Source organism: Roseateles sp. GW821-FHT02E12 (assembly GCF_059421665.1).
In genome coordinates this window covers 169,811-226,248 of sequence record NZ_JBWKVK010000003.1, presented here as the reverse complement: position 1 = coordinate 226,248, position 56,438 = coordinate 169,811, and the positions used below count along the sequence as shown (strand labels likewise).

49 protein-coding genes (2 of these 49 running past the window's edge) are annotated in these 56,438 nt (G+C 67.8%); 29 read left to right on the top strand and 20 right to left on the bottom strand.

All coding sequences use genetic code 11. From position 1 onward, the window contains the following. A protein-coding gene (locus AC07V5_RS19010) for a mannitol dehydrogenase family protein (RefSeq protein ID WP_495117275.1) crosses the window boundary here: on the top strand, window positions 1–117 show its end. It extends 1,197 nt beyond the left edge of the window; 117 of the gene's 1,314 nt are visible here — the last part of the coding sequence; its start codon lies beyond the left edge, outside the window; it ends in the stop codon at window positions 115–117. 119 nt (window positions 118–236) lie between these two features. Here AC07V5_RS19010 and AC07V5_RS19005 read toward each other — a convergent pair whose 3' ends face one another. Then, window positions 237–3,314: a TonB-dependent receptor gene (locus AC07V5_RS19005; RefSeq protein ID WP_495117274.1), complete on the bottom strand. Its 3,078-nt coding sequence runs from the start codon at window positions 3,312–3,314 to the stop codon at window positions 237–239. Window positions 3,315–3,473: 159 nt separating this feature from the next. Beyond that, window positions 3,474–5,978: a glycoside hydrolase family 2 protein gene (locus AC07V5_RS19000; RefSeq protein WP_495117273.1), complete on the bottom strand. Its 2,505-nt coding sequence runs from the start codon at window positions 5,976–5,978 to the stop codon at window positions 3,474–3,476. A gap of 317 nt (window positions 5,979–6,295) precedes the next feature. On the opposite strand from AC07V5_RS19000, the gene AC07V5_RS18995 reads away from it, so the two are divergent. The 8 genes from AC07V5_RS18995 (at window position 6,296) to AC07V5_RS18960 (ending at window position 15,753) form a co-directional block, all read left to right on the top strand. Continuing rightward, entirely contained in the window at window positions 6,296–7,528 is a 1,233-nt protein-coding gene (locus tag AC07V5_RS18995; protein ID WP_495117272.1) for an extracellular solute-binding protein, read from the top strand. Beyond that, window positions 7,525–8,415: a carbohydrate ABC transporter permease gene (locus tag AC07V5_RS18990; protein WP_495117271.1), complete on the top strand. Its 891-nt coding sequence runs from the start codon at window positions 7,525–7,527 to the stop codon at window positions 8,413–8,415. The genes AC07V5_RS18995 and AC07V5_RS18990 overlap by 4 nt, the downstream gene beginning before the upstream one ends. Continuing rightward, window positions 8,412–9,293, top strand: coding sequence for a carbohydrate ABC transporter permease (locus AC07V5_RS18985; protein ID WP_495117270.1), 882 nt, complete (start codon window positions 8,412–8,414; stop codon window positions 9,291–9,293). The genes AC07V5_RS18990 and AC07V5_RS18985 overlap by 4 nt, the downstream gene beginning before the upstream one ends. 25 nt (window positions 9,294–9,318) lie before the next feature. Further along, complete coding sequence (locus AC07V5_RS18980) at window positions 9,319–11,460, top strand: GDSL-type esterase/lipase family protein (RefSeq protein WP_495117269.1); 2,142 nt, start codon at window positions 9,319–9,321, stop codon at window positions 11,458–11,460. 41 nt (window positions 11,461–11,501) lie between these two features. Then, window positions 11,502–12,677: an AGE family epimerase/isomerase gene (locus tag AC07V5_RS18975; protein WP_495118010.1), complete on the top strand. Its 1,176-nt coding sequence runs from the start codon at window positions 11,502–11,504 to the stop codon at window positions 12,675–12,677. Between the two features lie 4 nt (window positions 12,678–12,681). Further along, window positions 12,682–13,803, top strand: a complete 1,122-nt coding sequence (locus AC07V5_RS18970) for a glycoside hydrolase family 5 protein (protein WP_495117268.1) — start codon at window positions 12,682–12,684, stop codon at window positions 13,801–13,803. A gap of 16 nt (window positions 13,804–13,819) precedes the next feature. Beyond that, window positions 13,820–14,842 (top strand): glycoside hydrolase family 5 protein, encoded by a 1,023-nt coding sequence (locus AC07V5_RS18965; RefSeq protein WP_495117267.1) that lies wholly within the window; start codon window positions 13,820–13,822, stop codon window positions 14,840–14,842. A 110-nt stretch (window positions 14,843–14,952) separates the two neighbouring features. After that, window positions 14,953–15,753, top strand: a complete 801-nt coding sequence (locus tag AC07V5_RS18960; RefSeq protein WP_495117266.1) for a class II glutamine amidotransferase — start codon at window positions 14,953–14,955, stop codon at window positions 15,751–15,753. A 1-nt stretch (window position 15,754) separates the two neighbouring features. On the opposite strand, the gene pgm is transcribed toward AC07V5_RS18960, so the two are convergent. From pgm to garD, 3 genes are all read right to left on the bottom strand, one after another. Then, window positions 15,755–17,410: a phosphoglucomutase (alpha-D-glucose-1,6-bisphosphate-dependent) gene (pgm, locus tag AC07V5_RS18955; RefSeq protein WP_495117265.1), complete on the bottom strand. Its 1,656-nt coding sequence runs from the start codon at window positions 17,408–17,410 to the stop codon at window positions 15,755–15,757. A gap of 127 nt (window positions 17,411–17,537) precedes the next feature. Beyond that, window positions 17,538–18,731 (bottom strand): hypothetical protein, encoded by a 1,194-nt coding sequence (locus AC07V5_RS18950; RefSeq protein ID WP_495117264.1) that lies wholly within the window; start codon window positions 18,729–18,731, stop codon window positions 17,538–17,540. Window positions 18,732–18,751: 20 nt separating this feature from the next. After that, complete coding sequence (garD, locus tag AC07V5_RS18945) at window positions 18,752–20,341, bottom strand: galactarate dehydratase (protein ID WP_495117263.1); 1,590 nt, start codon at window positions 20,339–20,341, stop codon at window positions 18,752–18,754. Between the two features lie 117 nt (window positions 20,342–20,458). Between garD and AC07V5_RS18940 the strand changes: the two genes are divergently transcribed. The 6 genes from AC07V5_RS18940 (at window position 20,459) to AC07V5_RS18915 (ending at window position 27,470) form a co-directional block, all read left to right on the top strand. Further along, a complete protein-coding gene (locus AC07V5_RS18940) occupies window positions 20,459–21,184 on the top strand; it encodes a FadR/GntR family transcriptional regulator (protein ID WP_495117262.1) in 726 nt (241 codons plus the stop codon). Between the two features lie 152 nt (window positions 21,185–21,336). Beyond that, window positions 21,337–22,248, top strand: coding sequence for a 5-dehydro-4-deoxyglucarate dehydratase (gene kdgD / locus AC07V5_RS18935; RefSeq protein WP_495117261.1), 912 nt, complete (start codon window positions 21,337–21,339; stop codon window positions 22,246–22,248). A gap of 31 nt (window positions 22,249–22,279) precedes the next feature. Then, window positions 22,280–23,242 carry a Bug family tripartite tricarboxylate transporter substrate binding protein gene (locus AC07V5_RS18930; RefSeq protein WP_495117260.1) on the top strand — a complete coding sequence of 321 codons (963 nt, stop codon included), beginning with the start codon at window positions 22,280–22,282 and terminating at the stop codon, window positions 23,240–23,242. Window positions 23,243–23,250: 8 nt separating this feature from the next. Next, a complete protein-coding gene (gene gudD / locus AC07V5_RS18925) occupies window positions 23,251–24,582 on the top strand; it encodes a glucarate dehydratase (protein WP_495117259.1) in 1,332 nt (443 codons plus the stop codon). A gap of 7 nt (window positions 24,583–24,589) precedes the next feature. Continuing rightward, window positions 24,590–26,029: an aldehyde dehydrogenase family protein gene (locus AC07V5_RS18920; RefSeq protein WP_495117258.1), complete on the top strand. Its 1,440-nt coding sequence runs from the start codon at window positions 24,590–24,592 to the stop codon at window positions 26,027–26,029. A gap of 88 nt (window positions 26,030–26,117) precedes the next feature. Beyond that, window positions 26,118–27,470, top strand: coding sequence for an MFS transporter (locus AC07V5_RS18915; RefSeq protein ID WP_495118009.1), 1,353 nt, complete (start codon window positions 26,118–26,120; stop codon window positions 27,468–27,470). Here AC07V5_RS18915 and pelA read toward each other — a convergent pair. After that, window positions 27,454–28,746 (bottom strand): pectate lyase, encoded by a 1,293-nt coding sequence (gene pelA, locus AC07V5_RS18910; protein WP_495117257.1) that lies wholly within the window; start codon window positions 28,744–28,746, stop codon window positions 27,454–27,456. The genes AC07V5_RS18915 and pelA overlap by 17 nt on opposite strands. 93 nt (window positions 28,747–28,839) lie before the next feature. On the opposite strand from pelA, the gene AC07V5_RS18905 reads away from it, so the two are divergent. Then, window positions 28,840–30,228 carry a metallophosphoesterase gene (locus AC07V5_RS18905; RefSeq protein ID WP_495117256.1) on the top strand — a complete coding sequence of 463 codons (1,389 nt, stop codon included), beginning with the start codon at window positions 28,840–28,842 and terminating at the stop codon, window positions 30,226–30,228. 205 nt (window positions 30,229–30,433) lie between these two features. After that, a complete protein-coding gene (locus AC07V5_RS18900) occupies window positions 30,434–31,867 on the top strand; it encodes a S41 family peptidase (protein WP_495117255.1) in 1,434 nt (477 codons plus the stop codon). A gap of 79 nt (window positions 31,868–31,946) precedes the next feature. Here the strand turns inward: AC07V5_RS18900 and AC07V5_RS18895 are convergent, their stop codons facing one another. Next, window positions 31,947–33,137, bottom strand: coding sequence for an MFS transporter (locus tag AC07V5_RS18895; RefSeq protein ID WP_495117254.1), 1,191 nt, complete (start codon window positions 33,135–33,137; stop codon window positions 31,947–31,949). A 94-nt stretch (window positions 33,138–33,231) separates the two neighbouring features. Here AC07V5_RS18895 and AC07V5_RS18890 point away from each other — a divergent pair, with 94 nt between their 5' ends. The 4 genes from AC07V5_RS18890 to rocF all read left to right on the top strand — a co-directional run bounded on the left by AC07V5_RS18890 (window position 33,232) and on the right by rocF (window position 36,761). Beyond that, window positions 33,232–34,143, top strand: coding sequence for a LysR family transcriptional regulator (locus tag AC07V5_RS18890; RefSeq protein ID WP_495117253.1), 912 nt, complete (start codon window positions 33,232–33,234; stop codon window positions 34,141–34,143). A 9-nt stretch (window positions 34,144–34,152) separates the two neighbouring features. Then, window positions 34,153–34,902, top strand: a complete 750-nt coding sequence (locus AC07V5_RS18885; RefSeq protein WP_495117252.1) for a HesA/MoeB/ThiF family protein — start codon at window positions 34,153–34,155, stop codon at window positions 34,900–34,902. 66 nt (window positions 34,903–34,968) lie between these two features. Beyond that, window positions 34,969–35,844, top strand: a complete 876-nt coding sequence (locus tag AC07V5_RS18880; protein ID WP_495117251.1) for an LOG family protein — start codon at window positions 34,969–34,971, stop codon at window positions 35,842–35,844. Further along, window positions 35,841–36,761 carry an arginase gene (gene rocF, locus AC07V5_RS18875; protein ID WP_495117250.1) on the top strand — a complete coding sequence of 307 codons (921 nt, stop codon included), beginning with the start codon at window positions 35,841–35,843 and terminating at the stop codon, window positions 36,759–36,761. Before AC07V5_RS18880 ends, rocF begins: the two co-directional genes overlap by 4 nt. A 3-nt stretch (window positions 36,762–36,764) precedes the next feature. On the opposite strand, the gene AC07V5_RS18870 is transcribed toward rocF, so the two are convergent. The 6 genes from AC07V5_RS18870 to AC07V5_RS18845 all read right to left on the bottom strand — a co-directional run bounded on the left by AC07V5_RS18870 (window position 36,765) and on the right by AC07V5_RS18845 (window position 41,477). Continuing rightward, entirely contained in the window at window positions 36,765–37,232 is a 468-nt protein-coding gene (locus tag AC07V5_RS18870) for a nuclear transport factor 2 family protein (RefSeq protein WP_495117249.1), read from the bottom strand. Then, the gene (cynS, locus tag AC07V5_RS18865) at window positions 37,232–37,675 is read right to left on the bottom strand and encodes a cyanase (RefSeq protein ID WP_495117248.1); all 444 of its coding nucleotides are present in this window, start codon (window positions 37,673–37,675) and stop codon (window positions 37,232–37,234) included. The genes AC07V5_RS18870 and cynS overlap by 1 nt, the downstream gene beginning before the upstream one ends. Beyond that, window positions 37,672–38,550 carry an ABC transporter ATP-binding protein gene (locus tag AC07V5_RS18860; protein WP_495117247.1) on the bottom strand — a complete coding sequence of 293 codons (879 nt, stop codon included), beginning with the start codon at window positions 38,548–38,550 and terminating at the stop codon, window positions 37,672–37,674. The genes cynS and AC07V5_RS18860 overlap by 4 nt, the downstream gene beginning before the upstream one ends. After that, window positions 38,540–39,412 (bottom strand): nitrate ABC transporter permease, encoded by an 873-nt coding sequence (gene ntrB, locus AC07V5_RS18855; protein WP_495117246.1) that lies wholly within the window; start codon window positions 39,410–39,412, stop codon window positions 38,540–38,542. Before ntrB ends, AC07V5_RS18860 begins: the two co-directional genes overlap by 11 nt. Beyond that, window positions 39,409–40,788 (bottom strand): CmpA/NrtA family ABC transporter substrate-binding protein, encoded by a 1,380-nt coding sequence (locus AC07V5_RS18850; RefSeq protein WP_495117245.1) that lies wholly within the window; start codon window positions 40,786–40,788, stop codon window positions 39,409–39,411. The genes ntrB and AC07V5_RS18850 overlap by 4 nt, the downstream gene beginning before the upstream one ends. A gap of 563 nt (window positions 40,789–41,351) precedes the next feature. Then, window positions 41,352–41,477 carry a hypothetical protein gene (locus AC07V5_RS18845; RefSeq protein WP_495117244.1) on the bottom strand — a complete coding sequence of 42 codons (126 nt, stop codon included), beginning with the start codon at window positions 41,475–41,477 and terminating at the stop codon, window positions 41,352–41,354. A 483-nt stretch (window positions 41,478–41,960) separates the two neighbouring features. Here AC07V5_RS18845 and AC07V5_RS18840 point away from each other — a divergent pair, with 483 nt between their 5' ends. The 3 genes from AC07V5_RS18840 (at window position 41,961) to AC07V5_RS18830 (ending at window position 44,006) form a co-directional block, all read left to right on the top strand. After that, window positions 41,961–42,674 carry a hypothetical protein gene (locus AC07V5_RS18840; protein WP_495117243.1) on the top strand — a complete coding sequence of 238 codons (714 nt, stop codon included), beginning with the start codon at window positions 41,961–41,963 and terminating at the stop codon, window positions 42,672–42,674. A 61-nt stretch (window positions 42,675–42,735) separates the two neighbouring features. Next, window positions 42,736–43,380 (top strand): hypothetical protein, encoded by a 645-nt coding sequence (locus tag AC07V5_RS18835; RefSeq protein WP_495117242.1) that lies wholly within the window; start codon window positions 42,736–42,738, stop codon window positions 43,378–43,380. 386 nt (window positions 43,381–43,766) lie between these two features. Next, entirely contained in the window at window positions 43,767–44,006 is a 240-nt protein-coding gene (locus AC07V5_RS18830) for a hypothetical protein (protein ID WP_495117241.1), read from the top strand. A 123-nt stretch (window positions 44,007–44,129) separates the two neighbouring features. Here the strand turns inward: AC07V5_RS18830 and AC07V5_RS18825 are convergent, their stop codons facing one another. After that, entirely contained in the window at window positions 44,130–44,330 is a 201-nt protein-coding gene (locus AC07V5_RS18825; protein ID WP_495117240.1) for a hypothetical protein, read from the bottom strand. Window positions 44,331–44,402: 72 nt separating this feature from the next. Further along, window positions 44,403–45,104, bottom strand: coding sequence for a winged helix-turn-helix transcriptional regulator (locus AC07V5_RS18820; protein WP_495117239.1), 702 nt, complete (start codon window positions 45,102–45,104; stop codon window positions 44,403–44,405). A 174-nt stretch (window positions 45,105–45,278) separates the two neighbouring features. Here AC07V5_RS18820 and AC07V5_RS18815 point away from each other — a divergent pair, with 174 nt between their 5' ends. Then, a complete protein-coding gene (locus AC07V5_RS18815; protein ID WP_495117238.1) occupies window positions 45,279–46,664 on the top strand; it encodes an FAD-binding oxidoreductase in 1,386 nt (461 codons plus the stop codon). 115 nt (window positions 46,665–46,779) lie between these two features. Then, complete coding sequence (locus AC07V5_RS18810) at window positions 46,780–47,994, top strand: vanadium-dependent haloperoxidase (RefSeq protein ID WP_495117237.1); 1,215 nt, start codon at window positions 46,780–46,782, stop codon at window positions 47,992–47,994. Window positions 47,995–48,023: 29 nt separating this feature from the next. On the opposite strand, the gene AC07V5_RS18805 is transcribed toward AC07V5_RS18810, so the two are convergent. From AC07V5_RS18805 to AC07V5_RS18795, 3 genes are all read right to left on the bottom strand, one after another. Continuing rightward, on the bottom strand, window positions 48,024–48,818 hold the full coding sequence (locus AC07V5_RS18805; RefSeq protein WP_495117236.1) for a hypothetical protein: 795 nt from the start codon (window positions 48,816–48,818) through the stop codon (window positions 48,024–48,026). A 96-nt stretch (window positions 48,819–48,914) separates the two neighbouring features. Beyond that, window positions 48,915–49,562, bottom strand: coding sequence for a response regulator (locus tag AC07V5_RS18800; protein WP_495117235.1), 648 nt, complete (start codon window positions 49,560–49,562; stop codon window positions 48,915–48,917). Continuing rightward, window positions 49,559–50,719: a PAS domain-containing sensor histidine kinase gene (locus AC07V5_RS18795; protein WP_495117234.1), complete on the bottom strand. Its 1,161-nt coding sequence runs from the start codon at window positions 50,717–50,719 to the stop codon at window positions 49,559–49,561. The genes AC07V5_RS18800 and AC07V5_RS18795 overlap by 4 nt, the downstream gene beginning before the upstream one ends. Before the next feature lie 59 nt (window positions 50,720–50,778). On the opposite strand from AC07V5_RS18795, the gene AC07V5_RS18790 reads away from it, so the two are divergent. Beyond that, window positions 50,779–52,209, top strand: a complete 1,431-nt coding sequence (locus AC07V5_RS18790; protein ID WP_495117233.1) for an amidohydrolase family protein — start codon at window positions 50,779–50,781, stop codon at window positions 52,207–52,209. A 4-nt stretch (window positions 52,210–52,213) separates the two neighbouring features. Here the strand turns inward: AC07V5_RS18790 and AC07V5_RS18785 are convergent, their stop codons facing one another. Together AC07V5_RS18785 and AC07V5_RS18780 are read right to left on the bottom strand one after the other, a co-directional pair. Next, window positions 52,214–53,533 carry a sensor histidine kinase gene (locus tag AC07V5_RS18785; RefSeq protein WP_495117232.1) on the bottom strand — a complete coding sequence of 440 codons (1,320 nt, stop codon included), beginning with the start codon at window positions 53,531–53,533 and terminating at the stop codon, window positions 52,214–52,216. Window positions 53,534–53,607: 74 nt separating this feature from the next. Then, entirely contained in the window at window positions 53,608–54,420 is an 813-nt protein-coding gene (locus AC07V5_RS18780; RefSeq protein WP_495117231.1) for a DUF429 domain-containing protein, read from the bottom strand. 38 nt (window positions 54,421–54,458) lie between these two features. On the opposite strand from AC07V5_RS18780, the gene AC07V5_RS18775 reads away from it, so the two are divergent. Both AC07V5_RS18775 and AC07V5_RS18770 read left to right on the top strand, forming a co-directional pair. After that, window positions 54,459–56,165 carry a GGDEF domain-containing protein gene (locus AC07V5_RS18775; RefSeq protein WP_495117230.1) on the top strand — a complete coding sequence of 569 codons (1,707 nt, stop codon included), beginning with the start codon at window positions 54,459–54,461 and terminating at the stop codon, window positions 56,163–56,165. A 252-nt stretch (window positions 56,166–56,417) separates the two neighbouring features. Next, window positions 56,418–56,438: the 5' end (the start) of a tetratricopeptide repeat protein gene (locus tag AC07V5_RS18770; RefSeq protein WP_495117229.1), read on the top strand. 1,749 nt of this gene lie beyond the right edge of the window; the window shows 21 of its 1,770 coding nt (coding positions 1–21); its start codon is at window positions 56,418–56,420; its stop codon lies off the right edge, out of view.

Here is a 56,438-nt window from a genome sequence, read left to right as displayed (position 1 = left end):
CCGGTGTCGGCATTTGCCGCCGTCGAAGCTCTGTGGGGCGAGCTGGCCGGCGATGCACGTTTAGTCGCCGCCTTGCGCGCAGCCATGCAGGATGTGCAGGAGACGTTTGCGGCATGACGACCGCGAATCTCCGCGCCTCAGCGGTTGCCTCTCCTTGAGGTCCAGATGGCAAAAGGGCACCGCAAGCGGTGCCCTTCTTCTTGTTGAGACCAGGTCACCCCAGCCTCATGGCTTCATCAGAAGCTGTACTGCATGCTGACCCGATAGCCGCGGCCTGACGTGAAGTAGTTGTGGCCGATCATGCCGATGTGCTGCTGCATGATCTGCTTGTACGTCTTGTTCGTCAGGTTGGTGGCATCGAAACCCAGCGACAGGTCGTTGCCGACCTTCACGTGCAGGCCCGCGTCCACCTGCCCATAGCCGTCAGCCCACAGCGGCAGGCCCACGGGCAGGTTATGCTGACCGTAGGTGGCGCTCGCCGGGTTGGTGTCCAGCGCATTGGTCTGGTTAGGGCCGGTGTTGTCGGAGTTCAGCGCCACGCCGTAGAGGTACTTGCCGCGGTAGTTGTAGGCGATGCGCGCGGAGATCGGCCCACGGTCGTAGAGCAGCGCGATGTTGAAGGTGTTCTTCGACAGGTTGTCCAGCGGCATGTCCCCGAAGGAGCGGCCATCGGTGTCGCAGCCGTTGATGTACAGGTTCAGGTTGTCCTGGCCTGCACCCGGCGAGCAATAGCCCGTGTAGACGGCGTTGTAGCGCTTCACCTTGCTGTCCACGTAGGTGTAGTTCGCCTGCAGGCCGATGCCCTGCAGCAGCGAAGGCAGGCCTTCGAAGTACTGCTGGTAGGCGAACTCCATGCCGCGCGCATAACCCTTGGCACCGTTGACCGGGCCGTTCAACACGAAGTTGACCGGCTTGCCGTTGGCGTCGTTGACCGTGCGGTTGAAGGCCTGGTTGACGATGATGTCCTTCAGGTTCTTGTTGAAGAGCGCCATCGTCGCCGAGCCGTTCTTCGCGAAGTACCACTCGGCCGTCACGTCCTCCTGGTCCGATCGGATCGGCTTCAGCGTGGGGTTGCCGCTGGCCGTGCCGGTCAGGTTGACCTTCTTGACGTTGGGCGGCACGCTGGTCGCATCCACCTCGATGGTCTGGTTCATCTGCAGGAAGCCCTGCATCTGGCTGAACTGCGGGCGGGCCAGGGCCTTTGACGCAGCAAAGCGGAACTGCAGCGCACCGTCAGCCGTGGCCTTCCACTTCAGGTTCAGGCTGGGCAGGTAGTCCGTGAAGCTCTGGTTGAAGTTCTGTTCCTTGGCGAACGGCGTCAGCGGCGGCACGGCCAAGCCGACCGCGCCGGCCGGAGCGGCCTGCGTCGTCAGGATGGTGTAGCCGTCGGCCTGGTTCTTGGTGTGCACCGCGCGCAGCCCGACATTGCCATCAACGGGCAAACCCACCTCATCGAAGGAGAAGCGCAGCTGCGCATAGCCGGCCGTGGTGGTCTCGGCTTGCGTGTTGCGGCCGGCCGGGTCGGTACCGAAGGAGGTGGGGTGCCAGGCGCCGCCGCCCTGGATGCTGTTGGCCTGCTGCGGGCAGCCCGCGCCATCCCAGCCCGGCTTGAAGGCCTGGCACTCGTTCAGGTAGAGCTGGTGCAGCTTGTTGTAGCTGTTGGGCCAGTCGAACGCCACCGAAGCCGCCGGGAAATACAGCGACGGGAGGTTGGCCTTGCCACCGCCCATGAAGTCACCGTAGGTGTTCTTGTAGGTGGGGATGTCAGGAGCCTTGGTGATGTAGGCCAGGTCACCGATGTTCCAACCCACCTGCCAGGCGTGGGTGATGGTCGCCCAGTTGTAGCTCGGGTTGCTGTTGACGGTCTCGGCATCACGCTTGGCGATACGCACGCCCACGCGCAGGTCGTTGAGGATCTTGTTGTCGCGGAAGACCCAGCGCGCATCGCCCTTCCAGGACTTCTGCGTACCTTTGCCCTTGTCCAGGTGGTCCATCATCATGGCCCAGTAGTACTTGCTGGGGTCGTTGAGGATGGCCATGTCGCTGGCGTCGAACACCAGGCGCGGCATGGAGCCGGTGTAGTCCACCGTCTCCTTGGGCAGCGACACGGCGGTGCCCACCGTCGAGTCGAAGTTGTTGGTCTTGGAGCGGATGTACTGGAAGTCCGACGTCAGCGTGAGCTGATCGTTGACCTTGCCGGCAATCTTCCAGGCCAGCTCATCGGTCTGCGAGTTGCGCTTGGAGTAGCGCGTCTGGTTCTCGACCTCCAGGCCCGTGTAGTTGCCGTTGGCGTCCTTCTTGCCGGTCAGCACACCCTTGGTCATCACGCCATTGCTGTCGTAGACGCCGTCCAGCACGACGACGTTGTAGGGGTCGACCTGGGCGCTGACGTTGTTCTCGTTCCAGTTGAACTTGAACTTGGAGCGGAAGAAGGTCAGCGACGACTCGATGTCGTCCTTCTTCCACTGCAGTGCGCCGTAGATGCCGTCACGCGTGCGGTCGTAGAACTGCTGCTTCCACGACATGTCGCGCGAGTACCAGTGCGTCTCGGTCGGCGTGGCCTTGTAGAAGGGGTCCAGCACCAGGCCGTCGGTGCGGTTGGAGCTCAGCGAATGCGCCACGTCGATCAGGGCGCCGAACTTGCCCGCGTCGGTGTTCCAGGTGTTGCTCAGCAGGCCCGAGATGCTGGGCTTGTTCTTCTTGGCCAGGCTGTTGCGCGAGACGTCGAGCGAGATCGAGCCCTTGAAGCCGGGGAAGTCGAACGGCATGGCCGTGCGCAGGTTCACGAGGCCACCGATGGCGCCCTCGATCTGCTCGGCGGAAGGGTTCTTGTAGACATCCACGCCTGCCATCAGCTCGGGCGGCACGTCCTCGAAGCCCAGGGTGCGGCCCTGGTTGGCGCTGAAGGTCTCGCGGCCATTCAGCGTCGAGCTGACGTAGGTCAGGCCACGGATGTTGATGCCCGAACCTTCGACCGAGAAGTGCACCGGGTCGTTGGAGGACGACACGCGCGACATGGTCGCGCCGACGATGCGCTGCAGCACCTCGGACACCGAGCGATCGGGCAGTTTGCCGATCTCGTCGGCCACGACCGAGTCGACGATCTCGTCTGAGTCCTGTTTGAGTTTCTGTGCCGATGCGAGCGCTGCGCGGCGCCCGGAAACGACAACCGTTTCGAGGGCCTGTGGCCCATTTGCCGCCGGCGCTGCTGCCGCGGCGGGCGCTGGTGTGTTCTGCGCCAGCGCTGGCGTCGCTGCCCAGACCAAGGCCTGAACCGCCGCCAGCGACAGCGTTGTCCGCTTGAAATGTCTCATCCTATTGCTCCTCTTTGGTGGGAAACATCCAGCCCTTTTGCGGGCTTCGTGTCGGTCCTGCTGGCTTTAGTGCCGCAGGTATTTGGTAACGCTACCAACAATCGTCTTGTCCAACATCGGGACAATCAGGGATAGGGGATATACGCATTCACGTTGGCATCAACCTCCTCGACTTCTCAAAGAGACCTGCTGGGCCGGAAGCTCCAGAGCGACCATATTTAGAGCGATTGGTAGCGCTATCCAAGATTCGACCCGACGCTCGATACCCGGCACCAGGTCGATGAAGTTGTCGGCCAGCGCCAAGCCCTCGTGCTGGAGCCACAGCCCCTTGACCGGCCGGTCGCAACTCAGGCGCAGCGCCTGGCCATCCGCCTCGATGGAGAGGCGCGCACCGGCCAGCCGGTAGAACTTGAAGGGTTCGGTCCAGGCGCAATCGCGCGCCAGTTCGCGGCCGTCCTGCGGGTCCAGCGCGCAAAGCTCGGCGACAACGGGCTCGTCGAAATTCGGCAGCGCCTGCGTCGTCTCTACCGTGGATGAAGCAGGCGCCTCCTGCGCCACACCGGCCTCGGCCAGCAAACGCCCGTCCATCGCGAACACGCGCAGTTGCAGACTCACCACAGCCTTGGCCGCGCCGCCGTTCATGACGGCCAGCCGAGCCTGCCCCGCCTCCAGCCGCACGGCGACGGCCAACGGCGCCAGCGCGCGGCGCACCGCATGCCAAGCCGGCTTGACCGTGCCGGACGAATCGATCAGCGCCCAGCTCGTCACCGGCCAGCAGTCGTTCAGCTGCCAGACCAGCGCACCGCCCACGGCCCGCGCGCCCGGCTTCTGCCAGCGGCGGCGGAAGTCCTGGTAGGCCACGCGCATGGCCTCGGCCTGCACGAACTGCGTCGCGTAGACGTGCTCGGCCAGCGTGCCGCCCACGCGCAGGTTGTCGGCCAGGTAGACCGACAGGCGCCGGTGCCCGTCCGGCCCAGCAGCCGAGCCGGCCTTGTTGTGCCACTGCACGGTGCGGCTCTCGGGAAAGCGCTCGGCCTCGGGCAGCACCGACTCGAGCAGCGCCAGCGACGGATGCGACTGCATGCCGAACTCGCTGACGAAGCGCGCCTGCACGTCGCCGTAGCGCTGGTAGGGCAGCATCTGCTGGTGCCAGACCTCCCAGCTGTGGCGGTCGCCGATGGTCGCGTCGGAGGACTTGGCCCCATCGCCCGGCGTGAAGGGGCTGCCCGGCCAGTAGGTGCAGTCGGGGTCCAGCGCCGCGCAGACCTCGGGCAGCAAGCCCTCGTAGATCGCGCGCGCCTCGAAGCGCTCGGCCGGCACGCCGGGGCCGGCCAGGCCGACCGACTCCGCAATCATGTAGTCCTCGTTGTTGCCGCACCAGAGCGCTATGCACGCGTGGTGGCGCAGGCGCTTCACCGCGGCTTCGGCTTCGGCGCGCACGCTGGCGAGGAAGCCTTCATTGGCCGGGTAGATGCCGCAGGCGAACATGAAGTCCTGCCACACCAGCAGGCCCATCTCGTCGCACGCTTCGTAGAAGGCCTCGTGTTCGTAGATGCCGCCGCCCCAGACGCGCAGCATGTTCATATTGGCGGCTGCGGCTTGGGCCACGCGCTCGCGGTAACGCGCCGGCGTGATGCGCTCCAGCAGGTTGTCGTCGGGAATCCAGTTCGCGCCACCGGCGAAAAGGCCCTGGCCGTTGACCTCGAAGTGGAAACTGCTGCCTGCCTCGCCTTCAATGGGTGCCTGCACGAGGCGCAGCGTGCGCAAGCCAATGCGGCGGCTGTCTTCGGCCAGCACGCGCTCGCCGTCCAGCAGCCGCGCGACCAGCGTGTAGAGCGGCTGCTCCCCGAGGCCAAGAGGCCACCACAGATGGGCCTCGGCCACATTAAGCGTCGCATGCGCCGCTTCGGCAGGCACGGTCTGCTCGGCCACGCTGTGGCCCTGCGGGTCCAGCAGCTCGAAGGCGCAGCGCAGGCCAGCGGCGCCAGCCGATTGCGCCGAGACCTGAAGCGTCGCCCGCCGGCCGGGCACATCCACCTCGCTGCGGCACTGCAGCTCGGCGATGCGCGCCGACCAGCTGTGCCGGCGCACCGCGCGCCACGGGCCGCTGACGATCAGTTCAGGGCCCCAGTCCCAACCGAAGTGGTACTGCGCCTTGCGGGCATGCAGGCGGGCACTGTCGCCGTTCCACAGCTGGCGCTTGCCATGCACGGCCTCGGCCGCACGGGCGCTGGCCAGCGCCGGCTCGAAGCACAGCAAAAGCTCGTTGCGGCCGGGCTTCAGCAGCTCGCGCACGTCCACGCGGCGTGGCACGAACATGTTGTCGGACTCAAGCAGCCGCACGCCGTTCAACCAGACCGTGCAATAGGTGTCCAGGCCCTCGAAGACCAGCTCCTCGTGCGCCGCGAGTTCGCCACCGACGTCGAAGCCCAGCCGCCAGACCCAGCGGCGCTCGCCCACCCAGCGCACGTCGGCCTCGTTGCGGCCGTAGAAAGGGTCGGGGATGCGGCCGGCGGCCAGCAGCGCACCGTAAGCCGTGCCGGGCACGGTGGCCGGCAGCCAGGCATCGGCAGGCAGGGCCAGCAGCGCGGGCGCGTCCAGGCCCTCGGGCGCCTCGGCCAGCTGCCAGCCGTCATGCAGATCGATCAGTCGTTCAGAGCTCACGTGTCGGAGTCGTTGCAGTTGCGTTGCACATCTGCCCGCGGCGGGAGACCCCAAGCTGTCCGGTGTCACGCACCGTCAGCTCCTGCACCGCACCATCACGCTGGCTGCGGTTTGTCTCCTGCTTCGCCACAAGCAAAGCTAAACATTGTTTTGTTGCGCATTCTGTTTCTCTACGACAGCGCTAGCACTCGGGGAATTTCCTGATGTTTTCTGGATGAGACAGTCAACACGGCCACGCAACTCCCGAACATAATCCCATTCGTTTAGTAAACAATAACGAGACAACGTGGCCTCCCGGCCATGCGCTTCCCCTTGCCATGAATGCCCTGTTCGCACGGGCGGCGCTGGCCTTCAGCCTCGCGGCCGGCGCCCTGCCCGCAAACGCCGCCCGCCTGGTCATCTGGATGGTGGGCGACGACAAGACGCCCCAAGTGATGCGGCCGGCCGTCGATGCCTTTCGCGCGCGCCACCCCGACGTCGCCGTCGAGGTGCGCGACGTGCCCTGGGCCGACGCGATGACCAAGTACTCCGCCGCGCTGGCCAGCAAGCGCGGGCCCGACCTCATCACCGGCAGCACGTCCTACGCGATCGCGCTGGGCGCCAAGGGTGCGCTCGTCGACCTGAACCAGGCCGCGCCCGACCTCGCTGCCGAGCTGGCGCAGCACGCCAACCCCGGTGCGCTGCGCGCCATCCGCCGCCCGGACGGCCGGCTCTTCGGCGCGCCCTTCGACATGCACGTGCAGCTGCAGTACTACCGCAGCGATCTGCTCCGCGAGCCTCCTTCTGATTGGGAAGGCTTCATCACCACCGCCCGCACGCTGCGCGGCCAAGGCCACGGCTTTGCGCAGCAGTGGGGCAACACGAGCTGGCTGGGCTTCTATCCCTATCTGCGCCAGGCCGGCGGCGCCGTCTACGACGCCAGCTGCGGCAAGGCCGTCATCGACAGCGCCGAGGCCGTGCGCGCGCTGACCTATTACGCACGCCTGTACCGCGAGCTGCAGGCGCCCACCGACGGCTGGCCCGATGCCGACGGCGGCCTGGAGAGCGGCGCCTACGGGCTGATGCAGTCCGGCACCTGGCTGCTGTCGCGCATGGACATGGTCCACAAGGGGCTGGTGGGCAAATGGGCCGCCGCGCCGCTGCCCACCGGCCCGACGGGCAAGCGCACGGCGGTGCTGGGCGGCACGGTGTTGGCCATCACGCGTTTCTCGCCCAACCGCGCGCTGGCGCTGGACTTCATGCGCACCGTCTACCAGCCCGACGTCACACGCCGCATGGCCGAAGCGGCGCTGGCCTACGGCGGCATGTGGCTGCCCTCAGGGCGGCAGGACCAGATCGCGAGCTTGCCGCTGCCCAACCGCGACGCGCTGCTCATTCAGCTCGCCGACGCCGAAGGCCCGCCCCCCTGCCCCGCCTGGATGCGGCAGGACTACATCCTGACCCGCGCCGTGCAGCGCGTGGTGCTGGCCGGTGGCGACGCGCAGACCGAGCTGAGCCGCGCCGCCGCCGTGATGAACCGCGCGCTGTCCGCGTTGGGGGCACAGCCATGATCCAGCTCTGGCGCCGCCACGGCCGCGACATGCTGCTCGTCGCCCCCTTCTTCGCCCTCTTCGGCCTGTTCGGCGTCTGGCCCGTGCTGCGCTCGGCGTGGCTGAGCTTCACGGACTACCACGCCACCGACGATCCCCACTGGGTCGGCCTGCGCAACTACGCCGAGCTCTTTGCCGACGAACGCTTCTGGACGGCGCTGGGCAACACCGCCGCCTACATGGCCTCGGTGTCCGTCATCGCCGTGCTGCTGGGCCTGATGCTGGCGCTGAACTTCGGCAGCAACTCCCGCCTGCACCAATGGGTGCGCGTGGCCTTCTTCCTGCCCGCGGTGGCCGGCGGTGTCGGCGCCATCTCGGCCTGGAAGTGGTTGGCCAACTCCGAGGCCTATGGGCTCTTCAACAGCATGCGCGCTGCATTGGGTATGGAGCCGGCGCGCTTCCTGGGCGACCCGCAGTGGACGCTGCCCGTGCTGGTGCTGGTCGGCGTGTGGTCGGTGCTGGGCTACAACCTGGTCATCTTCGTCGCCGGCCTGCGGGCCATTCCCGAAGAGCTGTACCAGGCCGCGCGGCTGGACGGCGCCTCGCCCTGGCAACAGCTGCTGCACATCACGCTGCCCAACCTGCGGCCCACGCTGGTCTACGTGACCGTGACCGGCATGATCGCCAGCTTCCAGGTCTTCTACGAGCCCTACCTGCTCTACGGCGCCGTCGAGACGCTGGGCGGCCCGCTGGACTCGGCGCTGATGCTGGTCACCTATCTCTTCGACCGGGGTTTCCGCCAGCTCGACCTGGGCCTGGCTTCTGCCGCCGCCTGGGTGCTGACGACGCTGCTGTTCGGCCTGACCTGGCTGAACCTCAAGCTCATCGGCAAGGAGGGCCGGCGATGAAGTGGCTCATCAGGCTCCTGCGCGTGCCGCTGTGGCTGCTGGTACCCGCCATGCTGCTGCCCTACTACTGGATGGCCATCGGCGCCTTCAAGAGCGTGGCCGAGCTGCTGCGCCAGCCACCCACGCTGCTGCCGCTGGTGCCCACGTCGCGCAACTTCTTCAACCCCGACTGGGCCGGCACCACGGCCGACCCGGACAAACTCGCCGGCATCCTGCAGGTACAGGTCGAAGGCCACGGCTTCCTGCGCTTCTATGCCAACAGCCTGCTCGTCACCATCGTCGTCACGGTCGTCAGCCTGCTGGCCGCATCCCTGGTCGCCTTCGTGCTGACCAAGCGGCCCTTCCCGGGCAGCCGCTGGCTGTTCCGCGCGCTGCTCGTCTCGATGATGCTGCCTTGGGAGGTCACCATCGTCCCCAACTTCGTGACGGTGGCGCAGCTCGGCTGGATCAACTCCTACGCCGCGCTGCTGGTGCCCGGGCTGGCCAAGGCCTTCGTCGTCTTCTACTTCCGCCAGGCCATGCTCAGCGTGCCCGACGAGCTGGTGAACGCCGCCACGCTGGACGGCGCCGGCACGCTGCGCATCTGGTGGAGCGTCGTGCTGCCCATGCTGCGGCCGGCGCTGGCGGCCATCGCCATCCCCGTGGCAGTGGGCGAGTGGAACAACTTCCTGTGGCCGCTGCTCGTCGTCAACGACGCGGCCACGCTGACCCTACCGCTGCAGCTCGGCAAGATGGCCGGCGACCTGAGCTTCAACCCGCAATCGGCCGCCGTGCTGATGGCCGGCTCGCTGCTCGCGTCGGTGCCGGCCGTCGTTCTCTTCCTGCTGTTCCAGAAGCAGTTTGTTGCCGGGCTGCAGGCCGGCGCGACCAAAGGTTGATATGAATTGGTTGAAAGGATTTGCGTTGTCTTTGTCCTTGATGCTGCCGACGATCGGGCAGGCAGACCAGCGGCTGCAGGCCGTCATGAAGCGGCTGGATGCCGGCGAGCCCATCACGCTCGCCACCATCGGCGGCTCCATCACCACGGGCTACGCCGCGCAACCACCGCGTGAACGTGGCTGGGCCGCGCTGCTGGCCAAGTCGCTCGGGCCCAAGGTCAAGCTGGTCAACGCCGGCGTCAGCGGCACGGACTCGGCGGCCGGCGTGCAACGGCTGCAAAGCCAGGTGCTGGATGCACAGCCAGACCTCGTCATCGTCGAGTTCGGCGTCAACGACCAATGGCTGGACCCGGCCGTGCGCGGCGGCAGCTATGAGGCCATCCTGCGCCGCCTGCTCACCGCCAAGAAGCCGCCCGCCGTTGTCGTGCTGGGCCTGACCCAGCAGGGCAACCAGGCCCGCGACGCGGTCGATATCCAATTGAAGCTGGCGGCTCGCTATGGCCTCACCTCGCTGGACTTCGGCCGCTGGATGCAGGCCCGCGTCGATGCCGGCCAGGACCGCTGGGCGGCGCTCTACGACGAGCCCATTCATCCCAATGCCACGGGTCACCAGCGCATCGCGCTTGCGCTGGCCGAGACGCTGCGCACCCCTGCGAACGGCCAAGCCGCCTCAGCGCTGCCCGAACCGCTCCACGGCCGCGCCCATGAGTTCACACGGCTGCTGACCGGCGACACGCTCAAGCCCTACCAACAGCGGAACTTCGAGCGCGGCGGCGAGGTGCACCCCGAGTGGGGCGGCCAGCAACCCGGCTGGACAGCCAAGGCCGACGACGCGCAGGCCGACTTCCTCGTCTGGGGCAGCGAGGTTGCCGTCTTCCACGCCGAAAGCGCGCTCTACCGCAACCTCGAAGCCTGGGTGGACGACGGCCCCGTCGTTTTGCTGCGCGGCCAGGTGGCCGAGCGCAAGGGCTATCTCGGTTGGCATTACGCCGTCGTCGGCCGCGACCTGGAACCCGGCGCCCATCTGCTGCACGTGCGCGTGCGGCGCGACGAGTGGGAAGGCAGCGGTCGCCCGGCGAGCCTGCTGGCCGTCATGTCGGCCGGCATCTTCCCGCTCGAGCTGCATCCGAGCGACTTCGTGCGCGACGTAACGTCGAAAGCGTCCAACGCACATGGCCTGATCGGCGGGGACGACCCCAAGCTGCGCTGGATCGGCCGCATCGGCCCCGCACCCGGCGGCAAGCTCCTGGCGTGGAGCGGGAGTGAACTGCGCGCCCGCTTCACCGGCAACCAGCTCACGCTGCGCCTGGCACCCTCGCGCGGCGGCATCAACCATTTCACTGTCGAAGTCGACGGCCGCCGCCATGCGCTGGCCTTGCGCGGCGACGGGCCGGCCGATTGGCGCCTCACCCTGCCTGGCACCCAGCAGGGCGAACACGAGCTGCGCCTGCTCAAGCGCACCGAGGCCTCGCAAGCCGAGGCCGTGTTCCTCGGCCTGCGCCTGGCTGAAGGCGGCAAGCTGCTCGACCCACCGCCAGCCCGCCCGCTGAAGCTGGAGTTCTACGGCGACTCCATCACCGCCGGCGCCTGCAACGGCGACATCGCCGACGACCAGTACGCCGACCTGTCCACACACGACGGCACGCGGGCCTACGGCGCGGTGACGGCCGCCAAGCTGGGCGCGGACTACGTTGGCATCGCCATCAGCGGCATCGGCATCACGGCCACCTGGGATCAGCTGCTGATGCCGCAGGTCTGGAACCGCTACGCCCCGCGCCTGGACGCCGCCGTCGCCCCGCCCGACCCACGCGCGCCCGACGTCGTGCTGCTCAACCTCGGCCAGAACGACCACGGCTTCCCGGCGTCCAAAGGCTTGGCAATAGCCGCCGACTTCGGCCCGCGCTACCTCGCCTTCGTGCGCAGTCTGCGCGCCCGCTACCCGCAGGCCAAGCTGGTGCTGCTGGCCGGCGGCATGACGGCGTGGAAGGAGCAGCCCGCCATCCCGCGCGCGCTGAACCAGGCCGTCGCCACGCTGCGCGCCGAGGGTGACGCCCAGGTCTGGACCTACACCTTCCAGGCCTTTGCCTATGCCCACCCGCGTATCGACATCCACTCGCTGATGGCCGACGAGCTGACCCGCTTCCTGAAAGACGAGGTGCTGAAGTGAACATCCCCGACCTGCGCAAACCCGAAGCGCTGTGGGCCCACATGCGCCACACGCTGGCCTTCTACGCCCCGCGTGTGAAGGACGAGACCGGCGGCTGCTTCCAGTTCTTCAAGGACGACGGCACGGTGTACGACCGCCGCACGCGCCACCTCGTCAGCAGCACGCGCTTCGTCTTCAACCACGCGCTGGCCTGGCGCTGGTTCGGCGGTCCGGTGGCCGATGTGTCGCACGCGCTGGCCTTCGTGAACCAAGCGCATGGCCAGCCTGGATCTGGTCCAGGCGGCTACGCCTGGGTGCTGGACTGGCAGGACGGCAAAGCGGCCGTCACGGATGGCACCAACCACTGCTACGGCCTGGCCTTCGTGCTGCTGGCCAACTCCCATGCCACCGAGGCCGGCGTGCCGGGCGCACGCGAAGGCATTGCCGCCACCTTCGATTTGATGGAGCAGCGCTTCTGGGAACCCGCCCACGGCCTCTATGCCGACGAGGCGACGCCCGACTGGCAAGTGGGTTCCTACCGCGGCCAGAACGCCAACATGCACGCCTGCGAAGCCATGCTGGCCGCACATGCCGCCACCGGCGAGGCCCGCTACCTCGACCGTGCACTGACGCTGGCCACCTCCATCGCGCAACGCCAGGCCGCGCTGGCCGACGGCCTCGTCTGGGAGCACTACCAGACCGACTGGACGCCCGACTGGGACTACAACCGCAACGACAAGACCAACATCTTCCGGCCCTGGGGCTTCCAGACCGGCCACCTGACCGAGTGGGCCAAGCTGCTGCTGATGCTGGAGCGCCGGCTCGGTGACGCCGCGCCGGCCTGGCTCTACCCGACCGCCCGCCACTTCTTCGACACCGCCATGCGCCACGGCTGGGACACGGACCACGGTGGCCTGGTCTACGGCTTCGCGCCAGGCGGCGAGGTCTGCGACGGCGACAAGTATTTCTGGGTGCAGGCCGAAAGCCTCGCCGCCGCCGCCTGGCTCGCGGTGCGCTCCAACGATGAGACCTACTGGCAGTGGTACGACCGCCTCTGGGCCTATGCCTGGACGCACTTCGTCGACCACGAGCACGGCGCCTGGTACCGCATCCTGGCGCCCGACAACAGCAAGGTCACCGACGAGAAGAGCCCTGCCGGCAAGACCGATTACCACACCATGGGTGCCTGCCAGGACGTGCTTGCCGCGCTCGGCGTGCAGCCGCCTGCCGGGGCCTGAAGCCATGGGCCGACTCGCTACTGCCCTGCTGATCGCTCTGCTGGCCGCCTGCGGTGGCGGGGGCGGCGGTGCCGCCGCCGAACCGGCGCCGCCCGCGCCCGTCGACCCCTGGGCCGCCTATCCCACAACGCCCACCGGGACGCTGCCTGGCGCCTCGGCACAAGCGCGCGCCGCCGCCGCGGCACTGGGTGGCGGCATCAACTTCGGCAACATGCTGGAGGCACCGACCGAAGGCGCCTGGGGGCTGAAGGCCGAGGACGAGTTCATCCAGCTCTTCGGCCAGGGTGCTGGCTACAGCCAGGCGGTGCGCCTGCCAGTGCGCTGGAGCAACCACGCCAGCCTGGACGCCGCGGCCACCATCGACGCCGTCTTCATGAGCCGGGTCGAAAGCATCGTCAGCCGCCTGCTCGCGCGCAACGTCACCGTGGTGCTGAACATGCACCACTACCACCAGCTCGACGGCGACGCCCCCGAGGCGGGCGAGGCCAGCGCCGCGGCCGACGCGGTGCAGCTGCGCTTTCTGGCCATGTGGCGCCAGATCGCCGAGCGCTTCGCAGCCGCGGGGCCGGGCCTGGTGTTCGAGCTCTACAACGAGCCGCACAACAAGCTCGAGGCCGACTGGAACACGCTGGCTTCGCGCGCCTTGCGCGTGGTGCGCTCCAGCAACCCGAGCCGGGTCGTGATGATCGGCCCGGTGCAGTGGAACAGCCCGTGGGCGCTGTCCAAGCTGCAGCTGCCGGCCGACGCGAACCTGCTGCTCACCGTCCACCACTACGAGCCCTTCTCCTTCACGCACCAAGGCGCGGAGTGGGTGAGCCCCGTGCCGCCGCTGGGTGTGGACTGCTGCGACGCGACCCAGCTGGCCAAGATCCGCGAAGGCCTGGACCTGGCCGCCAACGAGGCCAGGCGGCTGGGCTACCCGGTGGTGGTCGGCGAGTTCGGCGCCTACAGCCGTGCGGTGCAGGCGGCACGCGTGCGCTACTTGAAGGCGATGCGCACCGAGATGGCCACCCGGCAGCTGCCCTGGATGTACTGGGAGCTGGCCTCGGGATTCGGCCTGTACGACCCCCAAGCCCATGCCTGGCGAACCGATCTGGTCCAGGCGCTGTACGGCCCCACGCCCTGATGAGGAGACTGACCCCATGAAGATGCGACACCTCGCCACCGCCTGCCTGCTGGCGACCGTCATGCAGAGCGCCAGCGCGGCCGAGCTGCTGCCCTGGCGCGGCATCAGCCTGTCCAGCGCCGAATGGGGCGAGAAGCTGCCCTTCCCCGGTGTCTACGGCAAGGACTTCGTCTACCCCAGCGTCGCCAGCACGGCCTACTACCAGGCCAAGGGCATGAACCTCATGCGCATCGCCTTCCGCTGGGAGCGCCTGCAGCCCACGCTGAACGGTGAGTTCGACGCTGCCGAGCTGGCCCGCCTGCGCGAGTTCGTCGACGGCACGACCGCGCGCGGCCTGCATGTGCTGCTGGACCCGCACAACTACGCCGCCTACCAGGAGGTGCACGTCGGCAAGCCCGAGGTGCCCATCGCCGCCTTCGCCGACTTCTGGCGCCGCCTGTCGCTGCAGTTCAAGGACAACCCCAAGGTCCAGTTCGGCCTCGTCAACGAGCCGCGCAACATGCCGACCGAAACCTGGGGCCAGGCCGCCCAGGCCGCCATCGACGCCATCCGCGCCACCGGCGCCACCAACCTCATCACGCTGCCCGGCAACGGCTACACCGGTGCCTGGAGCTGGTTCGAGAGCACCTGGTACGGCACGCCCAACGCCGAGGTCATGGGCAAGGTTCGCGATCCGCTGGACCGCACGCTGTTCGAGGTGCACCAGTACTTCGACAAGGACGGCTCGGGCACCAGCACCGATTGCGTCAGCCCCGAGATCGGCGCCGAGCGGCTAAAGCGCTTCACGGCCTGGCTCAAGGCCAACAAGCGCCGCGCCATCCTGGGCGAGCTGGGCGGCGGCGCCAACGCCGTCTGCGAGCAGGCCGTGACTGGCGCCCTCAAGCATCTGGAAGCCAACGCCGACGTCTGGGCCGGCTGGCTGTGGTGGGCCGGCGGCCCGACCTGGGGCGACTACTTCCTGTCGCTTGAACCCCACACCGACGGGCAAGACAAGCCGCAAATGCGCTGGTTGACACCCTTCCTTACCGCGAAACCGTGACCCACGCACGACAGGCATGAGCTCATGACGAAAGCTTTGTTGGTCTTTCCGTCATCCGTCGGCAGACTTGCGGCGTTGCAACATGCACAGACAGCTTCCGCCACCCACCGATGTGTGAGCTTTTCGCCCTCAACAGCCGCCAGCCGGCCGCCGCCACGTTCTCCCTGAGCGGCTTTGCCGCCCGCGGCGGGCGGACCGCAGACCATGTCGACGGCTGGGGCGTGGCTTTCCATGACGGCGAGCGCTGCGAGGTCACCGTCGAGGACAGCCCGGCCGCCGAGTCCGAGCTGGCGCGTCATCTGGGCCACCATCCGGTGCGCGCCCGCAACATCCTGGCCCACATCCGCAAGGCCACCCAGGGTGCCCGCACCTTGGAGAACTGCCACCCCTTTCGCCGCGACTGGGCGGGCCGCACCTGGGTGTTCGCCCATAACGGCGACCTGAAGGACTTCCACCCGGCGCTGGACGGCAGCTTCACGCCCGCCGGCCAGACCGACAGCGAGCGCGCCTTCTGCTGGCTGATGCAGCGGCTGCAGCAGCACTTTGGTGACCGCCTGCCTGCCTGGCCTGAACTCGCCGCCACGCTGACGCCCTGGATCCACGAAGTGGCCGAGCACGGCCGCTTCAACTTTCTGCTGACCGACGGCCGCGCCATGCTGGCCCACGCGTCCACCAAGCTGCATTGGCTGCAACGCAGCCCGCCTTTCGGCCACGTCAGCCTGCGCGATGGCGACCTGAGCGTGGACCTCGCCACGGTGAACAACCCGGCCGACCGCATGGCCCTCGTCTCCACCGAGCCGCTGACTCACGGCGAAGACTGGCAGCCGTTCGCGGCCGGCGAGGTGCGCGTGTTCGAGGACGGCGAGACCGTGTTCGTCAGCGAAGGGCTGGCTCAGCTGGCCGCAGCCTGATTCAGGCCACCGACAGCGCCTCGTCCACCACGCTGCGCGCTTCCTGCAGCAGCAGCTGCAGATGGGCCTCGTCGCGGAAGCTCTCCGCGTAGACCTTGTAGATGTCCTCGGTGCCCGAAGGCCGCGCGGCAAACCAGCCGCTGGCCGTGCTGACCTTGATGCCGCCGATCGCCGCGCCATTGCCCGGCGCCTGGCTCAACACGGCGGTGACGGGTTCGCCGGCCAGCGTCGCGGCCTTCACGTCCGCGGCCGTCAGCGCGGCCAGGCGGGCTTTCTGCTCGCGCGTGGCCGGGCCTTCCACGCGGTCGGCGTGCGGCATGCCCAGGGCGGCCGTGAGCCCCTGGTAGTACACGCCGGGGTCGCTGCCGGTGCGGGCCGTGATCTCGGCGGCCAGCAGCGCGGCCGCCATGCCGTCCTTGTCCGTCGTCCACACGCGGCCGTCGCGGCGCAGCAGAGAGGCGCCCGCGCTCTCCTCGCAGGCGAAGCCCAGGCTGCCGTCCAGCAGACCCGGCGCAAACCACTTGAAGCCGACCGGTGCGTCGAACAGCGGGCAGCCCAGGCGGCGCGCGATGCGATCGATCAGCGCCGTCGTGACGACGGTCTTGCCGATGGCCGCATCCGCCTGCCAACCCGGACGGTGGCGCAACAGATAGTCCGCCGCCACGCTGAGGAAGTGATTGGGGGGCATCAGCCCCGCGCTGCGCGTGACGATGCCGTGGCGGTCGTGGTCGGTGTCGCAGGCGAAGGCCACGTCGAAGCGGTCGCACAGATGGGTCAGCCGCTGCATCGCCCAGGGCGATGACGGGTCCATGCGGATCTTGCCGTCCCAGTCCAGCGACATGAAGGCGAAGCGCGGGTCCACCTCGCTGCTGACGACGGTCAGCGGCAGGCGGTAGTGCTCGGCGATGGCCGGCCAGTAGTCCACGCCTGCGCCGCCGAGCGGGTCCACGCCGAGCTGCAGGCCGGCCGCGCGGATCAGGTCGAAGTCGATGACCTGGCCCAGCGCCGCAACGTAGCTGCCGAGGAAGTCGTACTCGTGGCAGGCGTGCGCGGAGAGCGCCTGCTCGGCATCCCGGCGCAGCACGCCCTTGAGAGACTGCGCCAGATACGCATTGGCGGCGGCCTGGATGGCACCCGTGATGCCACCGTCCGCCGGCCCGCCATGCGGTGGGTTGTATTTGAAGCCGCCATCGCGCGGCGGGTTGTGCGAGGGCGTCACGACGATGCCGTCGGCGCGCTGCCAGCCTTCGCGGCCGCGGTTGTATTCCAGGATGGCCAGCGACACGGCGGGCGTGGGTGTGAACTGCCCCGCGGGCGCCAGCATCACGTCCACGCCGTTGGCGACGAGCACCTCCAGCGCACTGACCACGGCGGGTTCCGAAAGCGCATGCGTGTCGGCACCGAGGAAGAGCGGGCCGGCAATGTCGCTCGCCTTGCGGTGGTCGCAGATGGCCTGCGTGATGGCCAGCACATGCCATTCGTTGAACGAGCCATCCAGCGCCGAGCCACGGTGCCCTGAGGTGCCGAAGCTGACCTGCTGCTCAGCGCAGCTCGGATCGGGCTGCCGCGAGAAGTAGGCCTCATGCAGGGCCTCGACGTCGATGAGGACGTCGGGCGGCGCGGGCTGGCCGGCGAGGGGGTGGCGTTCAGCACTCATCGTTTGGAGAGCTCCCGTTTTGGCGATGCGCCCATGCTGCCCAGCATGGCACAAACACGGTGCCGGACATCGGTACACAAGCTTGCAGGCCCCGGCCTACAGCAGAAATCCATGGCCGCGCGGCGTCTCAGCGGCCCGACCGCTTCTTGATCCGCTCGATGCCGGTCTTGGCAAAACTCACCGATCGGTTGGCCGCATCCTGAACTTGGGCTGCGGCTGGCAGCTTGTCCTGCGCCCAGGAAGCAGCCTTCTGCACCGTCTGCTGGACCTGCGTCGCCGCCGTGCTCGTCGCAGCCTGCAACTGCTCGGGCGAAGGCAGGTGCTCGCGCGTCCAGTCGGCGGCTTCCTTGGCCGACGTGCCCAGCTGCTCGGCACCCGACCTGGCGCTGTGCCAGGCCTTGCTCGCCACGGTACCCGCCGCGGCCTGCAGTTCATCCGGCGACGGCAGACGCTCGCGCGTCCAGCCAGCCGCTTCCTTGGCCGAGTTGCCCAACTGCTCGGCCGCCTTGCCCGCCCCCGACCTCGCTGTGGCCCAGGCCTTGGTGAGCGCGCCGTCAGGCTCTTGCAGCAACAGCGTCAGGCTGGCTGCCAGCGCGGCCTCCTCGGCCTCGGACAGCGGCCCACCGGCCTCCAGCAGCCGGCGCAGGAACTGGCCGAGATCGGTCGCGATGGCCTTGTGGTTGCAGTCGGGGTTGGCATGCAGAAAGGCCGACAGCTCGGCCGCCATCTCCTCGACCGAGCCCTGCATCACGCCCGGCTCGATCTGCACGATGGCCTGCGTGACGAAGGTGGCGTCCAGGCCCCAGTCGTCCACCAAGTGCTGCACCAGCGCAGCCCGCTCGGCGGGCTCGATGCCGCCATCCACCGCGGCCAGCCGCAGCGCCAGCGGCGCGATGAGGTCGAACAGGGCCAGGCCCAGCGTGTCCAGCGGCGTGTTCAGGAACTTGGGGATCTCGATGATGCGCGAGCCCTTGGTGTCGCCCAGCCACCGGTACAGGCCGTAGCAAGCGCCGCCCGAGGCCAGCGCGGCAAGCGCCACCCAGCCAATGGGCGTGGTGGCGGCGCCGATGCCAATGGCTCCCAACACGCCCGACGGTGCAAAAAAGGTAGACGCCACGACGCTGGACTTCGCGATGGCCGCCCCCGCGCCGGCCGCGCCCACGACGTCCCAGACCTCGCGCGTGCGGTTGATCATGCGCAGCGAGGCATAGGCGTTCTCGCCAATGGCCAGCTTGGCCTTGAAGCGCAGCGGCTCGGCGATGACTCGCGAGACGCCGTCGAGCGCGGTCCCGGGTTCGGTTGGGTTCGGCTGGGTACTCATGGCACCCAAGCATAGAGGGGTCAGGTGACAGGTGCCGGGTTGAAAAGCACCAGGCTGTTGTGCAGCTTCCAGTGCTCGGCCCAGGTCTTCTTGCGGCCGCTGGCCACCTCCAGCAGCAGCTTGAACATGGCCCAGCCCGTCTCCTCGATGGTGGCCTCGCCGTCGGCGATGCGGCCGGCGTTGATGTCCATCAGGTCGTGCCAGCGGCGGGCGAGATCCGTGCGGGTGGCGACCTTGACGACCGGGCATTCGGCCAGGCCATAGGGCGTGCCGCGGCCGGTGGTGAAGATGTGCAGGTTCATGCCGGCAGCGAGCTGCAGCGTGCCGCAGATGAAGTCGCTGGCCGGCGTGGCGGCGTAGACGAGGCCGCGCTGGTCTTGCCGCAGCTTCTCGCCCGGAGACAGCACGTGCGAGATGGCCGAGCTGCCGCTCTTGATGATGGAGCCCATCGCCTTCTCGGCGATGTTGGACAGGCCACCGGCCTTGTTGCCGGGCGTGGTGTTGGCGGAGCGGTCGGCGCGGCCGCGGTCCAGGTAGCGGTCGTACCAGCCGAGCTCGCGAATGATGGCGTCGGCGACTTCCGGGCCCGCCGCGCGGCTGGTGAGTTGCTCGACGGCGTCGCGCACCTCGGTGTTCTCGCTGAACATGATGGTGGCGCCGGCGCGCACCAGCAGGTCGGCGCAGAAGCCCACGGCCGGGTTGGCCGTCACGCCGGAGAAGGCGTCGCTGCCGCCGCACTGCACGCCGACGACCAGCTCGCTCGCCGGCACGGTCTCGCGCTTGCGGGCGTTCAGGCGCTCCAGATGCGGCTTCGCGCTCTGCACGATGTCGTCAAGCATGGACATGAAGCCCACGTGCACGTCGTCCTGCAGGCAGATGGTCTCGGGGCCGCTCGCGGGGTCGCGTTCGTCCGTGATCGGAAACGAGCCCGGCGGCAGCAGGCGCGCGGGCTGCAGCTTCTCGCAGCCCAGGCTGACCACCATCACCTCGCCGCCGAAGTTGGGGTTCAGCGAGATGTTCTTCAGCGTGCGGATGGGGATGACGGCGTCCGGCGCGTCGATGGCAACGCCGCAACCGTAGCTGTGCTCCAGGCCGATGACGTCGTCCACGTTCGGGTAGCGCGGCAGCAGCTCGGCCTTGATGCGCGCCACGGCCTGCGCGACGACGCCGGCGACGCACTGCACCGTCGTCGTGATGGCGAGGATGTTGCGCGTGCCGACCGACCCGTCGCGGTTGCGGTAGCCCTCGAAGGTGTAGCCCTCCAGCGGCGGCAGTTCAGGTGGCTTGACCGTGGCGATGGGCAAGCCCTCCAGCGCACGCGCCGACGGCATCTGCAGCAGCCGCTCGTGGACCCAGCTGCCGGCGGGGATGGGCTTGAGCGCATAGCCGATAGGCACGGCGTAACGCAGCACCACCTCGCCCTCGGCGATGTCGCGCAGCGCGACCTTGTGACCCTGGGGCACCTTGTCTCGCAACACCAGGCCGGCGCCGGGCACGCCGGCAGGCAGCGTGGTGCCCTCGGCCAAGCCGCCGTCGTTGGCGACGATGGCGACGTTGTCCTCGTCGCGCATGCGGATGGTCAGCGGGGGGCGGGGGGAAACGGCATTCATATCCGGCGGCAGAGTGGCTAAAGTGTGAACAGGTCTTGTTGTACGTCGTCTAGTTGTCGTACAACTAGCATCACTTTAGACGCCCTGCCCGCTTCAAACCCTCGGGAAAACCCGCGAATGCACGCCCCCATCACCCGCCGCCGGCCCCGCACGCTGGCCCTTGAACTGGTCGATTCGCTCGGAGACCGCATCCGCGCCGGCCAGCTGCAGACGGGCGACAAGCTGCCCACCGAGGCGGCCATCATGGAAGAGTTCGAGGTCAGCCGCACCGTCGTGCGCGAGGCCATTTCCAAGTTGCAGGCGGCCGGCTTGGTCGAAACGCGGCACGGCATCGGCACGTTTGTTCTCGGGCCAGGCGACGGGCCGTCGTTCAAGATCACGCCGGAACAGGTCAGCACGCTGCAGGACGTCATCGCGGTGCTGGAGCTGCGCATCGGCCTGGAGACGGAGGCCGCGGGCCTGGCCGCTCAGCGCCGCACGGCGGACAACCTCACCGCCCTGCGCAAGGCGCTGGACGCGGTGATCGCAGCCGTGGAGGCCGGCCAGGACTCGGTCGCCGCGGACTTCCAGTTCCACCTGGAGATTGCCCGTGCGACGCAGAACGGCCACTTCGCCGAGCTGATGAGCACGCTGGGCGCGCAGATCATTCCCCGTGCCCGGCTGGAGCCGGTGGCGGACATGAGTGCCGAGCGGCTGGCCTACATGCGGCGTGTGAATGCCGAGCACGAGAGCATCTTGGACGCCATTACCAGCCAGGATGCCGAATCGGCCCGCGCCGCCATGCGCACCCACCTGAGCAACAGCCGCGAACGCCGCCGCCGCGCCCAGGCCGAAGCAGCCTGAACGGCTTCGGCGGCGCGTAAAGAAACCCCGCCTACGGGTTTTCACCAAGATTCTCGGATTTGAATGAAGTTGTACGATGACCTACAACTTCAGCATTCGACGCCGCCCGGCCGTCGAGCCCCAGTCCACTCAACACCCACGGAGACCCGCCCATGTCGCCCCAAGAACTCAAAGCCGTCCTCGAAGCCGGCCTGCTGTCCTTCCCACTGACCGACTTCGACGCGCAGCTGAGCTTCGCAGCCAAGCCCTACGCCGAGCGGCTGGAATGGTTGCAACCCTACGGCGCGTCCGCGCTGTTCGCGGCCGGCGGCACGGGTGAGTTCTTCTCGCTGGAGCCGGGCGAATACACCGACATCATCAAGGTGGCGCTGGACACCTGCCGCGGCCGCACGCCCATCCTGGCCGGCGCCGGCGGCGGCACCCGCGTCGCCATCCAGTACGCGCAGGAGGCCGAGCGCCTGGGCGCGCAAGGCGTGCTGCTGCTGCCCCACTACCTGACCGAAGCCAGCCAGGAAGGCCTGATCGCCCACGTCGAGGCCGTCTGCAAGAGCGTCAGTTTCGGCGTCGTCGTCTACAACCGCGGCGCGTGCAAGCTGACGCCGCAGAGCCTGCTGGTGCTGGCCGACCGCTGCCCCAACCTCATCGGCTTCAAGGACGGCCTGGGCGACATCGAGAAGTTCGTCTCCATTCGCCAGACGCTGGGCGACCGCTTCGCCTACCTGGGCGGCCTGCCCACGGCCGAGCTGTTTGCCGGCGCCTACAAGGCGATGGGCTGCCCGGTGTACTCGTCGGCCGTTTTCAACTTCATCCCCAAGACGGCGATGGAGTTCTACAACGCGCACGCCGCCAACGACACCGCAACGACGGACCGCCTGATCCGCGACTTCTTCATCCCCTACGTTGCGCTGCGCAACAAGGGCGAGGGCTATGCCGTGTCCATCGTGAAGGCCGGCGCCACGCTCGTGGGCCACACGGCCGGCCCGGTGCGCCCGCCGCTGTCGGACATGCTGCCGGCGGAGGTCGACGCTCTCGGTGCACTGATCTCCAAGCTCGGCCCGCAATAAGCCTCTCGCAAAACAACACCGGAGACAAACGATGACGAAGAAACTGCTGACCGCCGTGCTGCTCGCCACCGCCGCCACCCTGGCGATGGCCCAGCCCTGGCCCGCCAAGCCCGTGACCCTGCTGGTGCCCTTCCCGCCAGGCGGCTCCACCGATGCAATCGCGCGGATGCTGAGCGTGAAGCTGCAGGAGAAGCTCGGCGGCAGCTTCGTCGTCGACAACCGCGGGGGTGCGGGCGGCACCATCGGCACAGTGGCCGTCAAGCGCGCGGCGCCGGACGGCTACACCGTCCTCGTCACGTCCCTGGGCCCGCTGGTCATCGGCCCGCACCTGATGAAGAACATTGGCTACGACCCGACCAAGGACCTGGACTTCATCAGCGTCGCCGTGCAGGCACCCAACGTGCTGGTCGTGCCGGCCGCGTCGGCGCACAAGACCATGGCCGACGTGCTGGCCTTCATGAAGGCGAACCCCGACAAGATGAGCTTCGGCACCTCCGGCAACGGCAGCAGCGACCACATCACCGCTGAACTCTTCTGGCAGCAAACCGGCACCAGCGGCCTGCACATTCCCTACAAGGGCGGCGGCCCGGTCATGACCGACCTGCTGGGCAACCAGGTGGATTCCAGCTTCATGAACATCAACACCGCGCTGCCGCAGATCAAGGCCGGCAAGCTGCGCGCTTTAGGCATCACGAGTGCCAAGCGCTCGCCGGTGCAACCCGATGTGCCGACGCTGGACGAACTGGGCATCAAGGGCGTGCAGGTCTATTCCTGGCAGGCCGTGGCGGCACCCAAGGGCATTCCCGCCGACATCAAGGCCAAGCTGCATGGCGCCGTCGTCGCCGCGCTGAATGCGCCCGACGTGAAACCGAAGCTGCTGGAGCAGGGCTTCGAGATCGTCGCCAACACGCCCGAACAGTTCACCGCCTTCCAGGCCGCCGAGTTCGAGCGCTGGAAGAAGGTCATCACCGAGCGCAAGATCACCGCAGACTGAGTTTCTCCATGAGCAGTTCCACCCCCGTCATCAAAGAGCTGCGCGTCATCCCGGTTGCCGGGCGTGACGGCATGCTGCTCAACCTCAGTGGCGCGCACGCGCCCTTCTTCACCCGCAACCTGCTGATCCTGACCGACAGCGCCGGCAACACCGGCGTGGGCGAAGTGCCCGGCGGCGAGAAGATCCGCCAGACGCTGGAAGACGCACGCAGCCTGGTCGTCGGCCAGCCCATCGGTTCGCACCAAGCCGTGCTGCAGAAGGTCAGCAAGAGCTTCGCCGACCGCGACAGCGGCGGCCGCGGCCTGCAGACCTTCGACCTGCGCACCACCATCCACGCGGCCACGGCCATCGAGTCAGCCTTCCTGGACCTGCTGGGCCAGCACCTCGGTGTGCCGGTTGCGGCCCTGCTCGGCGAAGGCCAGCAGCGCGACGCGGTGGAGATGCTGGGCTACCTGTTCTACGTGGGCGACAAGGCCAAGACCGACCTGCCCTACAACGCCGAGCCCGATGCCGACAACGCCTGGAGCCGCCTGCGCCACGAGGTTGCGCTGACGCCTGAAGCGGTGGTGAAGCTCGCCGAAGCCGCCCGCGAGCGCTACGGCTTCAACGACTTCAAGCTCAAGGGCGGCGTGCTGCGCGGCGACGAGGAAGTGGAAGCAATCCATGCGTTGCACGAACGCTTCCCCGATGCGCGTGTGACGCTGGACCCGAACGGCGGCTGGCTGCTGAAGGACGCGATCCGCCTGATGCGCGACATGAAGGGCGTTCTAGCCTACGCCGAAGACCCCTGCGGCGCCGAAGACGGCTTCTCCGGCCGCGAGGTGATGGCCGAGTTCCGCCGCGCTACCGGCCTGCCCACGGCCACCAACATGGTCGCCACCGACTGGCGCCAGTTGAGCCACGCGCTGTCGCTGCAGAGCGTGGATATCCCGCTGGCCGACCCGCACTTCTGGACCATGGCCGGCTCGGTGCGCGTGGCGCAGACCTGCCGCGACTGGGGCCTGACCTGGGGTTCGCACTCCAACAACCACTTCGACATCTCGCTGGCCATGTTCACCCACGTCGGCGCCGCAGCGCCCGGCAAGGTCACGGCCATCGACACGCACTGGATCTGGCAGGACGGCCAGCGCCTCACCAAGGAGCCGCTGCAGATCGTTGGCGGCCACGTGAAGGTGCCGCCCAAGCCCGGTCTCGGTGTCGAGCTCGACATGGCCGAGGTCGAGAAGGCGCATAACCTCTACAAACAGCACGGCCTGGGTGCACGCGACGACGCGATCGCGATGCAGTACCTGATCCCTGGCTGGAACTTCAACCCCAAGCGCCCCGCGCTGGATCGGTAGTCACGACATGTTCAAGAACCTCATCGCCGGCGAATGGCTGGACGGCCACAGCGCCTCCCGCAACATCAACCCGTCCGACACCCGCGACGTCATCGGCGAGTACACGCAGGCCGACGCCGCCCAGACGGAGCTGGCCATCACCGCCGCAACCGCGGCCTTCCCGAGCTGGAGCCTGTCCACGCCGCAGCAGCGCTTCGACATCCTCGACGCCGTCGGCACCGAGATCCTGGCCCGACGCGCGGAGCTGGGCGACCTGCTGGCCCGCGAGGAAGGTAAGACGCTGCCCGAGGCCATCGGTGAAGTCGCCCGCGCCGGCAACATCTTCAAGTTCTTCGCCGGCGAGGCGCTGCGCCCCGGTGGCGAAAGCCTGCCGTCCGTGCGCCCCGGCGTGGGTGTGGAAGTGACGCGCGAAGCCATCGGCGTCGTCGGCTTGATCACGCCGTGGAACTTCCCCATCGCCATCCCCGCCTGGAAGATCGCGCCGGCCCTGGCCTGGGGCAATTGCGTCGTCTTCAAGCCGGCCGACCTGGTGCCCGGGTCGGCCTGGGCACTGGCCGAGATCCTGTCGCGCAGCGGCCTGCCGGCGGGCGTGTTCAACCTCGTCATGGGCCGCGGCTCGGTCGTCGGCGAGAAGCTGCTGAACGACCCGCGCGTGGCGGCCATCAGCTTCACCGGCTCGGTCGGCACGGGCCAGAAGGTGGCCGCCGCCTGCGTGGCCCGCATGGCCAAGTTCCAGCTCGAGATGGGCGGCAAGAACCCCATGATCGTGCTGGACGACGCCGACCTGAACGTCGCCGTGAACGCGGCCGTCAACAGCGGCTTCTTCTCCACCGGCCAGCGCTGCACGGCGTCGTCGCGCCTCATCGTCACCGAAGGCATCCATGACCGCTTCATCGCCGCCATGGTCGAGAAGATGAAGACGCTGAAGATCGATGACGCGCGCAAGGCCGGCACCGACATCGGCCCCGTGGTGGACGCCAGCCAGCTGGGCCAGGACGTCGACTACCTCGGCATCGCCAAGGCCGACGGCGGCAAGCTGGCGCAGGGCGGCGAGCGCATCGAGCGCAATGCCGACGGCGCGCCGGGCTTCTACCTGACGCCGGCCCTCATCACCGACACGACGCCCGACATGCGCATCAACCGCGAAGAGGTGTTCGGCCCGGTGGTCAGCGTGCTGCGCGCCCGCGACTACGAGCATGCGCTGGCACTGTCCAACGACACGCCGTTCGGCCTGGCCGCCGGCATCGCGACGACCTCGCTGAAGTACGCCACGCACTTCAAGCGCCACTCGCAGGCCGGCATGGTGATGGTCAACCTGCCGACGGCGGGCGTGGACTATCACGTGCCCTTCGGCGGCCGCAAGGGCAGCAGCTACGGCCCGCGCGAACAGGGCCGCCACGCCGCCGAGTTCTACACGACGGTCAAGACGGCTTACACCCAGGCCTGATCCCACTCATTTGGCACCACCGCCCGGCAAGAGGCGGAGCCGCTGCATTGCCCGGAGACACCCGATGAACACCACCACCGCTGGCAGCATGCCGGCCCGTGCGGCCGACAGCGCCGCCACCCGCACCAAGAAGCGCTTCGCCATCCTGGCCATGCTCTTCATCGTCACGACGATCAACTACGCCGACCGCGCCACGCTGTCCATCGCCGGCCCGGCCTTGTCCAAGGAATTGGGCATCGACTCGGTGACCATGGGCTTCATCTTCTCGGCCTTCGGCTGGTCCTACGTCATCGCCCAGCTGCCCGGCGGCTGGCTGCTGGACCGCTACGGCTCCAAGAAGGTCTACGCGGCCAGCATCTTCATCTGGTCCGTGTTCACGCTGCTGCAGGGCGGCATCAGCTTCCTGACCGCCACGGCCACCACCGCCGTCGTCGTGCTGTTCGCGCTGCGCTTCCTCGTCGGCGCGGCCGAAGCGCCGTCCTTCCCGGCCAACGGCCGCATCGTCGCGTCCTGGTTCCCGGCCAACGAGCGCGGCACGGCCTCGGCCATCTTCAACTCGGCCCAGTACTTCGCCACCGTGCTGTTCGCGCCGCTGATGGGCTGGATCACGCACAGCTACGGCTGGCCGGCGGTGTTCGTCGTCATGGGCCTGATCGGCATCGTCATCAGCGCCGTGTGGCTCAAGACCGTCTACACGCCCAAGACCCACCCGAGCATCAACCAGGCCGAACTGGACTACATCGCCGCGGGCGGCGCGCTGGTGAACATGGACCAGCCCGGCACGCAAAGCCGCAGCTTCGCGCCCGAGTCGCCCAAGCTCAACTACATCAAGCAGCTGCTCTCCAACCGCATGCTGATGGGCGTCTACGTGGGCCAGTACTGCATCACCACGCTGACGTACTTCTTCCTGACCTGGTTCCCCGTCTACCTCGTCAAGGAGCGCGGCATGTCCATCCTCAGCGCCGGCTTCGTCGCGGCGCTGCCGGCCATCTGCGGCTTTGCCGGCGGCGTGCTGGGCGGGCTGATCTCGGACAACCTGCTGCGTCGCGGCAAGAGCCTGACCTTCGCCCGCAAGACGCCCATCGTCGTCGGCATGCTGTTGTCCACCAGCATGATCCTGTGCAACTACGTCGACAGCTCGACCGTCGTCGTCGCCATCATGTCGCTGGCCTTCTTCGGCAAGGGCCTCGGGGCGCTGGGTTGGGCCGTCGTGTCGGACACCTCGCCCAAGGAAATCTCGGGCCTGTCGGGTGCGCTGTTCAACACCTTCGGCAACACCGCCGGCATCACGACACCCATCGTCATCGGCTACCTGATCAAGGGCACGGGCTCGTTCAACGCGGCCCTCGTGTTCGTCGCGGCGAACGCGCTGGTGGCCGTGTGCTGCTACCTGTTCGTCGTCGGCGACATCAAGCGCTTCGAGCTCAGGAAGGGTGTTTGACTGCCCAGGCCTCATAGGCTTGGAGCGTCTTCACTGGCCAGGCGCCCCACCAGGCATAGCCGTTGCGGCGCTCGGCGCTGATGTCGTTGACGTCGTCGTGCAGGCTCTTGTCGCGGTCACCGAAGACGGGCTTGAGCGTCTTCGCGTCGTAGTAGCGCGCCCACAGCGGGCCGGCACCCGGCTGCACCACCAGCCGGCGTGCGTCGTCCACCTTGACGAAGGCCCGGTCGCGCACGGCGATGGCGCGCAGTGTTTCGATGCCCGCATGCACGGCCGCCACGACGGCCGGCGACGGCTTGGGCAGGCTCATCAGGAAGTCCAGCGCCTTGGCGCTCTCACCGCTGCTCAGCGCCGGCGGCTCGTAGTTGCGCGCCGAGGCCGGCGCCAGCGTCAGCGCGTCGTGCTGCTGGGCCCACAGCGTGGGCTTGCCGTCGACGCGGATCTGCGTGGCCAGCAGCAACTGCACCGCACGCGCCTCCGCCGCCGCTGCGCTGGCCTTCAGCGGCGCTGGCAGGAAAGCAAGGTCGACCTCGCCGCGCGCCACGAGGCCCATCAGCTCGGCCACCTCGACCAGCGCGTTGTCGTTCAGCGTGATGGCGTCGTGATAGCCGCCCTGCAGCGGCCACACCTGCGGCCAGCCGCCGTTGGGGAACTGCGCGGCCAGCAGATAGCGCAGGCCCCGCTCGGCGGCTTGCCGATACACCTCGCCGGCCTCGCCCAGCCGCGCCGCCGCGACCCGGGCCAGAAAGCGGATCTCGGTGATCGTCGCGTCGTTGTCGATGGTGCCCACGTAGCTCCACTGGGCGTCCTGGGCCGTGTCGAAGTCGCCCGGCGTTGCTCGCTTGTTGTTGTTGTCGGCAACGAAAGCCTGGCCGGCCAGGCGCGGCGGCTTGTCGCGCGGCTGGTTCTTGCCCCAGCCACCGGCCGGCGTCTGGAAGCTCAGGATGTTGCGCGCCACCCCCAGCGCCGCCTCGCTGCCGTACCAGGCGGCCGGCTTGTCCAGCGGCATGCTGCTCTCGCTGTGGCCGCCCTCGGGCGGCGCCGGCCAGGACGCCAGCCCCTTGCGCTCGGCCGCCAGGGCTGCGCGGTCGGCGGCGCGCTGGGCATCCGAACGGGCCAGGTAGTCCGCCCAGGCCGCGCGCTCGGTGGCGGGCAGGGCTGCGACACGCTCGGCCGTCAACGCCTGGGCCGGCGGGATCACGCCGATCTGCGCCGCAAAAGCCGGCAAAGCAAAGGCCAACACAAGTGGCAGAAGACGGCTGGTTACAGCGGGCATGACGGGCAGCGAAGTGGGGGTTGCCCGCAATCTACTGGCACGCGACGGCCGCGGCGGCGCTAATCTCCCGCCGCTCACACAGTTGATCGACACATGACTCATCGTGCGCGTTTCCCCTGGCTCGCCGCCCTGCTGACCTTGGCCGGCTGTGCTGCCCCGCCCCCGCCTACCGTTCCCCCACCCGCGCGAACAGGCCTGCAGCAGGCCTGGGTGCAGGCCGTGGCCGGCCCCGCCTGGGCCGTGCGCGCCTTGACCGGCGAGGCCGAGTGCCCCGCGCTGCGCTGGGACGGCGGCAGCGCCGCGATGCTGCCCCGCAGCGCCCCGGGCGACGAGCCCCCGCCGCCCGGCAACACCCAGCCCGAGCGCAAGCCCACGCACTTCGCGCTGCTCGCCTGCGAGGCCGCATGGCCGGCCGGCGTGCGCCGCGTGCAGGTCGGCACCGTCGCGCTGAACGCGCCGGCCGCCGAGCTGCTGCGCATCGTCGTCATCGGCGACACGGGCTGCCGGCTCAAGGCCTCGGACAAGGACTTCCAGCCCTGCAACGACGCCTACGGCTGGCCCTTCCCGCGCGTGCTGGCGCGGGCGCTGAGCCTCAAGCCCGACCTCGTCATCCATGTCGGCGACTACCACTACCGCGAAAGCCCCTGCCCCGCCGGCATGACCGGCTGCGCCAACAGCCCCTGGGGCTATGGCGACGACACCTGGCAGGCCGACTTCTTCCAGCCCGCCCGCGCCTTGCTGGCCGCCGCGCCCTGGGTGTTCGTGCGCGGCAACCACGAGGCCTGCAACCGTGCCGGCCAGGGCTGGCTGCGCTATCTGGACGCCGAAACCGGTGCTGCGCGCGCCTGCGAGGCCGAGGTGGCCGCCGCGGGCCGGGTCAACGAAGGCGATTTCACGGCGCCCTTCGCCGTGCCGTTGTCGCCGCGCAGCCAGCTCATCGTCTTCGACTCCGCAGAGATCGGCGGCCGCACGCCGCCCCGGGACTCGCCGGCCTGGGCGCGCTGGCGCCAGCAGCTCGACCGCGTGGCCGAGCTGTCCGGGGAGCGGGCGCAAAGCCTCTTCCTGAGCCACCACCCGAGCCTGGCTTTCAGCCCCAGCGTCAGTGGCGCGCCCGGCCAGGCCCGCTCGGGCCTGACGCCGCTGCTGCAGGATGCGGTGCCCGGCCGCCTCTTCCCACCCGGCGTGCAGGCCACCGTCCACGGCCATCTGCACATCCACCAGGTGCTGGGTTTTGCCAGCAACCAGCCCGCCTCCCTCATCATCGGCAACGGCGGCTCGGCCGCGTCGGGGCGCATCAACGCCGCGGCGGCGCTGCGGGCCGAGCCACTGCACGGCGTGCGGGTGGAGACCTTCCAGAGCCACACCGAGTTCGGCCTGACGCTGCTGACGGCCACGCCCCAGGGCTGGCAGCTGCAGGCCTTCAACTCGCTCGGCCAGCCCCTGGGGGCCTGCAGCCTCGCGGGCCAGAAACTGAGCTGCTGAGCGGTTGCCAGCGGGCACGCCTGGTAACCACTGACCGACAACTGACTTATGGCACGTAGGACCCACGCGCATTTCGTCACTGCATGCCCGATTTGAAGGGTTTCCGCAGGGTAAATCGGCTATCCGCCCAAGACCCGGCCGCTACACTCGGGGCTCCTGTCAAGCTGTTTTTGACAGGCCCTCGTTGATCACAGGACTCGGCCTCATGAGCTCCAAATTGAAAGTCGCCGGTTGGGTTGCCCTCGGTGCCGTCGCAGGTGCACTCACCACGATGCAACTCCAGGCCAATGCTCGCAGCAGCCTGTCTCCCCTGCCGCTGGACGAAATGCAGCAGCTCGCCGCGGTCTTCGGCCTCGTCAAGAGCGACTATGTCGAGCAGGTCGACGAGAAGAAACTGATCAACGACGCCATCGCCGGCATGGTGTCCGGGCTGGATCCGCACTCCCAGTTCTTCGACAAGAAGACCTTCAAGGAATTCCGTGAAGGCACGACCGGCAAGTTCGTCGGCGTGGGCATCGAGATCGGCATGGAAGACGGCCTGGTCAAGGTTGTCTCCCCCATCGAAGGCTCGCCCGCCTTCCGCGCCGGCCTGAAGAGCGGCGACCTGATCAGCCGCATCGACGACACGGCAGTGCGCGGCCTGACCATCGACCAGGCCGTCAAGAAGATGCGCGGCGACCCGTCCACCAAGGTCAGCCTCACCATCTACCGCAAGGCCGAGAACCGCACCTTCCCCGTGACCATCACGCGTGAAGAGATCAAGGTCCAGAGCGTGCGCGCCAAGGTGGTCGAACCCGGCTATGCCTGGATCCGCGTCAGCCAGTTCCAGGACCGCACCGTCGACGACTTCGCCAAGAAGCTCGAAGAGATCTACAAGCAGGAGCCTCACCTGAAGGGTCTGGTGCTCGACCTGCGCAACGACCCGGGTGGCCTGCTCGACGGCGCCATCGCCATCTCGGCAGCCTTCCTGCCCAAGGACGTTGAGGTCGTGTCGACCAACGGCCAGATCGCCGAGTCCAAGGCCAGCTACAAGGCCAGTCCCGACGACTACCGCCGCCGCAGCAGCGACGACCCGATCAAGCGCCTGCCCGCCGCGTTGAAGAACGTGCCGCTGGTGGTGCTGGTCAACGAAGGCTCGGCCAGCGCCAGCGAAATCGTCGCCGGCGCCCTGCAAGACCACCACCGCGCCACCGTCATGGGCGCCCAGACCTTCGGCAAGGGCTCGGTGCAGACCGTTCGCCAACTCGGCCCGGAAACGGCGCTGAAGATCACGACGGCGCGCTACTACACGCCGAGCGGCCGCTCCATCCAGGCCAAGGGCATCGTGCCCGACGTCATGCTGGACGAAACTGCCGATGGCAACGTGTTCGCCGCGCTGCGCATGCGCGAGGCCGACCTCGAGAAGCACCTGAACAACGGCCCCGAGGACAACGAAGCACGCCAGAAGGCCCGCGAGGAAGCTCGCACCAAGCTGGAAGCCGAGTTTGCCAAGCGCGCCGAGCCGCCCAAGCCTCTGCCAGAATTCGGCTCTACCGAAGATTTCCCGCTGGCTCAGGCACTGAACCAGCTCAAGGGTCAGCCGGTCATTGCGTCAAAGACGGCACTGGAACGCAAGGCTGAAGCGAAGACGACCGAATAGCCGTAGCTCCTGACTTCAAGCACAAGGGCCTCGCAAGAGGCCCTCTTTTTTTGCCGGCCTGCTTTGCCCGCCCGTTTGCTCAACGCGAACGCGTGACGGCCAGGGCACCCAGCGCCGCGACGGCACCCAGCGCCGGCACCGCACGCCACCCAAAGGCCGCCAGCAGCGCCGAGCCCAGCGCCGCGCCGCTGGCCATGCCCACGAACATGCTGCTCACCAGCACTGCGTTAAGCCGGCTGCGCGAGGCCGGATCCAGGCTGTAGATGACGCTCTGGTGCGAGACCAGCGCCGCCTGCACGCCCAGGTCGAAAACCACGGCCACGCCCACCAGCAGCCACAGCGATGCCGGCGCCAGCGCCTGCACCGCGAAGGCCAGGAACACCAGCAGCGCCGCGACGCGGATGACCGCCTGCGGCCCGCGCTTGTCGGCAATACCACCCGCCAGCGGCGCGGCCAGTGCTCCGGCCGCACCCGCCAGGCCGAACGCGCCCGCCACCGCACTGCCCTGGTTGAAATCCGCCGTGGCCAGCACCAGCGCCAGCGTGGACCAGAACGAACTGAAGGCCACGCTCAGCAGCCCTTGCGCCCACGCCGCGCGGCGCAGCGCTGCATGGCTACGCCAGAGCACCAGCATCGAGGCCAACAGGCTGCCGTAGCCGGCGGAGGTCGCCGGCACGAAGCGCGGCAGCCCACGCCACAGCAGCGGCATGGCCACGAGCACGGCCGCTGCGGCGATGCCGTACACCGCGCGCCAGCCGGCCAGCGCGGCGATGGAGCCGCTGGCCACGCGCGACAGCAGGATGCCCAGCAACAGCCCCGTCATCACCTGGCCCACCCGCTTGCCGCGCTCGGCCTCGGGCGCCAGCGTGGCGGCGGCGGGCACCAAGTCCTGGGCCAGCGTCGCGGTGACGCCGATGATGACGCTCGCCAGCGCCAGCGCGGCGAAGCTGGGCGCCAGCGCAGCAAACGCCAGCGCCGCGACCAGGGCCGCCGACTTCACAAGGATGATGCGGCGCCTGTCGAACCGGTCCCCCAGCGGCGACAGCAGCAGGATGGCGGCGGCGTAGCCCAGCTGGGTCAGCGTCGGCAGCAGGCCGATGCCGGCACTGCCGACGCCGAACTGCTCCGACAGCAGACCCAGCAGCGGCTGCACGTAATAGATGGATGCGACCGCCAGGCCGGTGGCCGTGGCCAGCAGCAGCGTCAGCGCGGTGCCGAGCGCCGGCGCAGGCCCGGAGGCCGCGTCGGGAGAAGCCAGTGAGGAAGACACGCGTATTTCCAGAATCGTCAATGTTCGGGAGTGTGCGTAGGGGTATGGCAACTGGGTAGACGCGAACGGCGTCTGACTGCCATACGCTAGACGCATGAGCACTTCCGCCGACCGCCTGTTGCTGATGCAGACCTTCATCCGCATCGTCGAGGCCGGCAGCCTCTCGGCCGCGGCGCGCCAGCTCGGCACCACCCAGCCCACGGTCAGCCGGCGGCTGCAGGCGCTGGAGCAGCAGTTCGGCCAGCCGCTCATCCAGCGCTCCACCCACGCGCTACGCCTGACCGAGACGGGCGAGCGGGTGCTGGAGCGCGCCAAGGCCCTGGCCGCGGACTGGGAGGACTTCGAGCATTCGCTGCGCGTGGAGCCAGCCCGGCCCGAGGGGCTGCTGCGCGTGCAGGTGCCGCATGCCTTCGGCCAGGAGCACCTGATCGCGCCGCTGGTGCGGGCGCTGAAGGACGCGCCCAAGCTGCGCGTGGACTGGCTGCTGAACGACGCGACGCCCAATTTCATCGAGCAGGGGCTGGACTGCGCGATCCGCGTTGGCGGCACGGCCGAGGGCGCGGTGGTGGCCATCCCGCTGGCCCGCGTGCCGCGCGTGCTGGTGGCCGCACCATCGCTGCTGGCCGGGCGCGACCCGCAGGAGCCCGACGACATTGCCGACCTGCCCTGGATCGCGATCTCCACCTTCTACCGCCAGGAGGTGCAGCTCGAGCGCGACGACGGCGTGCGCCAGCGCCTGGCCATCCGCCCTGTGCTGGCGACGGACAGCCTGTACGCCACGCGCGAGGCCACGCGGCTGGGCCTGGGTGCAGCGCTGCAGTCGGGCTGGGCCGTGCAGAAGGACATCGCCGAAGGCCGGCTCGTGCGCCTGCTGCCGCGCTGGCGCGGCGTGCCGCTGCCCGTTCACCTGCTCTACCCCAACCCGCCGGCGCCCACTGCGCGGCTGCGCTATTTCATCGAGGCGATGCGGCGCAGCATGAGTGAACCACTCTGGCCGGATATCTAATCTCCACCCATGAACGACGACGATCTGCTGCGCTACTCCCGCCACCTGATGCTCGACGAGATCGGCATCGAGGGCCAGCAGCGCCTGCTGGACGCCAGCGCCCTGGTCATCGGTGCCGGCGGCCTGGGTTCGCCGGTGGCGCTGTACCTGGCCTCGGCCGGCGTCGGCCGCATCACGCTCGTCGACCACGACACCGTGTCGCTGACCAACCTGCAACGCCAGATCGCCCACGACATGGGCAGCCTGGACCGGCTCAAGGTCGAGTCCGCCGCCACGCGCATGACCGCACTCAACCCTGGCGTGACGGTGCGCGCGCTGGCCGAGAAAGCCGACGCCGCGTTGCTGGATGCCGAGGTGCCCGGGGCAGACGTCGTCATCGACTGCACCGACAACTTCGCCACGCGCCATCTCGTCAACGCGGCTTGCGTGCGGCACGGCAAACCGCTGGTTTCCGGCGCAGCCATCGGCTTCGACGGCCAGATCAGCGTCTATGACAGCCGCTCGCGAGAGCTGCCCTGCTACGCCTGCCTGTTTCCGCCCGAGTCCGGCTTCGAAGACGTCGCCTGCTCAACCATGGGCGTATTCGCGCCGCTGGTGGGCATCGTCGGCAGCATGCAGGCGGCCGAAGCGCTCAAGCTGCTGGCCGGCATCGGCGAGCCGCTGGCCGGGCGCCTGCTGATGCTGGACGGGCGGCGCATGCAGTGGAGCGAGATCGCCATGCAGCGCGACCCGGAGTGCTCGGTCTGCGGCGGTGGATGAAATCCCGCAAACGCCTCTGAATGGGGCGGAAAATTCGGTCCCGATCTGCCCACAATGCCCTCGCCCATGAAGCTCGACGACGTCCCGACGCGCAACTTCCCGACTGCCAAGGAAGAGTGCCGCACGCTGCAGCCCCACCCCGATTACGACGGCCCGGGCAGCGCCTATGAACTGGCCTTCAAGGACGAGTCCTTCCTGCTGCGCCAGGACATGCGCCCCGTGCGCATGCAGCTGGAGCTGATGAAGCCTGAGCTCGTGCAGAACGAGCAGGGCATCAAGGCCACCATCGTCATCTTCGGCAGTGCCCGCATCCTGCCTGCCGAGGCCGCCCAGGCGCTGCTGACGGTGGCCGAGGACCGCGGCGACGAGGCTGGCGCGGCGAAGGCACGCCGCCAGCTGTCGATGAGCCACTATTACGAAGAGGCACGCCGCTTCGCGCAGATCGCGACCACCGCCTGCGCCGAGCGCGGCAACCACGTCGTCGTCGCCACGGGCGGCGGCCCCGGCATCATGGAAGCCGGCAACCGCGGCGCCTACGAGGTGGGCGGCAAAAGCGTCGGCCTGAACATCGTGCTGCCGCATGAGCAGTACCCCAACCCCTACATCACGCCGGAGCTGTGCTTTCGCTTCCACTACTTCGGCCTGCGCAAGATGCACTTCCTGATGCGCTCCATCGCGCTGGTGTGCTTCCCCGGCGGCTTCGGCACGCTGGACGAACTGTTTGAGACGCTGACGCTGATGCAGACCGGCAAGAGCCGCCGCCGCCCCATCCTGCTGTTCGGGCGCGAGTTCTGGACCAAGCTCATCAACATCGAGCTGCTGATCGAGACCGGGATGATCAATCCCGGCGATGCGCAGCTCTTCCACTACGTCGAGACCGCCGAAGAAGCCTGGGCCGTCTTGCAAGCCGAACCCGAACTTTCAAGCCCCGCCAAGTCATGACCAAACTTCGCAATGTCTCCCTCATCGGCGCCCCCACCGACATCGGCGCCGGCGCCCGCGGTGCCAGCATGGGCCCCGAAGCCATGCGCGTGGCGGGCCTGGCCGAGGCGCTGCGCGCCCGCGGCGTGGACGTCGTCGACCGCGGCAACCTGAACGGCCCGTCCAACCCCTGGCTGCCGCCGACCGACGGCTACCGCCACCTGAACGAAGTCGTCGCCTGGAACCAGACCGTGCACGACGCCGTCTACAACGAGCTGAAGACCGGCCGCATGCCCATCCTGCTGGGCGGCGACCACTGCCTGGGCCTGGGCTCCATCAGCGCCGTGGCCCGCCACTGCCGCGACACCGGCAAGAAGCTGCGCGTGCTGTGGCTGGACGCGCATGCCGACTTCAACACCAGCGAGCTCACGCCCAGCGGCAACATCCACGGCATGCCCGTGGCCTGCCTGTGCGGCTTCGGCCCCAAGGAACTCATCGAGATCGGCGGCCATGTGCCGGCCATCTCGCCCAAGTGGGTGCGCCAGATCGGCATCCGCAGCGTTGACGAGGGCGAACGCGCCTTCGTGCACGAGCACGACCTGGAAGTGTTCGACATGCGCTTCATCGACGAGATGGGCATGCGCCACACGATGGAGCTGGCACTCGCAACGCTGGACGACAACACCCACCTGCACGTCAGCTTCGACGTCGACTTCCTCGACCCCGTGATGGCGCCCGGCGTCGGCACGACGGTCGGCGGCGGCCCGACCTACCGTGAGGCCCACCTGTGCATGGAGATGATTGCCGACACCGGCCGCATGGCGTCCATGGACCTGATGGAGCTGAACCCGGCGCTGGACGAGAAGAACCGCACCGCCATCGTTGCGGTGGACTTGATCGAATCGCTGTTTGGCAAGTCCACGCTGATGCGCAAGTGAGGTCTACAGCCCCAGCTCGCTGAGGCTGGGGTGATCGTCCGGCCGCCGGCCCAACGGCCAGAAGAACAACCGCGCCGATTCGGCGATGGGCAGGTCGTTGATGCTGGCAAAGCGCCGCTGCATCAGCCCCTCGGCCGTGAACTCCCAGTTCTCGTTGCCGTAGCTGCGGTACCAATGGCCCGAGTCGTCGTGCCATTCGTAGGCAAAGCGTACGGCGATGCGGTGGCCGTCGTGCGCCCACAGCTCCTTGATGAGCCGGTAGTCCAGCTCGCGCGCCCATTTGCGCACGAGAAGACCATGCACCTGCTCCCGGCCGACCGGGAACTCCGCGCGGTTGCGCCAGACCGTGTCGTCCGTGTAGACGCCCACGACGCGATCCGGGTCGCGGCTGTTCCAGGCGTCCTCGGCCAGGCGAACCTTCTGAATGGCCGTCTCGTGCGTGAACGGCGGCAGCGGTGGTTTGATAGTCATCAGTAGGTCTTGTAGGGCAGGAACTTGCCGCTCATGACGATGCTGACGCGGTCGCCGGCCGCGTTGGGCTCGCGCTGCAAGTCCATCTTGAAGTCGATGGCGCTCATGATGCCGTCGCCGAACTCTTCGTGGATCAGCTCCTTGAAGGTGGTGCCGTAGACGCTGATCAGCTCGTAGAAGCGGTAGATCAGCGGGTCGGTCGGCACACTGGTCGGCAGGCTGCCCTTGTAGGGCACGACCTTGAGCCACTGCGCCTCGGCTTCGGTCAGGTCGAAGACCTTGGCCAGCGTCGCAGCCTGCGCGTCGGTGAAGGTCATCTGGCCGAGGCAGCCGGCCGTGACCCATTCCTTGCTGAGGCCGATCTCGGTGGCCACGTCGGCCCACTTGATGCCTTTGGCCACCTTGGTGGCGATGATCTTTTCGGTGACGTCGAGGCGGCTCATGCGGTGCTCCTGAGGGTGGTGAGTGAGGGTTCGAGAGGGATGACTTCGGCGGACTGCAAACCCGGTCGCACCTCGGGCGGCTGCTCGGGCGCGCGGCCGTGGGACAGCGTGGCGCTGCGCTCGACGAGGAAGTCGACGAGGTGGTTGCGGATTCGATAGAACTGCGGGTCGTGGTGCAGCGACGCGCGCTGCCGGTCACGGCTCATCGTGTTGACGACGATCTCCGCCACGCGGGCCTGCGGGCCGTTGGCCATCAGCAGGATGCGGTCCGCCAGCAGGATGGCTTCGTCCACGTCGTGCGTGATCATGAAGACGGTCTGGTGCGTGGCGGCGCAGATCTTCAGCAGCTCGTCCTGGATGGTGCCGCGCGTCAGCGCATCCAGCGCGCCGAAGGGCTCGTCCAGCAGCAGCATGCGTGGCTCGATGGCAAAGGCGCGCGCGATGCCCACCCGCTGCTTCATGCCGCCGGAGAGCTGGCTGGGCTTCTTGTCCAGCGCGGGCGTGAGGCCCACGAGGGCGACGTACTTCTGCACCTGTGCGTCCACCTCGACGCGGCTCCAGACCGGCCACTTGCTGCGCACCGCGAACGCGATGTTCTGGCGCACGGTGAGCCACGGCATCAGCGCATGGCCCTGGAAGACGACGCCGCGCTCCAGGCCCGGTGCGTTCACCTCGCGCTGGGCCATGAAGACATGGCCGCTGCTGGCCTGCTCCAGGCCGGCCAGCACATTGAGGATGGTCGTCTTGCCGCAGCCGCTGTGGCCGATGATGCAGACGAATTCGCCCTCGGTCAGCGTGAAGTTGACGCCGTCGAAGACGGTCGCGTCGCCATAGCGCTTGGCCAGGCCCTGCACTTGAACCAGTTCAGTCGGCATAGGTCACCGCCTTCTGGGCGCGGGCGAACAGCAGGTCCAGCGTCATGCCCACGAGGCCGATGACGAGGATGGCGAAGATGACGTTGGGCAGGCTGAGGTTGTTCCACTCGTTCCAGACAAAGTAGCCAATGCCCGTGCCGCCCACCAGCATCTCGGCCGCCACGATGACCAGCCACGCGATGCCCATGCTGATGCGCATGCCCGTCAGGATGGTGGGCGCCGCGGCGGGCAGGATCACCTCGAAGGCGCGGCGCAGCGGGCTCACCTCCAGCGTGAGCGCCACGTTCAGCCACTCGCGCCGCACGCCGGCCACGCCGAAGGCGGTGTTGATCAACATCGGCCACAGGCTGCAGATGAAGATGACGAAGATGCCGCTCGCCGCCGAATCCTTGATCGTGTAGAGCGCCAGCGGCATCCAGGCGAGCGGCGAGATGGGCTTCAGGACCTGGATGAAGGGATCGAGCGCGCGGTGGATGAGCGGGCTCATGCCGATGACGAAGCCGAGTGGGATGGCGACCAGCGCTGCCAGCAGATAACCCAGCCCGACGCGGCCCAACGAATAGGCCAGCTGCAGGGCGATGCCCTTGTCGTTGGGGCCGCGGTCGTAGAAGGGCTCGGCCAGGTGGTGCATCACGACGGTGCCCATCTGCGCCAGCGTCGGGAAGCCACTCTTCGCAACCGTCGGCGTCGCGTCGACGGGCTTGCCCATCAGCTTGGCGTACTCGATCTGCTCGGGCGTCATCGCCGCGGCCGGCTTGGCAGCGGGCGCCGTGCCGAGCGTGGCGAGGTGCCACACGCCGAGCAGGCAGCCGAGCAGCAGCAGCGACAGCAGGCCGGCGCGGAAGGCGAGCGTGGGCTTCATGTGCGTTTGATCGCGAAGCTGCTGACGTAGGCGTCGGGTTTGGTCGGGTCGAACTCCTTGCCCATGACCTTGAACTTCGGATAGCCGCCGGCCTTGTCTTCCGGCACGGCGATGTCCAGCGCCTTCATCTGCTTCTTCGCGTCCGTCAGCAGGAAGACCTTCTCGGCGATCTGCTGGTAGTTCACATCGCCCTTCAGGTAGCCCCAGCGCTTCATCTGCGTCAGGATCCACACGGCCATGCTCTGCCAGGGCATGGGGTCGAAGTCGGCGCGGTCGGGCACAACCTTGACGTTGCCCAGGCCATCGGCGAACTTGCCCGTCAGCACCTGGGCGATGACGGTCTCGGGCTGGTTCAGGTAGGCCTGCGGCGCGATGACCTTGGCGATCAACTCGCGGTTGCGTGCCTCGCGGGCCATGGCGGCGGCCGTCAGCACCGCGCGGTACAGCGCGATGAAGGTGTTGGGGTTCTTGGCGATGAACTCGCTGCTCGTGCCAAAGGCGCAGCAGGGGTGGCCATTCCACAGCTCCTTGGTGAGCAGGTGGATGAAGCCCACTTCCTCGTACACCGCGCGCTGGTTGAACGGGTCGGGGCCGAGGAAGCCATCGATGTTGCCGGCGCGCAGGTTGGCCACCATCTCGGGCGGCGGCACCACGCGGATCTGGATGTCGCGATCCGGGTCCAGCCCCGCTTCCGCCACGTAGTAGCGCAGCAGGAAGTTGTGCATCGAGTACTCGAAGGGCACTGCGAACTTGAAGCCCTTCCAGCTCGCCGGATCACGCTTGTCCTTGTGCTTCACGCTGAGCGTGATGGCCTGGCCGTTGGTGTTCTGGATGGTGGCCACGTTCATCGGCGTGGCCGGCGCGCCCAGGCCGAGGCTGATGGCCAGCGGCATCGGCGACAGGAAATGCGTCGCGTCGTACTCCTTGTTCAGCATCTTGTCGCGGATCAGCGCCCAGCCCGCCGTCTTGACGACCTCTACGTTCAGCCCCTGCTTGGCATAGAAGCCCAGCGGGTGCGCCATGATCAGCGGCGTGGCGCAGGTGATGGGGATGAAGCCGATCTTCAGGTCCTTCTTCTCCAGCGCGCCCTTGTCCTGGGCCATGGCCTGCAGCGATGCGATGGGCAGCACGCTGCCGATGGCGGCCATCGCCGTGCGGCGGCCCACGGCCTTCAGGAAGCGGCGACGCAGCGCGTCCTGCGGGAACAGCGCCTTCACCAGTGCAGCCTCGACGAAGCTGGCCGACTCGGCTTCGAAGTCGGCCGTCTCGCTGCGGGTCCGAAGTTCAGCGGCGGCGTGATCGGCAGCACTGGCGTGCTGGCCGCAGGCGCAGTGCATCAGCAAGGGCCGGTCGGCGTCGTAGGGATCGTGGGTCATCGAGTGCTCCTGGGGATGGGAGCGACTCTAGGAACGGGCACGCCGTCGCGGAATCGTGGTGGGCGGCGACTTCTTGTAGGGCTGGAACTACCAGGGAAAACCTGGAGTGGCCGCGGTTGGCTTCAAACGGGGGAGACCCGGCGCCGCTGGCATCATCAGCCGTCAACGACAAGTGAAACGCACGGCAGAGAACCTGTAAGTGCGTGCCGCTTTTGCCGGAAATTTAATGCTGTATGGAATGCAGCGGAACGGGAGACTTTCCGTGTCGATTCAAGCACTTGCCTGCAATGCAAGGCGCCGATCTAGGGCGCAGTGCGTCTGCCTAGGCGGCGCCGCCTGTCTCCACAGAACACGTTAGGCGGCATCAAATGACCTCTCCTCCCAAAGACCACGGTGCTCATCGAGCAGGCTGCACCGGGCCTGATCTGAAGCTTCAAGGGCGCGCGATATCCGCTGTAGCGGCGCACCCGCTCTGCATTGAGGCGAAGACCTTTCCATTCTGCGAACCTGTGGTGATGTTGGAGTCAAGTACCTGGGTCGACGGATTTCGGATTCCACAAGAGTCAAAAGCCTTGATTAAGGAGTCTCTCGCGGAGCTGGAGCAGTTCGTCTTCGTTTCCTTTTGGACTTCCGATAAACAACCGCAGTCTTTGAGCGGTGGCGGCAAAACTTTCGACTTCTTTCTTCACCCTGAGTCGCTCCGGGTTCTGCACGCGACAACTGGAACCTGGAGATCGTGAGGCCCCTCTTTGCTGTTTCGCGAATGCCGCCTAACCCTTCCTTCAAGCGGACCCGCCTACGGCAGGCCGCTTAAGTCAAACGTTAGGCATCACCAAATGACTATCCGCCAAGTTGAGCTCGAGCTAATGGCATCAGACGGAAAGCACAAGGTCGAAATCTTTCGCCGAGACAACGGCACGTATGGCTTCGCTGCTCTTCGTTGGAGCGCGGAACCCACCGAGAGATGCTGGGTGCCATTCGGCCGTTTCTCTGAATGTTTTGCACCGAATGCAGCGACTGCCGCATCCGAGGCTCGGAGTCGCGTCGAGTGGCTGCAGTGATGCCTAACCTGGCAGTGGTCCGGACGCGCCGCGGGCCGCCGTGCTCCGTCGGGTGCCCCGCTGGGGCGCGCCGTACACCTCCACGTTAGGCTCAAATTTCCAATCTGCACCATGTCAAAAAGCAATCCGGGCCGCCACTACATTGATTTCTTGAAAGAGACTGCTGCCTTCCATCGGACAGTCATCTATCTACTTACCGCGGAGATGGCGGCTGGCAGATCGCCCGGAAGTGAGCTATCGGACGCACATGCAGTCTTGATGAAGAGAATTGAAGGCGCGTATGAGAGTCCAACCCGGTACATCACCTCGCGCCTCTTCATTAGCCAAGTAGCCGCGTTTGAGCTATTCCTTCAAGGTGTGCTGGCAGATGTGTTGATGAAGCACCCAATGAAGATTGGGGATATCCAATTTCGACTCGCCGATGTACTGGAAGCTGGAAACAAAGAGGAGCTTGTTCGACGGGCAATCGATCAGATGCTAAACAAGCTCATGTACAGGAAGCCAATTGAATACTTAGCAGACATTTGCTCGTTCTTGTCAGTCGATCGCGAGCCTCTAATGAAGGACTGGCTGAGCTTTGTTGAGATTAAGGCTCGCCGCGATTTGGGTGTCCACAACGGCTGGAGCTGTAATGCTACCTACTTAAGGAAGCTGGCTGAGGCGGGGATACCCAGTAACGCAAAAGAGGGGGCTTCAATGGTCCCCACTGATCCAGATTATTTGGAGGAAGTCCACGATGTCCTTGATCGCCTTTCGTACCAATTTACGATGCAAGTACTGAAAACTCATTGGCCTGCCTTCGCCGAGAAATTTGCTGCGGCCTAACTTCAACGTTGGGCGTCACAAAATTACGTCGCAGCTCATCCGACCTCATGGAACACGAAACATGGCTACCAGTCCTTCGACTGTATCGCTGAGTCTGAAATTCGCGATTGCGTTTGTTGGCCTTATTGCCAATCAAATGCTGGCGGCCGATGAGTTGCCATACGCGACCGCGACAAACGAACTCAAAGACTATTGCATTGCAGAAGTCTGCCTAGGCGAAACCGTCGACGAAATTTCAAAGAAGGGAAAGCTGTCTTTTTCTGAGTTCGGCTTGCCAGACGGCAAGCTGACTTGCTCCGACTTAGGAAATATCGCGTTTGGTGACTTCGTTGCGAAAGACGGTCGAGCGTTCAAAGTTAGCTTCGCGCTCGTTTCCACAAAAGGCGAGCCCACGTCACGCTACCGGTTGATGCACGTCAAGATTCAATTGCCGAAGATTTCAGAGCTTCAGATAGACCATCTTCGTCAAACTCTCACCGCACGGTACGATCTCAGAAAAATAGGTGAGCCTGAGCTGAATATGTGGCTGGGCAAAACAAAGAGTGGTCAGTTCTCAATCACTGCCATGAAATGGTGGGCCAAGCCCGAAGTACCCCTTGATGAACTGGAAAAGATGAAAGGCTTGAGCCTGGATGCCAGGCTCCTTCAGAAAAAGGATTGGCTGATGAAGCAGTCCCAGTGTCAGTCTGGCCTGCCTAAGATCTGAAATGAAAACGACTTCATCACTTGGAGATTTGCGGTACAGCAGAGCCCATACCCAATCAATCGAGGCGCTGCATACCCTCTGCTGCTCTTCCGGCAACTTGCGCGAACGTCTTTCTCAGATAGACCCAGAATACTTTTCACTCGAAGCCAACGACTATCCAGATTACGGGAGTATCAGAGCGTCAGTAGCTGAGCTGCGTGGCCTTGTAACTCGATTCGATCCCGCATCTCCGCATGCTCTTGGTGGCAAAGTTTTGGCAAGCATTGAACGATCACATTACACAAAGCGGAACCGCATGGCGCAGCTCGTTTGGGATATCCATCGAGAATTCACCTTCTGCACGGAACGTGACGCCTAACTCCAACGTTGGGCCGTAAAAGACGCTTATGGCTATTCGCCGTAGTCGCTTAATTCTGGCCTGGGCTGTCGTTTTTGTAGGCGGTCTTCTCGGCATCGCGGTCTGGTCGCTGTTGGTCAACTCCGGCAATGTGGCGCGTTGGGTATATGGCCTGTCTGCCTTGCTGTTTTCTGGTGGCGGCATTTTCATTGCTGCGCTATTTGCTCGTCGTCTACTTTCAGCTGAGGAACAGCAACATTTCTTTCGCGCACCGCCAGACGATGCTTAGGCCGAACAAGGAATTCAAGCGGCCGGGCTTCGCCCGCCGCAAATTTGAGCGTTGAACGATAGCTAGCAGCGACGAGTCGGAACCGCACGCTCCGTAAGCCGCCTGCCCCAGACCGTCTACTCGTTACTCGCCGGCGGCAGTCGCTTGCGCGATCCGCACCTGCACCTCGCCAACGCCCACAAACACATGCCGCGACTGCTGGCCGATGCGGATGTCGTGCACGCCGGTGATCAAGCCCGGCCAGTTCGCGATCTCGGCGCTGACGACGACATCCCAGTTGTTGCCGAAGCCGGAGATGACTGCGCCAGGGCCGATATCGTTCAAGGTCGCGAGCGGGCTGGGGCCGGTGGCGGTCGCGCGCGATCCGCACCCACTCCCTGGGGCTCGCGCGTGACTTCAGCCCTGTGCCGCGAGGGCCTCACTTGGGCGGCGTGACGGCGCAAACACGCTGGTGCCCAGCCACCGCCACAGATCGTTCGCATCGCGCTTCGCGCCATCCACACGAACCTCGCCCGACTGCAGGGCCTGCTGCGGTGTGAGGTCCCCCGCCCAGATCTCGGTCAGCGCCCGCACGCTTGCATTCACAACCAGCGTCAGCTCGCGCCCGGGGTCGGTGCGACAGAGGTCGGCCACGCCTTCCTCCACCACCAGCCACCAACTCCCCTCGCCTACCCGTGCATCCCGGAACAGGAAGTTGACGACGACGGGACGCGGCGGGAATTCCGCGATGCGGGCAAAACGCCGCACATCCCACATCAGCAGGCCGGCGTCCAACTGGTCGTCGCGCAGGCGGCTGCCTATCCAGCGTGCGCCCCAATGGCCCAGCGCCATGACGATGGGCCGCAGCTCCTCGCCGGCCGCCGTGAGGCTGTACTCCCAGACCTTGCCGGCGGCCTCGCGACGCACGATGCCGAACTCCTCGAGGCGCTGGAGCCGCTGCGCCAGCAGGCTGGTGGACATGCGTGGCACGCCGCGGCGCAAGTCGTTGAAGCGCTTGCTGCCGCAAAGCAGTTCGCGCACCACCAGCGGTGTCCAGCGCTCGCACAGCACTTCGGCCGCTCTGGCGACGGTGCAGAACTGACCGTAGGTGTTTTCCATGGTCTCGCCTCCCAAGCGCAAACGCTTCAGATTCTGGACTGGCCTCAGCGCGATGTCATGCGCATGCTGTGCATGTCGGTGATCGCTTCGCGACCGCCGGCACCACCCGAACTTCTTCACCGGCCAGGGAGGCCAACGATGGCAATCAAGCTCACACGAATGGATGGCGGGAGCATGGAGCTTCCGCCGGAAGCGTTGCAATCGTTCAAGGCCGCGTTCAAGGGTCAGGTGCTGACCCCTGAAGACGCCGCGTACGAGGAGACGCGCAAGGTCTGGAACGCGATGATCGACCGGCGCCCCGGCCTGATCGCGCGCTGCACGGGCACGGTCGATGTCGTGCAGGCCGTGCGCTTCGCGCGCCAACACGGGCTGCTCTGCTCCGTGCGCGGCGGCGGCCACAACATCGCCGGCCTGGCGGTTTGCGAGGGCGGCCTGATGATCGACATGTCGCTGCTGCGGGGCGTGTGGGTCGATCCGGTGCGCCGCACCGCGCTGGCCCAGGCCGGCTGCACCTTGGGCGACGTGGACCGCGAGACGCAATTGCACGGGCTCGCGGCGGTGCTGGGCTTCGTGTCCCAGACCGGCATCGCGGGCCTGACCGTCGGCGGCGGCTTCGGCTACCTGACGCGCCGCCATGGCTGGACCTGCGACAACTTGCTGGCCATGGAGGTGGTGAGCGCCGACGGCCAGGTCTTGCGCGCGTCGGCCGACGAGAACGCCGACCTGTTCTGGGCCCTGCGCGGCGGCAGCGGCAACTTCGGCATCGTCACGTCCTTCGAGTACCGGCTCTTCCCCGTCGGCCCAGAGATCCTGGGTGGCGCCATCGCCTGGCATGGCGAGGACGCCGCGCAAGTCCTGGAGGCCTATCGCACGTTCAGTGCCACGGCGCCGCGCGAGCTGACCAGCGTGGCCGTGCTGCGCATCGCCCCGCCGGCGCCCTGGCTCCCGAAGGAGGTTCACGGCCAGCCTATCGTCGCCATCTTCGTCTGCCATTCGGGCCGGATCGAAGACGGCGAAGCCTTGCTGGCACCGCTGCGTGCGCTCGGCCGGCCGGTTGCCGACATCGTGACGCGCCGCCCCTACGTGCAGATGCAGAGCCTGCTCGATGCCACGCAACCCAAGGGCAGGCGCTATTACTGGAAGTCGCACTACCTGCCCGGCATCGACCGGCAATTCATCGACGTGGCGGTGGCGCACGCGGCCCGCATCGCATCGCCGCACTCGGCCATCCTGATGTTCCAGGTCCAGGGCGCTTTAGGCGACCTGCCCGCCGGGCATTCACCGGCCGGCAATCGCGATGCGGCCTACGTGCTGAACATCGCCGGCGCCTGGGAGAAGCCCGAGGACGACGCCGTCAACATGCAATGGGCGCGCGATTGCTTTGAAGCCACGCGGTCGTTCTCGACTGGCGGCACCTACATCAACTTCCTCACCGAGGAAGAAGGCCGGGATCGGGTCGAGGCGGCCTATGGCCGGGCCACGCTGGACCGGCTCGCGACGCTCAAGCATGTCTACGACCCGGAGAACTTCTTCCGCCACACCAAGAGCGTCAGCGGCTGACCGGGTCTGCCCGAAGAAAGCGCAGGCCTCGAAGCCAATTCAATGATCTAGGGGGCATTGCGCCCCGGGGGCTGGCGTCCCATGATCGGCGCCGCCCCGCAACCAAGGAGCCACCATGAACACATTGAGCATGAAGCGTCTGAGTGCCTTCGCCATACCGGTGCTGCTTGCAGCGGCCGCGCAGGCCGACGTGGTCACCGACTGGAACCAGAAGGCCGGCGAGATTGCCGCCGCCCACCAGGCCGGGCCATGGGGCCAGGCGCCGATGGCGCTGATCCAGGCTGCGGTGTTCGAGTCCGTCAACGCCATCACGCGGCGCTATCCGCAGGCCGGCTACCTGAAGCTGGAGGCGCCGGCGGGCACCTCCATCGACGCGGCGGTGGCCGCGGCCAATCGCGCCGTGCTGACCCGCATGGCCACGACGCAGACCGCAGCGGTCGAGGCGGCCTACCAGGCTGCGCTGGCCGCCATTCCCGAAGGGCCGGCCAAGGCGGACGGCATCGCGCTGGGCGAGAAAGCCGTCGCCGGCATCCTGGCGCTGCGGGCCCCCACGGGCGCGCCGCCCGTCTTCTACCGGCCCGTCACCGCACCCGGAAGCTACGTGCCGACGGTGGTACCGGCGATGGCCGACCTGCCACCGGCGCGTTGCTGGGTGCTGGACCGCGTCGACCAGTTCCGCCCCGGGCCGCCGCCCGACCTGAAGAGCGCGGTCTGGGCTCGCGACTACAACGAGGTCAAGGCGTTGGGCGCGCGCACCGGCAGCCAGCGCACCGCGGAACAAACCGAGATCGCCCGCTTCTGGACCGCGACGACGCCGACGATCTACTACCCGATCGCGCGTTCGGTGGCGAACCAGCCCGGGCGCGAGGTCACGCAGAACGCGCGCCTGCTGGCCGCCAGCGGGCAAGCGATGGTCGACGCCATCGACGCGGTCTTCGACGCCAAGTACCACTACCACTTCTGGCGCCCGTTCACGGCGATCCGCAACGGCGACCAGGACGGCAACGACGCCACCGACCGCGAGGCCGGCTGGCTGCCTCTGATCGAGACGCCCATGCATCCCGAGTACCCCTGCGCCCACTGCACGATTGCCGCGGCGATGGGCGCCGTGCTGAAAGCCGAGATCGGCAGCGGGGTGACGCCGCGCCTGTCCAGCACCAGCCCGACCCTGCCCGGCGTCACCCGCTCCTGGGCCAGCGTCGATGCCTTCACGCAAGAGGTGATCAACGCACGGATCTATGACGGCGTGCACTACCGCAATTCGGGTGAAGTCGGCCGCGCGCTGGGCACCAAGGTCGGCGAGGTGTCAGCGGCCAAGCTGCTGCGCTGAGGGTGCGCCCCCGGGCGCTGAGACGCCCTTTAAGCCGCGACGGCAGCGGCGCGCGTGATCTGCACCTGCACCTCGCCGACGCCCGCAAACACATGCCGCGACTGCTGGCCGATGCGGATGTCGTGCACGCCGGTGATCATGCCGGTGGAGATGACATCGCCGGCCCGCAGGATCTCGCCCTGCTGGGCTCGCTTGTTCAAGGTGAAAGCCAGCGCGCCCAGCGGGCCGGGCTTGATGGTGACCTTGCCGGTGCCGACTGATTGGCCGTCGATGAAGGTTTCGACATCGATGGTTTCGAGCTCGCGCCAGTTGGCGATCTCGGCGCCGACGACGACACCCCAGTTGTTGCCGAAATCGGAGATGACGGCGCCGGGGCCGATGTCGTTCAGCGTCGCGAGCGGGCTGCTCGCGACTTCGACGCCTATGTGCATGGACTTCACCAGCGGCGCGACGGTGTCGGCCGTCCAGTCGGCCTTGCCCGCGGGCGAATCGGCCGCGACGACGATGACAACCTCCGCCTCGACAGCCGCGAAGCCGCCTTCGAAGACCGGGCATTGCGCGGCAGCGCCCTGCGCCACGTGGTGGACGTTGGCGGCGAAGGCAGGGCCGATCAGGCGCTCTTCAGGGAACTGCGCCGCGAACGCCGGGTTCACGCGGGCGACCTTCCAGCCCTTGACCGCATCGGGCCAGCGGGTGATGGCCGCGGCCTGGATCGCATAGGCCTCGGCCAGCGTGGCAGGGGGCGTGCCGGGGTAGGCCTCGATAGCGCGGCCGGCGGCGCGGGCGGTGATGAAGGCTTCGGCGATTTGCTGGGTGGCGCTCATGGAATTCTTTCTGTGCGCCGGCCGGCGCGGTCATGCATGCGGCCGGCAATGTAACGCGCAAAAACGAAACAGGGTTTTACTTTTCAGGAAGTGGCCCTATCCCACCTGCTCCATGCGCACCGCGAACAGCGCCAGCTCCACGTCGTTGCGCACGCCGATCTTCTCCAGCACGCGGGTGCGGTAGGTGGACACGGTGTTGGGCGACAGCACCAGCTGCTCGGCGATCTCGCCCACGCTGCGGCCGGCGGCCAGCAGCTGGAAGACCTGGTGCTCGCGGTGTGACAGCTTCTCGTGCAGCGGCTGCTCGTCGTCGGCCTGCCGGCCACCGGCGCCGATGGCACCGGCCAGCTGTTCGGCCACGCTGGGCGTGATGAAGAGCTTGCCGCGGGCGACGCTGCGCACGGCGTCGATCATCTGCTCGCTGTGCGCGCTCTTGTTCAGGTAGCCGGCCGCGCCGAGCTTGAGGCTGCGCACGGCGTACTGGCGGTCCGGGTAGGTGGACAGCATCAGCACCGGCAGGCGCGGGAACTCGGACTTCAGCGCCTTCAGGATGTCCAGCCCGTCGCGCTGGGGCATGGCGATGTCCAGCAGCACCACGTCGACCTGGCCAGCGCGCACCTGCTGGATGGCATCCGGCCCATTGGCCGCCTCGCCGACAACGCGCACATCCTCGGCCTCGGCCAGCACCTGCTTGATGCCCTGGCGGACGATCAAATGGTCGTCGCAGATCAACACTCGAATCATTGGGCCTCCAGCGGCATCACCAACCGCACCGTCGTGCCTCGCCCCGGCGCACTCTCGATGCCCAGCCGCCCGCCGAAGTGCCCCGCCCGCTCGCGCATGCCCAGCACGCCGTAGCTGCGTGCATCGTTCAACGCCTCGGGCGCCGCGCCCACGCCGTCGTCGCGCACCTGCAGGTAGAGCACCGGCGCCGGCGGCGCGTCCACGTCGATGCGAATGGCCACGTGCCGGGCCCGCGCATGCCGGGCCACGTTGGACAGCACCTCCTGGAAGATGCGGAACACCGCGATGGCGAGGCCTCCTTCCGGCGGCGCCACGTCGGCAGCGACATGCATCTTGAAGTCCACCTCGCGCTCGTCGCTGCCGGCGAGCTGGAACTCCTGCGCCTGCCATTCCAGCGCGGCCCACAGGCCCTGGTGGTCGAGGATGCTGGGGCGAAGGTCCGTGATGATGCGGCCGACGGCGTCCACCGCCGTGTCCACCAGGCCGCCCATGCGCTGGCATTTGTCCACCATGGGCTGGCGCAGCGCCGGCTCGCCAACGCGCCGGGCCAGCCAGTCCACATCCATCTTCAACGCGACGAGCAGCGAGCCCAGCTCGTCGTGGATCTCGCGGGCGATGCGCTTGCGCTCGGTCTCGCGCACGGCCTCCAGGTGGTGGGCCAGCTCGCGCAGCTCGGCGGTGCGCTCGGCCACGCGCTGTTCCAGCTCGTCGTGGCTGGCCCGCTGCAAAGCCTCGGCGCGTTTGCGCACCGAGATGTCGACGAAGGTGGCCACCGCGCCCTGCACCACCCCGCCCTCGATGAGGGGGTGGCTGGAATACTCGGCCGGAAACGCACTGCCGTCGGCCCGCCAGATCACCTCCCCATCGATGCGGCAGGGCATGCCGCGGCGAAAGGCGTTGAAGATGGGGCAGTCGCACTCCGGGTAGTGCCGGCCGTCGGCGTGCGAGTGGTGGATCAGCGCATGCATGTTGCGGCCCAGCACCTCTTCGGTGCGCCACCCCAGCATGTCGCAGGCGGCGCGATTCACAAAGGTGCATGCGCCGGCCATGTCCACGCCGAAGATGCCCTCGCCGGTGCTCTCCAGCAGCAGGGCCAGGCGGCGGGTGGCATCCAGGGGCGCCAAAGGGGTGTCAGAAGCGGCAGGCAGGGCAGGCATGCCCCGCATGGGTGCAAACGCCATGCCATCGTGCGCCGGCTGCCTGCGAGGATGCCTGCATGCCCATCACCGCACCTCTCCTTCGCGCCTTGGCGCTGACCGCCGCCATGGCGGTGTTGCCCGTGTCGGCACAACCGGCCAACGACACCGATCGCTACACCCTCTTCCACGCCCCCGTCACGCTGCTGCGCAACGCCCAGCTCTACGACGGTACGGGCAGCGCGCCGCGCGAGCACATGAGCGTGCTGATCCGCGACGGCCGCATTGCCTCTGTGGCCCCCGACGCCGAGCTCAAGGCTCCTGCCGGTGCGCTGGTGAAAGACCTCGCCGGCGGCGCGCTGATGCCGGGCTTCGTGCTGCTGCACGAGCACCTGTTCTACCCGACCGAGCGCGGCAGCTACGGCGCGTTCTTCCAGAGTTTCCCGCTGCTGTACCTGGCCGGCGGCGTGACGACGATGCGCACGGCCGGCAGCATGAGCCCCTATGCTGACCTGAACACCTGGAAGGACATCAAGGCGGGCACCGCGCCGGGGCCGGATCTGGACGTGACGGCGCCCTTCCTCAACGGCATCCAGGCCTTCGTCGCCCAGGTGCCGCGCCTCGTCAACGCCGAGGACGCCGTGCGCCAGGTCGGCTACTGGGCCGACGTGGGCGCCAACTCGTACAAGGGCTATATGCACCTGACGCGCGAGCAGTTGGATGCCATCGTCAAAGCCGCCCACGAGCGCAAGGCCAAGGTGACGGCCCACCTCTGCGCGGTGACCTACGCCGAGGCTGCCGGCATGGGCATCGACAACCTGGAGCACGGCTTCTTCGCGTCCAGCGACTTCGTCGACGGCAAGGCGCCGGACGCCTGCCCGAACGGCGACGCCGTGCCGCGCTCGCTAGACGCCCTGGCCCAGGACGACCCGCGCATGGCCGCGCTGCAGCGCCAGCTCATCACCGCCAAGGTGGCGCTGACCTCCACGCTGACCATCTTCGAGACCTTCTCCTTCGGCCGCCCCATGGCCCCGGCTGGCGCGCTGGACTTGCTGATGCCGCAGCTGCGCGAGCAGTACGTGGCTCGCTACACGGCCATCCAGCGTGGCGGCCCGAACGCCTATGGCCGCGTGTTCCCCAAGGACATGGCCTGGGAGAAGCAGTTCCACGACGCCGGCGGCCTGCTCGTCGCCGGCACCGACCCCACGGGCTACGGCGGCGTCATCCCGGGCTACTCGTCGCTGCGCCAGTTCGAGCTGCTGCGCGAGGCCGGCTTTGATGGCGCAACGACCGTGAAGGTCATGACTGCCAACGGCGCAAAGTATCTGAACCGCGAGGCCGACGTCGGCCGCGTTGCGGTTGGGCTGCGTGCCGACCTGATCGCTTTCGAGGCCCCGCTGGATGCCACCAAGCCGGCACTGCCCAACGTCGCCTGGACGATGAAGGCCGGCCGCGCCTGGGACCGCACCAAGATCCTCAATTCGTGGAAGGGCCAGGTGGGGCTGCGGTGACGGGCTACGCCGCCGGGCTCTCGTCGTAGCGCCGCGGCAGCAGGATGCGGAATGTCGTGCCGACACCGATCTCGGACTGCAGCTCCGTGGTCGCGTCCAGCAGGTCGCACAGGCGCTTGACGATCGACAGGCCGATGCCTTCGCCGGCCTGTTGCCGGACCGGGCGCGGGTCCTCTTGTGAGGGCTCCGCCTCGGCCAGTTCCACGTTGACGTGCGTGACGGCGCCGCTGGCATGGTCGGCCGCAACCTGCTTTGACTGGTCGGTCGCCTCCTCGAGCGCGCCGGCCAGTTGCGAGCCCGGCCCGGCATGAAAGCCCGGCCCGGTATCCCGCACCTCCAGAAACCAGCGGTCGCGGTCACCCGGCGCGCAGGCGCCGCAGCTGACCGTCACGCCGCCACTGCGCGTGTACTTGATCGCATTGATGACGAGGTTCTGGGCGATGCGCCGGGTCTTGACCGCGTCACCCTCCACGGGCAGCGCAGCAACCCCGGCGAAGTTCAAATACAGGCCGCGCGCCTGCGCCTGCGGCTGCAAGTCCTCGCACAGCGTGCTGAGCAAGGCGGCGGCGTCGAGGGGCGCCAGGCTCCGATGCTCCAGGCCGCCCTGTAGCCGGGCCAGGCTCGTCACGTCGTTCAGCAGATGGGTGAGCGAGCCCACGTTGCGATCGAGCAGGCGCAGGAACTGGTCGCGCAGCCGCTCGGAAGCCTGCGGCGACGCGAGCCCTGCCGTCACGGTGGCCACCACGCCGAGGCCGCCGCGCAGGTCATGCGCTGCCTGTTGCCACAGGCCGGCGCGCTCCTGCTCCAGCTCGCGCAAGGACTGCAGGGCCTGCTCGAGGTCGCGGATATGGCTGCTGGCCTCGAGCTGCTGCAGTTGGAAGTACTGCGACACGCTGGCGCTGATGGCGTCGCCGCATTGCTGCGCCCAGATCCTGCGGGCCTCGGCCATGCCCGCGGGCTCGAACTCGGGATGGCCGGCGGCATACGCCTCCAGTTCCGCCACCACGCACTCGTTCAGGCGCCCGAGTTCCCGCGTCACCTCGGCAAGGTCGAACCCCTGCTGCCAGCGGTGCAGGCCATGCGCCGCAGCGTCGCCCTGATGGGGCTCCTGATCGTCTGAGTCCGCAGCCACGCTGCCGCCGATCAGCCTGCGCTCGAAGTCGACCAGCAGCGCGGGGATGTGGTCGTGGAGCTGAGCCCGGGGCAGCGCGGCGCCACTCGTCAACGTCGGGTCGGACGTCACGGCGGTGCGCCATGCCAGCAAGATGGCACCACGCCGATGCTTCAGGTAAGCGCCCAATGCGGCATGGTCTAAGGGTTGCATCGATGCGTCCTTGGTGCCCGAGAAGGGCAAGAGCTGCATTCTGAGCGACGAACCCGACTCACGTTCCGGCCCCGTCAAGCGCTGACGATCCACCCCTCCAGCGCATCCACGCCCGGCGGCCAACCGTAGCCCGGCTGCTGCACGCCCCACGCCGCCTGCAGCATCGCCAGCACCGCGTCCAGGCTGTCGCCACTCGCATCGGCCACCAGCTCGTCGCGCTGGGCATGGCTGAGCTTGAGCCGCAGGCCCAGGCGTGTGCGCCCTTGCTCAAGCCCTTCAACGATGTCCTTGCGCGCAATCAGCCGCTCCGGCGTCTGCGAGGCCTTGCTGTCGCTCTTGTAGGAACGCCGCGCGATCAGCTCGCGTGCCAGCAGCCCGGGGTAGGCCTCCAGCGCCACGCGGCTCTCGTCGCCGGCCAGGTGGCCCGGCAGGTGCACGCCCGCCGCGATCAGCCGCGGCACGCCGGCATGCAGCATCCAGGCCACCGGTGGGTTGACCCATTTCATGCTCGGGCTGGCGCCGGCCGGGCCGTCGCAGGCCCGGTGGGCGAACTTCGACCCGACCGGCCGCGCATCGCAGAAGGCGGCAAAGCGCGCGCGGATGTCCTCGCGGCTCAGGCTCGCGTAGTGGGCCATCAGCTCGGCATAGTCCGTCGGCCAGCCCAGGTGTTCAACCAGTTCGCGCGGCAGGCCAAAAGGCAGGTCCAGGCCCGCCACCCAGGGCCCCGGCCGGGCCAGCCAGGTGGAAAACTCGTCCAGGCTGTGCAGCGCCGCCAGGCCGGCCAGGCGGACGACGGCCCCGTGGCGCTGGCCACTCGCCACCCGGATGGGCTTGGCCGCCCGGGGCGCACTCGTGAAGTCGACCCCGAAAACAACGTTGTCAGTCATGGGCGGCATTCTGGGCCTAGGCAGAATCGGCCCCTTCCATGCCAGCTCTGCTAGACCTCCCCACCCTGCCCGCCAACAGCGTTGGTTTCGACGCCATTGCGTTCGATGCCGGCTTTGCCGCCGCGCGCCAGCATGCGGCCGCGGGGGCCTACCAGACCTCCTGCGAGGCGCTGGAGCAGTTGCTGCTGATCTGCCCGACAACCGAGCTGCGCCGGCGTTGCGAAACCGTGGCGCTGCTGGCCCACCAATACCCTCGCCTGGGCCGGCTGACATCGAGCGCGCGCTGCGCCACCGAGGCGCTGGCCCTGGCCGAGCGCCTCGGCAACGACGGCCTGCTGGCCGACGCGCTGACCAGCCAGTGCTATGTCTACGGCCAGCTGCTGATGGCCCGCGAGGCCCTGGAAGCCGGCATGAAGGCCCTCGCCGCCGCGCGCCGCGCGGGCGACCCGGTGCGCGAGGCCTGGGCGCTCAACCGCGTTGGCGTGGCCTATTCCAGCCTGGACAACCCGACCCAGGCCTGCGCGTCGACCGAGCAGGCCCTGGAGATCGCCATGCACACCGGCGTGCCCGAGGTGCTGTTCTCCTGCCACAACAACCTGGCCTATTTCTGGCTGCGCCGCGTCGAGGAAGCCCAGGCCCTGGGCGGCGAGGCCGCCGTGCTGGCCGAGGCCCTCGCCAGCGCCCGCCGCACAGCCGAGCAGGCCACCGATCTGGCGCGGCTCTCGGGCAGCCCCTTCCAGGTGGCCGTCGCCGTGTCCAACCTCGTCAACGCGCTGCTGGCCGGCGGCCTGCTCGACGAAGCCCTGCCGCTGCTCAACGATTTCGGCCACATCGCCCATGACCATGGCTACCGCACGCTGGCCATCGAGGCCGACGTGCAGCGCGCCGTCTTCCTGCGCCTGAAGGGCGAGCCGCTGCAGTCCGCGCGCATCCTGGAGGCGCTGCTGCACGCCGCCACCGAGCCGCCGCCCAAGCTGCGCCGGCTGCTGATCCGCTCGCTTTACCAGACGCACAAGGCCTGCGGCCAGTACCGCGACGCCCTGGGCTGGTTGGAGGAACTCGTCGGCCTGGACCGCCAGATCAGCCGCGACAACCTGATGCTGCAGACCGAGGTCATCCTCATCCGCGACCAGGTCGAGCAGGCCCAGGCCCGCGCCGAGAGCGCCGTGGCCGACGCCCGCCGCGAGCGCGCCCGCGCCACCCACCTGGAGACCGAGCAGCAACGCCTGCGCGAGCACGCCATGGCGCTTGACCGCGCCGCCCACGAAGACGTGCTGACCGGCCTGCACAACCGCCGCCACGCCGAGTTCGCGCTGCCGCTGCTCGTCGAGGGCGCACGCATGGCCAATCAGGTCATCAGCGTCGCGACGCTTGATGTGGATCACTTCAAGAAGATCAACGACACCCACGGCCACGCGGTGGGCGACGCCGTGCTGCAGCAGCTCGCCCAGTTGCTGCGCCACCGCCTGCGCAGCGCCGACCTGCTGGCCCGCATCGGCGGCGAGGAGTTCCTGGCCGTGCTGGTGGGCATCGCCCCCCAGCAGGCCGCCGAGATCTGCGAGCGCCTGCGCCTGGCGGTGGTGGAGCACGACTGGGCGGCCATCACGCCAGGCCTGCTGGTGCGTGTCAGCATCGGCATCGCCGGCGGCGCGCCCCAGCAGCAGGGCGACAACCTGCTGAATCGGGCCGACCAGGCGCTGTACGCGGCCAAGCGGGGTGGGCGAAACCGGGTGCACGTCGACTAGGCAACCGCGCATCCTGAAGCGCAGCTTCAAGATGTCAGCACTCCGGCCCGTCTTATCGGCCCAGCGCCCAGCCCTTCTGGTTGGCGCTGCCTGGATGTGAGCCTCGGTGGGTTGTAATGCCGCCCGTCTGAGTCTTCCGTCTTGGCGTCATCAAAGCTGTGTATCGGTTGTCGTTGGCGGCCGGCCTCACCGATTGGCCTCGACAGAAAATGACCGCATTCGGACCTGTTCGATCAATCTGGGGAGGATTGCATGGCCGTGACGAATGCCTTG

What these genes read in the sequence shown, in the direction of transcription:
- AC07V5_RS19005 (WP_495117274.1), bottom strand. Translation starts at nt 3,314, where the DNA reads ATGAGACATTTCAAGCGGACAACGCTGTCGCTGGCGGCGGTTCAGGCC.
- AC07V5_RS18995 (WP_495117272.1), top strand. Translation starts at nt 6,296, where the DNA reads ATGAATGCCCTGTTCGCACGGGCGGCGCTGGCCTTCAGCCTCGCGGCC.
- AC07V5_RS18990 (WP_495117271.1), top strand. Translation starts at nt 7,525, where the DNA reads ATGATCCAGCTCTGGCGCCGCCACGGCCGCGACATGCTGCTCGTCGCC.
- AC07V5_RS18985 (WP_495117270.1), top strand. Translation starts at nt 8,412, where the DNA reads ATGAAGTGGCTCATCAGGCTCCTGCGCGTGCCGCTGTGGCTGCTGGTA.
- AC07V5_RS18975 (WP_495118010.1), top strand. Translation starts at nt 11,502, where the DNA reads ATGCGCCACACGCTGGCCTTCTACGCCCCGCGTGTGAAGGACGAGACC.
- AC07V5_RS18970 (WP_495117268.1), top strand. Translation starts at nt 12,682, where the DNA reads ATGGGCCGACTCGCTACTGCCCTGCTGATCGCTCTGCTGGCCGCCTGC.
- AC07V5_RS18965 (WP_495117267.1), top strand. Translation starts at nt 13,820, where the DNA reads ATGAAGATGCGACACCTCGCCACCGCCTGCCTGCTGGCGACCGTCATG.
- AC07V5_RS18960 (WP_495117266.1), top strand. Translation starts at nt 14,953, where the DNA reads ATGTGTGAGCTTTTCGCCCTCAACAGCCGCCAGCCGGCCGCCGCCACG.
- pgm (WP_495117265.1), bottom strand. Translation starts at nt 17,410, where the DNA reads ATGAGTGCTGAACGCCACCCCCTCGCCGGCCAGCCCGCGCCGCCCGAC.
- AC07V5_RS18950 (WP_495117264.1), bottom strand. Translation starts at nt 18,731, where the DNA reads ATGAGTACCCAGCCGAACCCAACCGAACCCGGGACCGCGCTCGACGGC.
- garD (WP_495117263.1), bottom strand. Translation starts at nt 20,341, where the DNA reads ATGAATGCCGTTTCCCCCCGCCCCCCGCTGACCATCCGCATGCGCGAC.
- AC07V5_RS18940 (WP_495117262.1), top strand. Translation starts at nt 20,459, where the DNA reads ATGCACGCCCCCATCACCCGCCGCCGGCCCCGCACGCTGGCCCTTGAA.
- kdgD (WP_495117261.1), top strand. Translation starts at nt 21,337, where the DNA reads ATGTCGCCCCAAGAACTCAAAGCCGTCCTCGAAGCCGGCCTGCTGTCC.
- AC07V5_RS18930 (WP_495117260.1), top strand. Translation starts at nt 22,280, where the DNA reads ATGACGAAGAAACTGCTGACCGCCGTGCTGCTCGCCACCGCCGCCACC.
- gudD (WP_495117259.1), top strand. Translation starts at nt 23,251, where the DNA reads ATGAGCAGTTCCACCCCCGTCATCAAAGAGCTGCGCGTCATCCCGGTT.
- AC07V5_RS18920 (WP_495117258.1), top strand. Translation starts at nt 24,590, where the DNA reads ATGTTCAAGAACCTCATCGCCGGCGAATGGCTGGACGGCCACAGCGCC.
- AC07V5_RS18915 (WP_495118009.1), top strand. Translation starts at nt 26,118, where the DNA reads ATGCCGGCCCGTGCGGCCGACAGCGCCGCCACCCGCACCAAGAAGCGC.
- pelA (WP_495117257.1), bottom strand. Translation starts at nt 28,746, where the DNA reads ATGCCCGCTGTAACCAGCCGTCTTCTGCCACTTGTGTTGGCCTTTGCT.
- AC07V5_RS18905 (WP_495117256.1), top strand. Translation starts at nt 28,840, where the DNA reads ATGACTCATCGTGCGCGTTTCCCCTGGCTCGCCGCCCTGCTGACCTTG.
- AC07V5_RS18900 (WP_495117255.1), top strand. Translation starts at nt 30,434, where the DNA reads ATGAGCTCCAAATTGAAAGTCGCCGGTTGGGTTGCCCTCGGTGCCGTC.
- AC07V5_RS18890 (WP_495117253.1), top strand. Translation starts at nt 33,232, where the DNA reads ATGAGCACTTCCGCCGACCGCCTGTTGCTGATGCAGACCTTCATCCGC.
- AC07V5_RS18885 (WP_495117252.1), top strand. Translation starts at nt 34,153, where the DNA reads ATGAACGACGACGATCTGCTGCGCTACTCCCGCCACCTGATGCTCGAC.
- AC07V5_RS18880 (WP_495117251.1), top strand. Translation starts at nt 34,969, where the DNA reads ATGAAGCTCGACGACGTCCCGACGCGCAACTTCCCGACTGCCAAGGAA.
- rocF (WP_495117250.1), top strand. Translation starts at nt 35,841, where the DNA reads ATGACCAAACTTCGCAATGTCTCCCTCATCGGCGCCCCCACCGACATC.
- AC07V5_RS18870 (WP_495117249.1), bottom strand. Translation starts at nt 37,232, where the DNA reads ATGACTATCAAACCACCGCTGCCGCCGTTCACGCACGAGACGGCCATT.
- cynS (WP_495117248.1), bottom strand. Translation starts at nt 37,675, where the DNA reads ATGAGCCGCCTCGACGTCACCGAAAAGATCATCGCCACCAAGGTGGCC.
- AC07V5_RS18860 (WP_495117247.1), bottom strand. Translation starts at nt 38,550, where the DNA reads ATGCCGACTGAACTGGTTCAAGTGCAGGGCCTGGCCAAGCGCTATGGC.
- ntrB (WP_495117246.1), bottom strand. Translation starts at nt 39,412, where the DNA reads ATGAAGCCCACGCTCGCCTTCCGCGCCGGCCTGCTGTCGCTGCTGCTG.
- AC07V5_RS18850 (WP_495117245.1), bottom strand. Translation starts at nt 40,788, where the DNA reads ATGACCCACGATCCCTACGACGCCGACCGGCCCTTGCTGATGCACTGC.
- AC07V5_RS18840 (WP_495117243.1), top strand. Translation starts at nt 41,961, where the DNA reads ATGTCAAAAAGCAATCCGGGCCGCCACTACATTGATTTCTTGAAAGAG.
- AC07V5_RS18835 (WP_495117242.1), top strand. Translation starts at nt 42,736, where the DNA reads ATGGCTACCAGTCCTTCGACTGTATCGCTGAGTCTGAAATTCGCGATT.
- AC07V5_RS18830 (WP_495117241.1), top strand. Translation starts at nt 43,767, where the DNA reads ATGGCTATTCGCCGTAGTCGCTTAATTCTGGCCTGGGCTGTCGTTTTT.
- AC07V5_RS18820 (WP_495117239.1), bottom strand. Translation starts at nt 45,104, where the DNA reads ATGGAAAACACCTACGGTCAGTTCTGCACCGTCGCCAGAGCGGCCGAA.
- AC07V5_RS18815 (WP_495117238.1), top strand. Translation starts at nt 45,279, where the DNA reads ATGGAGCTTCCGCCGGAAGCGTTGCAATCGTTCAAGGCCGCGTTCAAG.
- AC07V5_RS18810 (WP_495117237.1), top strand. Translation starts at nt 46,780, where the DNA reads ATGAACACATTGAGCATGAAGCGTCTGAGTGCCTTCGCCATACCGGTG.
- AC07V5_RS18805 (WP_495117236.1), bottom strand. Translation starts at nt 48,818, where the DNA reads ATGAGCGCCACCCAGCAAATCGCCGAAGCCTTCATCACCGCCCGCGCC.
- AC07V5_RS18800 (WP_495117235.1), bottom strand. Translation starts at nt 49,562, where the DNA reads ATGATTCGAGTGTTGATCTGCGACGACCATTTGATCGTCCGCCAGGGC.
- AC07V5_RS18795 (WP_495117234.1), bottom strand. Translation starts at nt 50,719, where the DNA reads ATGCCTGCCCTGCCTGCCGCTTCTGACACCCCTTTGGCGCCCCTGGAT.
- AC07V5_RS18790 (WP_495117233.1), top strand. Translation starts at nt 50,779, where the DNA reads ATGCCCATCACCGCACCTCTCCTTCGCGCCTTGGCGCTGACCGCCGCC.
- AC07V5_RS18785 (WP_495117232.1), bottom strand. Translation starts at nt 53,533, where the DNA reads ATGCAACCCTTAGACCATGCCGCATTGGGCGCTTACCTGAAGCATCGG.
- AC07V5_RS18780 (WP_495117231.1), bottom strand. Translation starts at nt 54,420, where the DNA reads ATGACTGACAACGTTGTTTTCGGGGTCGACTTCACGAGTGCGCCCCGG.
- AC07V5_RS18775 (WP_495117230.1), top strand. Translation starts at nt 54,459, where the DNA reads ATGCCAGCTCTGCTAGACCTCCCCACCCTGCCCGCCAACAGCGTTGGT.